Raw genomic sequence first — 55,501 nt, forward strand, 5'->3', positions numbered from 1 at the left:
ATCAGAGCGATGAAGGCGTCGCCCAACCATTTGACCGACTTGCCCCATTCCGGATGGAGGTAGCCGAGCAGGATGCCGAGCGCGATGGCGATCAGCACCTGGATGTAGAGAACCTTGTACCAGGGCTCGGCCACCCGGGGGGGCTCGGCCGCCGTGCCGTGTGTCATCGCCTGGGCCATGGTTCCCTCGCCCGTGCACTGAACCGCGCACGCTTTCGTGTTTCTTGCCCACGACGCTAGCGAAGTTGCGTGCACCACTCAATCGCACAGGCAGGGATGAAAGTGACATTCTCAAACGTGCCACCTTCATCAGGCCGATCGGGGACGCCGATCAGGTCTGGTTGCGGCGCGGGCGGACAGTCCAGCGTTCGAATTCGCCCGCAGCCTCTTCGGCACGCGCCGGCTGGGCGGGCTCGCCCTCCGGCGGCAGGGGCTGCGGATTGCCGAGTGCCTGCGACAGGCTCTCGATGACCTCGTCGATGCGGGCGTCGTTCTGGCCAGCCTCCGGGTGAGCAGGCTCGGGCGCCGCGACCGGCGCAGGGGCCGCGGCCTGCGGGCTGGGCTGGGCTGCGGCTCCACCCCCGGCGACCCGGCGCAAGGCCTTCATCATCCCGTCCTCGTCCGCCGGCTTCGCGGCGGCACCCGACGCGCCGCCGTAGCGGCCGAAGCCGAACCGGGGCTCGACGAGGTCGAGCACCGCTTCCAGGGCCGCGTTGCTCAGGGCGATCTCGCCCGGCTGAGGTACGCCCTGGAGGGCGACGGCATGGCGCTCGTACGCCGCGTCGCCGGACACCTCGGGGCCGAACCAGACCGGCACGGAGAAGCCGTTGGCGTCTCCGATCTCGTCGAAGGTCACGCTCACGAGGTCGAGATTGCCCGGGGCGACGTAACGGTCGACCCGCGCCTCACGGCCGGCACCGAGCGCGATCACCGTGCGGTCGTACTGCGCCTTGCCGCTGCAAACGTCGAGGAGGGCGTCGCCATGGGCGCGCGGCACGTCCGTGCGCTCCTCGCTCGAAGCGCCGTTCTGATCCGTGTTGACGAGGACGAGATGGCATTGCTGGCCATCGACCCGAACGTACGAGACCCGGCCGGCCTGGGGCGCGAAGTAGCCCTCGGTGACCCGTGCGCCACCACGCTCCTTGCGGATCAGGCGAACGAGGGACGGGGCGACGAGGAACCGGCGGACGATGCTCATTGCGGACTCTCCGGAGGTCTGTTCGTCCCACGGTCGAAGATCCGCCGGACTGACAATCGAGGGCGTCTCGATCCGGAAAGGAATGCATCGGGCATCCCCTTCCCAGACCGAAGCTGCGGTATTCATTTAAAAATTGACTCTCGGGACTAAGCAAAACACCACAGAAATCAAGATCGCGCGCCGGACCACCCCCGCGATCCACCGCGCCGTCCCCAGCTCAGCGGGTCATACGACCTTCGGAACCGATCCGTCTCACGCCTCGGGTTCGAAGCGGAGCGAAACCCCGTTCATGCAGTAGCGCAGGCCGGTGGGGGCGGGTCCGTCGTCGAAGACGTGGCCGAGATGGCCCTTGCACCGGGCGCAATGGGCCTCCGTCCGGGTCATCCAATGGCTGCGGTCGACCTGGGTCTCGACCGCGTCGGGGAACGGCGCGAAGAAGCTCGGCCAGCCGGTGCCGGATTCGAACTTGGTGCCGTTCTCGAACAGCGGGGCATCGCACCCGGCACAATGAAACACGCCCGGACGTTTCTCCGCGTTGAGGCAGCTCGTTCCGGCGCGCTCGGTGCCGTGCCCACGCAGGACACGGTACTGCTCGGGGGAAAGAATCTCGCGCCATTCGGCGTCGGTGCGGGTGTCGGCGGTCGGTGCGGTCATGATCTGATCCATCGAGAGGAAACGGTGTGTCCCCTAGATAGGGTCCCGACCCCGCCCCGAGGAGGCCGGGCGTCAGGCCACGGCGCCGAGGGTGTCGGCCATCCGGGCCCGGCGTGCGCCCATGGGCAAGGGAGCGCCCGTGGTGGTGTCGTGCGCGGTCTGGTGCTCCATCTCGGCGTTGATCTCGCCGCCGAGCAGCACGATGGTCGTCGAGATCCAGATCCACGTCATGAAGCCGATGGCCGCCCCGAGGGATCCGTAGGTCTCGTTGTAGTTGCCGAAGCTCGAGACGTACCAGGAGAACAAGATCGAGGCGATGAGCCACAGCACGCCGGCGACGGCGCCGCCGACGCCGACCCAGCGCCAGCGCGGCCGCTCCCGGCTCGGCCCGTAGCGATAGAGCAGCGACAGGCCGCCGAGCACCACCACCAGCATAGCCGGCCAGCGCAGCTGCGCCAGAAGCCAGGCGGTGTCGCTGAAGCCCACGAAGGTGAACACGAGGGGCAGCACGACGATGCTCGACAGCGCGAAGATCGTGAACAGCAGGGCGCCGATGGTGAAGGTGAGCGAACGCAGGTTCAGCATCACGAACGAGCGCTTCTCCTCCTCCTCGTAGACCACATTGAGGGCATCGAACATCGCCTTCATGGCGGCGTTGGCGCTCCAGAGGGAGATGAGAAGACTCGTGAAGAAGGTCAGCCCCAGGGACCCTCCGCCCTTGGCGGCGATGCGCTTGACCTGATCGCCGATGATCTCGATGGCCCCCGACGGCAGCACGCCCTGCAGGCTCGCCAGATGCTCGTTGATGGATCCGACATCGGCGACGAGGCCGTAGCAGGTGACCAGGGCGGCGATGGCCGGGAACAGGGACAGGAGGGTGTAGAACGTCACCCCGGCGGCGACCGACAGCACCCGGTCCTTGTTGAACTCGAGGTAGACCCGGAACAGGATGTCCTTCCAGCCCTTGGAGGTGATCTCCATCGGGGTCCGGGCGGCGCGACCGCGCTCGACCTGCGTGGCCGCGACCCATTCGGCGGAGCGCCCGCTGTGGGAGCGCGCCCCCTCCTCCCGGCACCGGTCGGGCTCGGGCGCGGCGGCGGGTCCATCCCGTCGTGGCCGCCCGCTCGTGCCGGCCGCGAGGGCGACGAGGGCCGCCCCCATGGCCAGGGTCCACAGCACGGAAGCCGCGCCGCTCGAAGCGGTCGCCGGTTCGGGGGAGGAAGACATCGCAGCGTGGACCGGTTGGATCAGGAAGCCAAGCTTGAGCTTACGCTCGGACAAACGTCAACGCGGATGCGGACGTTCCAAAGGTGCCGCAGGCGTGGATCTTCCAGGCGCGCCGCAGGCGCCTGCGTCAGGTGCGAAAAAGATCCGCATGGGTTTCCCGCAGGACGTTCTTCTGGACCTTGCCCATGGCGTTGCGCGGCAGATCCTCCACGAACAGCACCCGCTTGGGGCACTTGTAGCGGGCGAGCCGCGCCTCGAGGGTGCGCAGGATCGTGGCCTCGTCGGGAGCGCCCTCCCGGGCGACGACCACGGCCGCGACGCCTTCACCGAAATCGGCGTGGGCCAAGCCGATCACCGCCGATTCAACCACACCCGGCAGGGCATCGATCTCGTTCTCGACCTCCTTCGGATAGACGTTGTAGCCACCGGTGATGATGAGGTCCTTGCCGCGCCCGACGATGTGCACGTAGCCGTCGGCGTCGATCTTGCCGAGGTCGCCGGTGATGAAGAACCCGTCGGCCTTGAACTCGGCCGCGGTCTTCTCCGGCATGCGCCAGTAGCCCTGGAACACGTTGGGGCCCTTCACCTCAATCATGCCAACGGCGTCGGTGCCGAGTGCGGCCCCCGTCTCGGGGTCCACCACCCGGACAACGACGCCCGGCAGCGCCGATCCGACGGTGCCGGCGACACGGGCCCCGTCATACGGGTTCGAGGTGTTCATGTTGGTCTCGGTCATGCCGTAGCGCTCGAGGATGGCGTGGCCCGTGCGGGCCTGCCAGTCGCGGTGCGTGTCAGCCAGGAGGGGCGCCGAGCCGGAGACGAACAGCCGGATCGCCTTCGTGGCGTCGGGATCGAGTCCCGGTTCCCTGAGAAGGCGGGTGTAGAAGGTCGGCACGCCCATCATCGCCGTCGCACGCGGCATCAGCCCGAGAACCTGCGCCGCATCGAACTTCGCCAGGAACAGGAGCGTGCCGCCCGTGGCCAGAACGGTGTTGGTGGCGACGAACAGGCCGTGGGTGTGAAACACCGGAAGGGCGTGCAGCAGCACGTCGTCGGCCGTGAAGCGCCAGAACGCCGCCAGGGTCCGGGCGTTCGAGGCGAGGTTCTCGTGGGTGAGCATGGCGCCCTTGGAGCGCCCGGTGGTGCCGGAGGTGTAGAGGATGGCGGCGAGATCGTCGGCCCCGCGCGCCACGTCGGTGAAGTCATCCGCCGCCGCATCCGCCGCCGCGACCATGCTCCCGCGCCCGGATGCATCGAGGGTCCGCACCTGCGCCACGCCGGCATCGCGCGCGATCGCCTCCAAGGCCCCGTGCTTGCCCGGATCGCACACGAACACCGAGGGTTCCGCGTCCAAGAGGAAGTAGGCGACCTCGTGGGCGGTGTAGGCGGTGTTCAGCGGCAGGAACACCGCCCCGGCCCGCACGGTCCCAAGGTACAGGAACAGGAATTCAGGGCTCTTCTCGGCCTGGACCGCGACCCGGTCGCCGGGCTTCACCCCAAGCCCGACGAGGGCCCCCGCGTAAGCGGCCGAACGCGCGAGCAGGTCGGCATAGGTGAAGTGCGTGCCGTCTCCCGTCTCGACGAAGGCTTTCGTGGTCGGATCGGCAGGCAGGTTGCCGCGGACGAGATCGAAGAGGTGATTGGGCATGCGGGCTTCAGGTGGCTTTCGGTCGAACTCTCACGCGTCGGCGAGAGCCACGGCGCGGGTGGGCGGCAGATTGTTGCGCAACTCGCGGCTCACCGCGCTGGAAGCGGCGACGGTCCCGAGGTTGGCGTAGGTCTCGTGGTTCTTCTCGATGGCCGCGAGGTCGTAAAGGTAATTCACCATCAGCCCACGGGACTGGGCCAGCCCCTTGGCCGAGACGTCGCCGAGGAAGTTCAGGCGTTCCAGCCGGGCCCCGTTGCCGAGGTGGAACCGGGCGACGGGGTCGAGGGGCTTGCCGCGCTCGTTCTTGGCGCGGAGGAAGTAGGCGGCGGCCGCCGGGATCATCGCCTTGCGGACGGCCTCGCACTTCGTCTTGTCGGCCTGCCAGTCCGGCTCGTCGATGATCCGCAGGGCCTCGACATCCTCGCGGGTCAGCCCCTGCGGCGCGTCGGCCCGGCGCTCGCGGTCGAGCCACGTCGCGAAGCCCGGTACCGGCGACAGGGTGACGAAGGTCTTCAGGCTCGGAATCTCGCGGGCGAGATCCTCCACCACCTGCTTGATGAGAAAGTTGCCGAAGGTGACGCCGGCGAGCCCCTTCTGGCAGTTCGAGATCGAGTAGAAGATCGCCGTGGTGGCCGCGCGCGGCGCCAGGATCTCGCGCTCGTGGGCCAGGATCGGGGCGATGGCCGGGGCGATGGCGGCGGTGAGCGCCACCTCCACGAAGATCAGCGGCTCGTCGACGAGGGCCGGGTGGAAGAACGCGAAGCAGCGCCGGTCACGGGGTTCGATGCGACGGCGCAGGTCGTCCCAGTCGGCGATGGCATGGACCGCCTCGTAGCGGATGATCTTCTCGAGGATGTGGGCGGGCGTCGTCCAGTCGATGTGGCGCAGCACGAGGAAGCCGCGGTTGAACCACGAGGCGAACAGATGCTCGAAATCGCTGTCGAGGCTGTCGGCCGCGTCGATGAGATCGGGGTCGGCCTCCTCGTCCCGCAGGGCGCGGCGTAGCCCGAGCAGGTCCTCCCGCATGCGGACCAGCGCGAGGGTGCCGTCCCGGGCGAGGTTGAGGCGGCGGATCAGTTCCTGGCTGCGCGGCTCGGCTGCGTCGTGCAGAACGCCGAGCGCCGCCCGGGTCGGGTCGGCACGGTAGGCCGCGATGGCCTCGTCGACAGCCTCGTGGTCGGCGGCGAACTCGGTGGCGACGAGGCGGAGAAAGCTCGCCCGTTCGGGCCGGGCGAGGCTGGCGTAGCGGTCGAGGATAAGGCGGGCGAGGGCGACGCCCGAGGCTTCGCCGCGGCGGGAAATGAGATCCTCGCAGAGCTTGACGAGTTCCCCCGGATCGGCACGGGCGGCGAGGTCGCCGCGTCCGAACCCGATGAGGTCGCGGCCGCGGTCGCTGATGGTCTGCAGCAGATCGCCGAAGAAAGAGATCGCCGCCATGGAAGCTGCCCGTCCCCGTGCTGGCGCCCGGACCGGGCGTATCCACCCCACGCATCCGCGCAGGGTTCGACGAACCTTCTATGACGGCCCCACTCGAAGGACCAGGGACCGAGGCGGGTTCGCAGTCACGGCCCCCAAGCTTCGGCGAGGGATGGACGAAGGCTCTTTCCGCGGAACCGCCGAACGCCTGCGTGGACTCGGATACGAGAAAGGAACGCCGTATCCCTCAGCGCGCATCCCCGCCGGCAATGATCTCGGCCCGGTCGGCCCGCTCCCGCCAATCCTCGACCCCGTGCTGGCGCGCGAAGCGCAATTCGGCAGCGCGCAGGGCCCGCATGGGATCGCGGGCTCGAACAATGGCAACGGAGCCGACGGGGAACGGTACCCCGAGAATCTCCTTGGCGAACTCGATACGGTAATTCGGCATGCGAGGCTCCGTCATCGGACCCGGCACCGCGCTCCGGTGGAACGAAGCGTGGCATCACCCGATCCCGTTCACGATCAGACCGCAAGAATCCGCGTATTCCAAGAGCCTCGCCCGGCTTGTACGCCGTCTTCGGGTGGCCTTGGCCGTCAAATCGTGCAGTCCCTACCTCGAAAACATGAGAACGGGCTCATCCGAAGGTAACGGTCCTGCGACGACGCGTCCGGCCGGCCCGCTCCACCGGCCTTGCCGACACGGCCCGCTGGGCCTTACTCACCCCTCCTCACCCCGATCGGAAAGTTTTCGGCCATGACGCTTTCGGCCATGCCAGAGACGTGCGCTTGGTGCCCGGCGGCGACACGGGGCGCGGCATGAGCGGAACAGCACCGGCGACGGACCACGACTTCACCCTTCGGGCACGCCTCGGCCTCACCCTCATCGCCGGGGGCGCCGTGGCGAACATCTACTACAACCAGCCCCTTCTCGCCCTGCTGGTGAGCGAATTCGGTGACCGGGCGGCAGTCCTGGTGCCGACCGCTTCCCTCGTCGGCTACGGCCTCGGCATTCTGTGCCTCGTGCCCATCGGCGACAGCCTGCCGCGGCGCGGCCTGATCCTGGCGCAGATGCTCGGCCTCGCCGTGGCCCTCCTGGCGGCGGCCATGAGTCCCAACCTCGGAGCGCTCGCAGGAGCGAGCCTCGCCATCGGGTTCCTCGCCTCGGCCGCGCAGCAGGCGGTGCCATTCGCCGCCGAACTCGCCCCCGACGCCACCCGGGGCCGCATGGTCGGCCAGGTGATGACCGGGCTCCTCAGCGGCATCCTCCTGGCGCGGACGGTGAGTGGCTTCGTGGGCGCGCAATACGGCTGGCGCGCGGTGTTCTACGCCGCCAGCGCCGTGGCGCTGATCATCGCCGGGATCGCCGCCGCGACCCTGCCGCGCACGGCCCAGACCAGGCCCCTGCGCTACCGCGCCCTGATGGTGTCGATCCTCCATCTGGTTCGCACCCAGCCGGCCCTGCGCCGCTCCAGCCTGTGCCAGGGATTGCTGTTTGCGAGCTTCAACGCGTTCTGGACGACCCTCGCCCTCCTGGTCGAAGCGCCGCCCTTCGATCTCACGGCGGCCGGCGCCGGGCTGTTCGGCGTCATCGGGGTCGTCGGCGCGTTCATCGCGCCGGTCTCGGGCCGCTACACCGACCGGCGCGGCGCCCGGCCCGTGGTGGTGGCCGGCAGCCTGTTCGTGGTGGCGGCCTTCGTGGTCCTGTGGGCCGGCGGCAACGTCTCCCTCGTGGCCGTGGGGCTCGGCGTTCTCCTCATCGACATCGGCCTCAACGGCGCACTCATCGCCAACCAGACCCGGGTCTACGCCCTCGTCCCGGGCGCGCGCGGACGGGTGAACACGGTTCTTTTCACGGTGATGTTCGTGTTCGGGGCGCTCGGGGCCTTCGCCGGCAGCCAAGCCTTCCTCATGGCCGGCTGGCCCGGCGTCTGCGCCGTGGGCCTCGCCCTCTCGGGCGCCGGCCTCCTCGTCGCGATCCTCGAGCCCGGGACGCCGAAGGTTACCTGAGGACCCGGGAGAGCCGGCACCATTCGGTCCTGTCCGCCGGCAGGCCGAAGCGCAGGCGCGCGGGGGCCGCGGCGAAGCGCCGGACGTAGATCCCGGCGGCGCCGAGTCGCGCGAACAGTTCCGGCCCGTTCGGGAAGTCCGCCGTGCGGAACAGGAGAGTTCCGCCGACCACCCGCCCACCGGCGCGGGCGATCATCCGGTCGAGGCGTCCCGCATCGGCACCGCGCGCGACCGACGCGGCGCAGCGCCATTCGGCATCGGCGAGCGCCGCCCGGCCGATGGCCAGCGCCGGTCCCGACACCGCCCAGGGGCCGAGCGCCTCCGCGAGGCGGCCCGCAAGGGTAGGCTCCGCCAGGGCGAAGCCGAGTCGAATGCCAGCGAGCCCATAGGTCTTGCCGAAGGAGCGCAGGACCACGAGACCCGGCCGGAGATGCGGCCCGAGGGAGTCGACGGTTTCGAGATCCGCGAAGGCTTCGTCCACCACCAGGAGGCCGCCACGTGCCGCCAGCCGATCCGCGTGCGTGCGGAGCGTGGCGCCGTCCCAGGTCCGCCCGTCGGGGTTGTTCGGATTGACCACCACCACGACGTCGGCCTCCGCGTCGAGCGTCGACACGGCCACGACGGAATGGCCGGCCCTCCCCCACGCGGCCGCGTGCTCGGCATAGGTCGGCCCCACCACGGCGACACGGGCGCGGGGCCACAGGCGCGGCAGGGTCTCGATGAGGATCTGCGTGCCGGGGGCGGCCGCGATCCCGCGCGGATCGGCGACACCGTAGGCCCGGGCCGCCGCCGCGTTCAGGGCCGCGAGGTCGGCCGACGACGGCAGGCGGTGGAACACGCTGGCCTCGAGGGGCGGACACGGGTAGGGCACCGGATTGATCCCCGTCGAGAGGTCGATCCACGGTGTCGGCGCATCCGGGAACAGGGTGCGCGCCGCGTCGAGATCGCCGCCATGCGCGATGGGGACTGGCTCGCTGACCGAACCCACATGCCCTGGACCGCCTTCACCCATCCGCCCGATACGCTCGCCATCCTGCTGCTCGCCCTGACCGTCGAGGCGGCCGCCGGCTATCCCGACCGGCTCTACAGGGCGCTCGGCCACCCTGTCACCTGGATCGGCGCCCTCATCGGCCGGCTCGACGGGGGGCTGAACACGGGTCGCCAGAACCGCCGCCGGATCATGGGCGTGTTTGGGCTGGTCCTGCTTCTTGCCGCGGTGGCCGGGACCGCCTTCGGGCTCACGGCCACCGCGGCGCTGTTCGGCAACTGGGGCGGCCTCGTGGCCCTCGGCCTGCTCTGCGCCAGCCTGCCGGCCCAACGTAGCCTGCACGACCACGTCGCCCGCGTGGCGGCGGATCTTCGTGACGACGGCTTGACGGGCGGGCGCGTCGCCGTGTCGATGATCGTCGGACGCAATCCCGAAACCCTCGACGAGGCCGGCATCTGCCGGGCCGCCATCGAGAGTCTCGCCGAGAACTTCTCCGACGGGATCGTGGCGCCGGCATTCTGGATCGGCGTCGGCGGCCTGCCGGGCGGCGCGCTCTACAAGGCGATCAACACCGCCGACAGCATGATCGGCCATCGCACCCCGCGCCACGAAGCGTACGGCTGGGCCGCCGCCCGCCTGGACGACTTCGTCAACCTGCCGGCCTCGCGCCTCGCCGGCGGACTCATCGTCGTGGCGGCGCTGTTTCAGAGCGGCGCCTCGCCGGGCGCGGCATGGCGGGCCCTCCGGCGCGACGCCCGACGCCACTGCTCGCCCAACGCCGGGTGGCCCGAGGCCGCCATGGCCGGAGCCCTCGGCCTACGGCTCGCCGGTCCGCGCGTCTACGGCGCGACCTTAGTCGAGGATGCCTGGATGGGCGATGGCCGCGCCGAGGCGGGCCCGGCCGACGTGGAGCGGGCGCTCGCCCTCTATCGCACGGCGTGCCTCCTGCTGTTCGGCCTCACCGCGGTGACGTTCGCCCTCGTCGCGGTTGCGCTGCTATGAGCACGGCGACGCCGCCCGTCCGTCGGAGATACCGCATGATTCGTCCTTCCCTCTTCGCTGCCGCATGGGGACTGGCGTTCCTGTCGCCGGCCCGGGCCGAGATGCTGCAGCCCGTGGGGCAGCCCTACGCCGTCGCCGAGGGACTGGCGGGCGAGATCACGAAGAAGAAGACCAAGCCGGCCGAGGACATCAGCGGCATCGCCTGCGCGCCGGCCGAAGCCGGTCGGCGCAACTGCGTCGTGGTGGACGACGAGGCGGCGGGCGCCCAGTTCGTCACCCTCCAGGGCACGACGCTGACCCCGGGCGCCGTCGTCGACATCGTCGGCCGCAAGCCGCCCACCACCACCGTCGGCGCGCCCCCGACCACGGGCGACTGCACCCTGGGCCAAGGCGCGTACCGCGAGATGGACGGCGAGGCCGTGGCGTATGCGGCACCCGACTTCTACGTCACCGGCTCGCATGGCTGCAGCCGTCGGGGGCGGGAGTTCAAGCTCTCCACCGCGATCCTCGCGCGCCTGCGCGCCGACGCCACCGGGACCAGGGTGGAGACGACCTACCGCCTCGGCGACGCCCTGCGAAATGCCGATACGGTGGGCGCGTATTTTCTGAAGGATCTGGAACCCCGCGAGGGCGGCAAACCGCTCTCCGGTCTCAACGTCGAGGGCCTCGCGGTCATCGGCGACACTCTCTACGCGGGTCTCCGCGCGCCCGTCATCGACGGACGGGCCTTCCTCGTCTCCGTACCCGTCGCGCCCCTGTTCGCCCCCGGCGACGCGCCGCTCGACGTCAAACCGACGACGATCCCCCTCGCCCTCGGGGCCGATGCCGGCATCCGCGATCTCACCACCCTGCCGGACGGGCGCCTTCTCGTCCTCTCGGGTCCGACCCGCAACGGCTTGTCGGTGCCTTATGGGCTGTTCCTCGCGGATCCGTCGTCCGGCAAGGTCACGGCGCTCGGCACCCTTGCGCCATTGGACGGCGACGATTCCAGGGCGAAGCCCGAAGGCGTCGTGCGCCTCGGCCCAGGCCGGGTGCTGGTGGTGTTCGACAGCATACTGAACGGTGGTCCGCGCGAATATGCGGTGGCGATCCCATAGGCGGCCGGCTCGGCGCATCAGGACGGGTCGAACCGATATTGCTCCGGCCTGACCGACCGCCGGCGTGCTTCGACGCGCAGTACCGCGGCGGAGCACCGACAGTACCGAGAACCATCAGGCCCGCAGCCCGAGACAACCCGCGAGGTCCTAGACCGGGGCCAAGGCGCGCCAGTGCGGATGCGCGGCGTGGCATCCTGCACGATGAAGCCGCGGGAATTGCCGACGGAGTCGATGACGGCGATGCCGGCAGCCGCGCCAGTCCTCCGCAAAGATCGCCCCACGCCTGACCCGCTACGCCGCCAGGACGAGCAGCCGGTCGCAATCCACATGGGCTTCTAGGTGGTCGGCGAGCGCGTCGAGCACGGTCTCGATCCCCGCCTCGTAGGCGTGGCCGCCGGACCGGGCGCCGAGGCGCGCGAGCCACGCGGCGCGCTGCGCGTCGTCGGCGAACAGGCCATGCACGTAGGTGCCGGCGACCCGGCCGTCGGCCGAAATCGCCCCGTCCAGGCGCCCATCGGTGAAACGAACGAGCGGGCGCGCCGCGTCGGGCCCGGTGGTATCACCCAGGTGCATCTCGTAGCCCGAGAACGGTACGCCGTCGGGCAACGAGGTGCCGGTGACGGCCTCGAGGCGCTTGACCGGGGTCATCACCGTCTCGACGTCGAGGAGCCCAAGACCCGGCACCGTCCGGGGGGCGCCCTCGATCCCGTGCGGGTCGGCGAGGCGGCGCCCAAGCATCTGGTAGCCGCCGCAGAGGCCGAGCACCCGGCCGCCGCGCCGGACATGGGCGGCGAGATCGATATCCCAGCCCTCGGACCGAAAGACATCGAGGTCCGCGATGGTGGTCTTCGAGCCCGGCAGGAGCACGAGGTCGGCCACGGGGATCGGCTCCCCCGGACGAACCAGAACCACGGAGACGTTCGGCTCGCCCCGCAGAGGATCGAGATCGTCGAAATTGGCGATGCGCGGCAGGACGGGGACGGCCACCACCGTGCGACCCGCCGCGCCTGCTTCGGAGCCGACCAGTCCCAGAACGTCCTCCGCGGGCAGGCGGACGGCGGACGGAAAATGCGGGATCAGCCCGAGGCTGGGCCAACCCGTGTGGCGGGCGATGAGGTCCATGCCGTCGGCGAACAGGCTCGGATCGCCGCGGAAGCGGTTGACGAGGAAGCCCCGGATCATCGCCGCGTCGGCCGGGTCGATCACCACCTTCGTGCCGACGAGGCTGGCGATGACGCCGCCGCGGTCGATGTCGCCGAGCAGGATCACCGGCGTGTTCGACGCGCGGGCAAAGCCCATATTGGCGATGTCGCCGGCGCGCAGATTCACCTCCGACGCCGAGCCGGCGCCCTCGACCACGACGAGGTCGGCCTCGGCTTTCAGATGGGTGAAACTTTCGAGCACGGCCCCGAGGAGGCGCGGCTTCCAGCCCTGGTAGTCCCGGGCCGCGGCCTGGCCGACCATCCGGCCCTGCACCACGATCTGGCTGCCGGTCTCGCTCTGGGGCTTGAGGAGGACCGGGTTCATGTGGACCGAGGGCGCCACTCCGGCGGCCCTCGCCTGAAGCGCCTGGGCCCGTCCGATCTCGCCGCCATCGGCCGTGACGGCGGCGTTGTTCGACATGTTCTGCGGCTTGAACGGCCGCACCCGCAGCCCGCGCCGGGCGAAGGCGCGGCACAGACCGGCGACGATGAGGGATTTGCCGACATCCGAACCGGTGCCCTGGATCATGATGGCGCGGGTCATGACGGCCGGCACCTCAAAACTCGATCCCCTCCTGCGCCTTCACGCCCGCCGCGAAGTGGTGCTTCACGGAGCCCATCTCGGTGACGAGGTCGGCGGCCTCGACGAGGGCCGGCTTGGCGTTGCGGCCGGTGACGATGACGTGGAGGTCGGGCCGGCGGGCCCGGAACGCCGCCACCACGTCGTCGATGGGCAGGTAGTCGTAGCGCAGCGCGATGTTGAGTTCGTCCAGCACCACGAGGCGGATGCTCGGATCGGCCATGAGATCCAGGGCTTTCGCCCAGGCGTGCTCGGCCGCCGCGATGTCGCGGGCCTTGTCCTGGGTCTCCCAGGTGAAGCCCTCGCCGAGGGTGTGCCAGTCGATCTGGTTCCCGAAGGCCTTGAGCGCGTGCTTCTCGCCCGTGTCCCAGGCGCCCTTGATGAACTGCACCACGCCGACCCGCCAGCCATGGCCCAGCGCCCTCAGCATCAGGCCCAGGGCCGCCGTAGTCTTGCCCTTGCCGGGACCCGTGTTGACGATGAGGAGGCCCTTCTCGATGGTCTTCTCCGCCACCTCGGCATCCTGCACGGCCTTGCGCTTCTCCATCTTCTCCCGATGGCGGTTGGCGGCGTCGCTCATGCGTGGTCTCCAAGTTGGGGTTTCACGATCATCGGCAGTCCCGCCACCATGAACACGACGCGGTCGGCCTGTGCGGCGAGGCGCTGATGAAGCCGCCCTGCCGCGTCGCGGAAGCGGCGGGCGAGGGCATTGTCGGGCACGATGCCGAGGCCGACCTCGCTGCCGACCAGGACCACCGGCCCCGGCGCGTCGGCGCAAGCGGAGAGCAGCGCCCCGGTCGCGGCCTCGACGTCGGCCTCCGCCAGGATCAGGTTGGTGAGCCAGAGGGTGAGGCAATCCACCAGTACCGGTCCGCGCGCGGCCGCGACCGCCTCGGGCAGGTCGATCGGCGCGTCCTGCGTGATCCAGTCGGCCGACCTTCGGGTGCGGTGGAGGGCGATGCGGTCGCGCATCTCGTCGTCCCAGGCCTGGGCCGTTGCGAGATACAGCCAGGGTGGCGGCTGCGCCTCGATCACCCCCTCGGCATGGACGCTCTTGCCCGAGCGCGCGCCGCCGAGGACGAGGGTCACACGGGAGAATATCTCGGTCATGGGGGGGACGGCTGCCGCATGGGGCTTCTTTAGCCCGAAACGCCCTTGTGTGGTCAAAGGCGATGCAAACGGCACAGCGGCGCGTTGTCAGGGATCGCGCGACCGCGTAGAAGCATCGGGATCGGACGGTGCCCCGGCGACGGGGTGAAAAGGGAACGCGGTGAGGGGCAAGCGCCTTGAAACCGCGGCTGCCCCCGCAACTGTGAGCGGCGACGGGCCTGCCATCGGCCACCGGAGCGATCCGGGAAGGCGGCAGGTTCCGGATGACCCGCGAGCCAGGAGACCTGCCGTCCGGCACCGGGGACCTTCGTCCTCACCTTCGACCACGGCCGCCGGCGGGGCGGCCAGGAGATCAACCGATGTCGACCAACACCCTCGTTCTGACCGGCACCCGCACCAACGAGCGCCTCGGGGCCGTTCTCGTCGCCGCGTTCCTCGGCCTCGGCCTCGTGTTCATGGCGGGCTTCGCCCCGGCGATGGCGCTCCACAACGCGGCGCACGATTTCCGCCACACCCAGAATTTTCCCTGCCACTGAGCGCCTGGCGCCTGAAGGCAGACACCCCATGATCATCCGGCTCGTGTCGGCGGCCCTGGTCGCCGGCTTCCTCGCGGCTATCGTCGCGACGGGCCTGCAGCTCGCCCTGACCTCTCCGCTCATCATCGCGGCCGAGCGTTACGAGACGCAGGCTCAAGCCCCCGTATCGCCCCCCGCGCCGGGATTCGCATCCCTCGTGGTGCGGGTGCATGGCGGACACGATCACGGCGTGAAGGACCCGGGCGTGTCCGGCGGCGAGACCGCGCCCGCCTGGCAGCCCGGACCCGGACTGCCGCGCATGGCGTTCACGGCGCTCGCCACCCTGGTGGGCGGCGTCGGGTATGCCCTGCTGCTCGGCGCAGTGCTGCTGGCCTGCGGGCGCGAACCGACGCCCGAGACCGGCCTGCGCTTCGCCGTGGCGGGCTTCCTCGCCGTCGCCCTGGCGCCGGCCCTCGGCCTGCCGCCGGAACTACCGGGCATGGACGCCGCGCCCCTCGCCGATCGTCAGTTCTGGTGGGTGATGACCGCCGTCGCCACCGCCATGGGGCTCTACCTCATCGCCATCCGCCGCGCGCCGATCTCCATCGCGGGCGGCCTCGTCCTGATCGTGGCACCACACCTCGCCGGAGCACCCGAGACGAGCCACGCGGCTTCCGCCCTGCCGGCGGGCTACGCGGCCCAGTTCGCCGCACGCTCGCTCGGGATCGCCTTCGTGTTCTGGGCGGTCATCGGGCTCGCCTACGGCTGGGCCTGGACCCTGTTCGGTCGCAAGGCGACGGCGCATGCCTGACGTGGTCACCCTCTACGTCTGCACCGCCTGCCGTGCGGCCGGCGACCCGGCGGAACCCCGCGCCGGTGCGCGCCTCCTCGACGCGCTCCGGGAGGCCGTCGGTGAGCACGGCCAGACCGGCCTGCGGATCGAAGGCGTCGAGTGCCTCTCCGTCTGCAAGCGGCCATGCACCGTGGCGGTGGCCTCGGAAGGGCGCTGGACCTACGTCTACGGCGACCTCGACGCCACCGAATCCGCCCGGATCATCCTCGAAGGGGTCGGCCTCTACGGCGAAACGCCCGACGGCGTCGTGCCGTGGAAGGCGCGGCCCCAGGAATTCCGCAAGGGCGTCGTCGCCCGCATCCCGCCGCTCGCGGCGCACCCTAGTACGGACGCCGCCGAATGACCCTGGTCGAGAAGATTCCCTGCACCATCGTCACCGGCTTCCTCGGGGCCGGCAAGACGACCCTCGTGCGCCACCTCGTCGAGAACGCGAACGGCCGGCGGCTCGCGATCATCGTCAACGAGTTCGGCGATATCGGCTTCGACGGCTCGTTTCTCGCCGCCTGCGGCATCGAAGGCTGCCAAGACGAGGACATCGTGGAGCTCGCCAACGGCTGCATCTGCTGCACCGTGGCCGACGACTTCGTGCCGGCCCTGAACAAGCTCCTCGACCGAGCCGACCCACCCGAGCACATCCTTATCGAGACCTCCGGCCTCGCCCTGCCCAAGCCCCTGGTCCAGGCGTTCCAGTGGCCTGCGATCCGCTCGCGGGTCACCGTGGACGGCGTCATCGCGGTCATCGACGGTCCGGCCGTGGCGGCGGGCTTCTTCGCCGACGATCCGGCGGCCTCCGCCGCCCAGCGTGCCGAGGACACGAACGTCGATCACGACAATCCCCTGGAGGAGGTGTTCGAGGACCAGATCCTCTGCGCCGACCTCGTGGTGATGAACAAGGCCGACCTCCTCGACGCGGCCGGCCGCGCCAAGGTCCGCGCCGAGGTTCAGGCCCATCTGCCGCGCGCGGTGAAGATGGTGGAGGCCGAGCACGGCCGCCTCGACCCGCGCGTCATCCTCGGCCTCGGCGCCGCGGCCGAGGACGACCTCGACGCCAGACCCTCGCACCACGGCGAGGGCGAGGACCACGATCACGACGATTTCGACTCCGTGGCCCTGCCCGTCCCGGCCGCGGCCACGGCCGAGGACCTGGCGATCCGCGTCGGTCGCGCGGCAGAGACCGCCGGCGTGCTGCGCATCAAGGGGTTCGCCGAAGTCACGGGCAAGCCCATGCGCCTCGTCGTACAGGGTGTCGGCACCCGCATCGCCCATCACTACGACCGGCCCTGGAAGAGCACGGAAGCCCGCGACGGCCGCCTAGTCGTCATCGGCCTCAAGGGATTCGATCAGGCGGCGGTCGCCGCCGCCCTGGCCGGATGAGCGCCATGGCGGGACGGAACGGCCGCGCGGCGGCGGCCCTGGGCCTTGCCGTACTCCTCGGACTGGGGGGCTGCTCCGACACGCGCCCGCCGGCGCCCGACACCGCCAATCCCCTCGCGCTGGCCCAGCCCACCCGCAACACCGCAGCCAAGCTCGCCTATACGCACGACCTCACCATCGGCCTGCCGCCCGATCGGGTGGCGGCGCATTTCGCGGCGGCGCGTGACCGCTGCCAGGCCGATGCGGGCCTCGGCTGCATCCTCGTCACGTCGTCCATCGACGACGGTCCGCGTCCGCAGGGGCGACCGCAGGCGCAGATCCAGGTCCGGTTGCCGCACGATTCCGTCGCCCCCTACGTGGCGTTCCTCACGGCCCCCCTGCCGGGCGAGGCGGCGGGCGACGTGGTCCTGCGGCGTCAGGCGACACGGGCCGACGACCTGACCACACCCATCGCGGACGGAGGACGCCGGCTCGCCCAGCTCGCCGCCTATCGCGCGCGCCTCGACGAACTGTCCGCGAAGGCGGACACGCGCGTGGAGGACCTCATCCGCATCGCCCAGGAACTCTCGAAGGTCCAATCCGAGATCGAGGAGGGGGAGGCGAAGCAGCGCGGCCTGCAACGGCGCGTCGATACCGAAATCGTCTCGGTTTCGCTTCGCTCGGACAGCGCGCGAGCGGGTGCCTTCGCCCCCGTCGAGGAAGCCTGGAGCCAGGCCGGCCAGACCTTCGGCGCCAGTGCGGGCGCCGCCCTGCGCTTCGCCGTCGCCAGCCTGCCCTGGCTTCCCGTGGCGGCGATCGGACTGTTCCTCGTCCGCGCCCTCTGGCGGCTGCGCCGGCGCAAACGCGCCCGGATCGGCCGGCCCCTCACGGAGGCGCGGCTGTGAGGTCGCGCATCCCGCCATGCATCTGATCCGCGTCGATACGGTTTCCCTCGACGAGGGCGAAGCCGCCATCGATCTCGGTCAGGCGCCGGGCGACATCGTGTTCCTGTCGTTCACGGATTCCGACCTGTTCGGCGTCGCGGGCGCGTTCGCAGCGGCATTTCCGCAAGCCGGCGAGGGTCCGGCCCCGACCCTGCGTCTGGCGAAACTCGCGAAGCTCCGTCACCCCATGTCGGTGGACCTCTACGTCGACGGGGTTATCGCGCGGTCGAAATGCGTCGTGATCCGATGCCTCGGCGGGCTCGATTACTGGCGTTACGGCATCGAGCGTGCCGCTGCCGCCGCACGGGCGAACGGCGTTCGCCTCATCGTCCTGCCGGGCGACGACCGGCCCGACGATCGCCTGGATGCCTTCTCGACGGCGCCCGATCTCGCACCCGTCCTCGACGCCTATTTCCGGGCGGGCGGCGCCGACAACCTGCGCCGGATGCTCGGGCGGATCGCGGCCGAGATCGGCTTTCCCGGCACCGTGGAGGAGCCGCAGGCCCTGCCGCGCGGCTTCGTCTGCTGCCCCGGCTGCGGCCCCATCGACCGCGATCGGGCTCTGGCCGCCGGCCGGCCCTTGCAGGCGGGCACGGTGCCCCTGGCGCTCCTCGTCGTCTACCGCTCGGCGATCCTGTCGGGGGATGCCGCGCCCCTGGCGGCCTTGGGCGATGCACTCCGGGCCCGCGGCCTGCAGGTGCTGGTGGTCGCCGTCTCGAGCCTCAAGGACCCTGCGGCCCTGGCGGCGTTGCGCGACACCATCGCGGCGCGAAAGCCCGACCTCGTCGTGGCCGCGACCGCCTTCTCGGCCCGCGAGGATGCGGGCTTCGTCCTGGACGGCGCCGATTGCCCGGTGATCCAGGCCTACACCCTCGGCGCGGCCCACGCCGCGTGGGACGCCTCGGCCCGGGGGATGTCGGCGCCCGACCTCGCCATGCAGGTGGCCCTGCCGGAATTCGACGGCCGGCTCTCGGGCTTCCCGATCTCGTTCAAGGAGGACGGCCCCGAAATCGACGGCTTCTCCGAGCGCCGCGCACGTCCCTACGCGACGGGAATCGCGGCGCTCGCCGACCGGGCGGCGGCCTGGGTGCGTCTCGCCCGCCTGCCCCGGGTGGAACGGCGGCTCGCCGTGGTGCTGTCGGACTACCCGGCGCGCGGCGGCCGGGCCGGCTTCGCCGTCGGCCTCGACACCCCCGAGAGCGCGCGAGCTATGGTGGAGGACCTCGCGGCGGCGGGCTACGCCGCCGGCGCCCTGCCGCAAGCCGACGCGGTGATGCGCGCGCTCACGCACGGGCCACGCGATTTTTCGGTGTCCCTCGACGCGTATCGGGCGTGGTTCGCGGGGTTGCCGGAGGCCGATCGGGCCGCGCTGATCGCGTCTTGGGGGGAGCCAGAAGCCGATCCCCTTATCGTCGACGGCGCCTTCCGTTTTTCGATGGTGTGCCCGACCTCCCACCCACACCCTCATCCTGAGGTGGCGGAGCGGAGCGGAGCCCTCGAAGGAGGGGTCCAGTTGGACCTGCGATGCCTGGAACCCTCCTGCGAGTCTGCTCACGCGGCACCTCAGGATGAGGTTGGAGGTGGAAAGCGTGTTCGCGATCCGAACGGCCGCGTCGCCCTGTTCCTCCAGCCCGATCGTGGCCGTGCCGCCGACCGCAAGGCCGGCTATCACGACCCCGATGCGGTGCCGACCCACGCCTACCTCGCCTTCCATCTCGGCCTGCGCGAGAACTTCGACGCCCTGATCCATCTCGGAACCCACGGCACCACCGAGTGGCTGCCGGGCAAGGCCGTGGCCCTGTCGCCGAATTGCTGGCCCGCCCGCGCGATCGGGTCCCTGCCGGTGGTGTACCCGTTCATCGTCGACGATCCCGGCGAAGCCGCCCCCCTCAAGCGCCGCCTCGGCGGCGTGGCGCTCGGCCATCTCACGCCGCAGACCGAATGCCCGGGTCTCGACCCGGAATCGGCACACCTGCGCGAACTCGTGGAAGAGTACTCGGCGGCGAGCATCCTCGATCCGCGCCGCGCTGCGATCATCGCCCGCACCATCCTGGACGAGGCGGATTCGGCCGGACTGCTGGCCTCGGCGGGCATCGATATCGGCACCCCCATGCCGGATGCCCTGGCGGCGCTGGACGCCCATCTGTGCGATCTCGGCGAGGTCACCACCCGCGACGGGCTCCATGTCTTCGGCCGGGCGGCGCCTCAGGCCTCCGAAGCCGTGGCCGCCTGCGCAGCGGCCGAGCGCGACGGACTGCTCGCAGCCCTCGACGGTCGCTTCGTCGCCCCCGGTCCCGCCGGCTCGCCCTCGCGCGGCCGTACCGACGTGATGCCGACGGGGCGCAACCTCACCACCCTCGACCCGCGCAGCCTGCCGACGCGGGCCGCCACGACCCTGGGCGCCAAGGCCGCCGATGCCGTGGTCCGCCGCTACCTTCAGGACGAGGGCGAGTATCCCGCCCGCATCGTCATGGATCTGTGGGCGTCGCCGACGCTCCGGACCGGCGGCGAGGACGTGGCTCATGCATTGGCCCTCATGGGCGTACGCCCGGTCTGGGACCACGCCTCCACCCGTGTCACCGGTTTCGAGGTCTTGCCCCTGGCGCTCCTCGACCGGCCGCGCATCGACGTGACGGTGCGGGTCTCGGGGGCGTTCCGCGACACCTTCCCGGATACCCTCGCGCTCCTCGCCCGCGCGGCCGATTCCGTCGCGGCGCGTCACGAGGAGGACGCGGAGAACCCCCTCGCGGCCGCGCGCCGCCGGGGCGAGGCGACGCCCCGCGTCTACGGCGCGGCACCGGGCCGCTACGGCGCCGGCGCCGGCGGGCTCGCCCTCGACGGGGCCTGGGAGGAGCGCGCGGATCTCGGCCGCGCCTACCTCGACGCCACCTCGCATGCCTATGGGGGCGCATCGGACGTGGCCGATGCCGGCTTCGCCGCCCGCGTCGCCCAGGCCGATGCCTACGTCCATGCCTTCGACGTCGCCGAGCGCGACCTGCTCGACGGCGACGCCGCCGTCGAGGCCATGGGTGGGTTCGCCGCCGCAGCTGCTCTTACAGGGGGCCAGCCGACCCTCTACAGCCTCGATGTCGCGACCCCGGATGCCCCGAAGGCCCGGACGGCCCGCGAGGACGCGGCCCGGCTGATCCGCGGAAAACTCGCCCATCCGCGCTGGATCGCGGCGCAGCTGCGTCACGGCTATCGCGGCGCCCAGGAACTGGCGCAGGGAATCGACGCGGTCTTCGTCCTCGCCGCCACCACGGACGCCGTGTCGAATGCCGATCTCGACCGGCTCTACGGCGCGATGATCGCCGACTTCGACACCTTCGATGCCCTGCGCGCTGCGAACCCCGAGGCCGCCCGCGCCATCCTGGAGCGATTCGACGAGGCCCGCCGCCGGGGTCTGTGGACGACGCGGCGCAACGCCATGGCGGCCGACGAGCTGATGCCGGAGGCGATTGCGGCCGACGAACGCTTGCCGGAGGCGGCCGAGTGAACGTCGCCCGCCGCGTTCTGCCCGAGGCCGCGAGCCGGCGCGGCTGGTGCCCGAGCCTCGCCCGCCCGATGCAGACGGGCGACGGGCTCCTGGCGCGGGTCCACCCGCCGCTCGGGCGCCTCACCGCCGCCCAGGCGCGGGCCGTGGCCGAGGGCGCACGCCGCTTCGGCAACTGCCATATCGACGTCACCGCACGAGCCAACCTTCAGATCCGGGGCGTCACGCCCGAGACTCAAGGCATGCTCGCCCGCCACCTCACGGCCGTAGGCCTGGGGGATATCCGTGCCGATGGCGGCCCGCAGCGCCTGACCCTGACCGCGCCGCTGTTCGGACTCTCCGATTTGGCCGAGGCCGTGGAAGCCATCGGCCGCGCGATTCCCGGCCTGCCGCCGAAGGCCCTGGTGGCCATCGAGGAAACGGGCGCCTCCGGCCTCGGTCGGGCGGATGCGGACATCCAGCTCCGAATGGTCGCGCCGGACGGCATCGCCTGGTCTCTCGCAGGACCGGACGGACCGATCTGGTTCGCGCCGGTGACAACGGCGCGGGCACTCGCGCACGTGTCCGAGAGCCTGATTGTCCTGGCCGGGAGCGGAGCCCGGCGCATGCGCGACCTCGATACCTCACGCCGCAATCGTCTCGCCGGCACGGCGATGCCGGCCCCCTCCCCGATTCCGTCCCTGGCGCCTGGGCTGCACGATCTCGGAGACGGCCGGACCGCCCTTGCCGTCGAGACCGCCTTTGGACGCTGCACCGCCGACGCCCTCGATCGCCTCGCCGCGTGGAGCGAGCGGCTCGCGTCGCCCGGCCTCGCGCTCAGCCCGACCCGGGGCTTCGTGTTCGTGGGCCGCGACCGCGATGACGTCGATCGTGCCCGTCACGCCCTCGGCGGAGACGGATTTATCCATGAAGCCGACGATCCGCGCGGCCATGTCGCGGCCTGCCCCGGAGCGCCGGCCTGCGCCTCGGGCTCGACGCCGACACTCATCGACGCCGCCCGCCTCGCCGAGGCGCTCAAGGGCACGGGCATCGATGCCCACGTCTCCGGCTGCGCCAAGGGCTGCGCCCATCCGGGAGCCGCCACCCTCACCCTCGTGGGCCGGTCCGGTCGCTACGGTATCGTCCTTCACGGCCGTCCCGATGGCGAGCCGACGATGCAACTCACTTTCGAGGCCGCGCTGGACCGCGTAAGGAGTGCCGATCCGACCCAAACCCTCGCCCAAGCCTTCAGGACCACGACACCATGAGTTCGCGCCTCGATTACCTGCGCGACGGGCAGGCGATCTACGCCCGCTCCTTCGCGATGATCCGCGCCGAGGCGGACCTCGCCCGCTTCCATGGCACCGCCGAGCGGGTGGTGGTGCGGATGATCCACGCCTGCGGCATGACCGACCTCCCCCGCGACGTGGAGGCGTCGGACGACTTTGCGAGTCGCGGCGAGGCCGCGTTGAAGGCTGGCGCACCGATCCTGTGCGATGTCCGGATGGTGGCCGACGGCGTCACCCGCGCCCGCCTGCCCGCGAACAACCAGGTGATCTGCACCCTGAGCGATCCACGCGTGCCCGAACTGGCCGCCGCCATGGGCACGACCCGCTCGGCCGCCGCCATGGAATTGTGGCGCGAGCACCTGCCGGGCAGCGTCGTGGCGGTCGGCAACGCCCCGACCTCCCTGTTTCGCCTCCTCGAACTCCTCGACGAGGGCGTCGCCCCGCCGGCCGCGATCATCGGCATTCCCGTGGGTTTCGTCGGCGCGGCCGAATCGAAGGAAGCCCTCGCCCGCGATGGGCGCGTCCCCTTTATCGTGGTGCATGGCCGGCGCGGCGGCAGCGCCATGACGGCGGCCGCCATCAACGCCCTGGCGCAGGAGATCGAGTGATGGAGGCGGGCGCCCCCCTCCCCCCCACCGCGCCTCTCGAAGACGTGGCGAGCCCCGTGGCGAAGGTCACCGGCACCCTGTTCGGCGTCGGCATGGGTCCTGGGGAACCCGACTACCTCACCGTTCGGGCCATGAAGGTGCTGCAGGCAGCGCCTGTCCTCGTGCATTTCTGCAAGAAGGGCCGGCGCGGCAACGCCCGCACCATCGCGGACGCGGTGCTGACGTCCGACCCGGCGCGCGAGTTCCCCCTCGCCTACCCGTACACCACCGAGCTGCACCCCGATCATCCCGACTACGTCGCGGCCCTGGCGAGCTTCTACGACGACGCGGCGGGGCAACTGGCCGACCACCTCGGCGCCGGGCGCGACGTGGCGATCCTCTCGGAGGGCGACCCGTTCTTCTACGGCTCGTTCATGCATCTGTGGCGCCGCCTCAAGGACCGCTTCCCCGTGGAGGTGGTGCCGGGCGTCACCGGCATGTCCGGGTGCTGGACCCGGGCCGGAACCCCCATCACCTGGGGCGACGACGTGCTCACGATTCTGCCTGCGACCCTGCCGCAGGCCGCCCTCGTCGCGCGGCTGGCGCAGACCGACGCCGCCGTGATCATGAAGCTCGGCCGCCATTTGCCGAAGGTGCGCGCCGCCCTGGCCGAAGCCGGTGTGCTCGAGCGCGCCGTCTATGTCGAGCGCGGCACCATGACGGGCGAGCGCGTGGTGCCCTTGCGCGATAAGCCCGACGACGTGGCGCCCTACTTCTCCATGGTGCTCCTGCCCGGCGAGGGCCGCCGGCCGTGACCGGCTCCGTCACGGTGGTCGGCCTCGGGCCGGGCGACCCCGACCTGCTCACCCGGTCGGCCGAAGCGGCGCTCGCCCGCGCGCAGGACCTCATCGGCTACATTCCCTACGTCGCACGGGTTCCCGAGCGTCCGGGCCTGACCCGGCACGCCACCGACAACCGCGTCGAGGTCGACCGCGCCCGCCATGCCCTGGAGCTCGCCACAGCCGGACGTCACGTGGCGGTGGTCTCCGGTGGCGACCCCGGCGTCTTCGCCATGGCGGCGGCGATCTTCGAGGCGGTCGAGGCCGGCGATCCGGCCTGGGCGCAGCTCGACATCACCGTCGAACCCGGTATCACCGCCATGCTGGCCGCCGCCGCCCGCCTCGGCGCGCCGCTCGGCGGGGATTTCTGCGCCCTGTCGCTGTCCGACAATTTGAAGCCCTGGGAGGTCGTCACCGCCCGGCTCGAGGCGGTGCTGCGGGCCGATTTCGTGGTGAGCCTCTACAATCCGATCTCGAAGGCCCGGCCCTGGCAGCTCGGCCGCGCACTGGCGCTGACCGCCGAGATCCGCGCGCCCGACACCCCGGTGATCTTCGCCCGCGCCGTCTCGCGCCCCGACGAGGCGATCCGCGTCCTTACCCTGGCCGAGGCCCGCGAGACCACCGCCGACATGGCCACCATGGTGATCATCGGCGCCTCGGGCACCCGCCTGATTCCGCGCGGGAACGGGCTCCGGCCCTACGTCTACACCCTCCGCAGCGTGCCGACTTGAGGAGGTGAATTCTCCTCCCCGGGGGAGACGACTCAGCACCCGTCATGGTGTCGCGAGCCATACCAGGGCGCCGCTGACGTCGGTGACGCTTGGAACGTCGGGTTTCGGTGGCCGAACCACCATGATCACCCGCACCCCGAGATCCCGCGCGGCGGCGATCTTGCCGTAGGTCGCAGGGCCGCCGGAGTTCTTGCTCACCAGAATTTCGATGTTCTGGTCGCGCATGAAGGCCGCCTCGTCGGCCTCCGCGAAGGGCCCGCGCGCGGCGATCGTCGTGAGGTGCGGGACGTCCAGGCTGACGGATTCGACGGCACGCACCACGTAGGTGTGACGCGGCGCACCCGCGAATGCGCCGATCTCCTGTCGTCCCACCGTGAGGAAGACACGGCGCGGCACCGGTCCGAGGGCCGTCGCGGCGGCCTCCATCGTGGCGACTTCTTCCCAGCGATCCCCCGGCACCGAATCCCAGGCCGGACGGCGGATGGCCAGCAGCGGGGTACCGGTGCGGGCACAGGCCTCGGCCGCGTTGGCGCCCATGCGGGCGGCGAACGGATGGGTCGCGTCGATCACGTGGGTGATGCGGTTGGCCGCGATCCAGGCCGCGAGTCCCTCCGCCCCGCCGAAGCCGCCCACACGCATCGGCACCGGCTCGACTTTCGGCGCGGATGTGCGGCCGGCGAGCGACAGGGTGGCCTCGACGCCCGGCGGCAGAATCCGTACCAGGGCGCTGGCTTCGCCGGTACCGCCGAGAATGAGGAGACGCTTGAGCATGGGACGCCTTCTCCATGAGCGCTGAGCCAGTGTCGAGCCGGACGTGGCTCACCCTGGTGGGCATCGGCGAGGACGGCCGCGCCGGCCTGAGCCCCGCCGCCGCCGCCGCCCTCGACGGAGCCGAATGCGTCTATGGCGGACGGCGGCACTTCGACCTCGCCGGGCCCCTCGCCGCCGAGGCGCGGGTCTGGCCGAGCCCGATCACGGATGCCTATCCGGGTATCCTGGCGCGGCGCGGCCGGCCGACCTGCATCCTCGCCACGGGCGACCCGTTCCATTACGGCATCGGTGCCGAGATCGCCCGCCTCGTACCGGCGGACGCGATGCGGGTGTTCCCCCAGCCCTCCGCGTTCAGCCTCGCCTGCGCCCGCCTCGGCTGGGCCGTCGCCGAGACCGGCTGCCTCACCCTGCATGGGCGGGCGCTGCCCAATCTCGTGCCCCACCTTCAGCCCGGCGCCCACCTGCTCGTTCTCAGCTGGGACGGCTCCACGCCGGCGGCGGTGGCGGCCCTGCTGACGGAGCGGGGGTTCGGCGCTTCGGCCCTCACGGTGCTGGAGGCCATGGGCGGTCCGCGCGAGCGCCGCCGCAGCGCCCCGGCGGACACGTTCGCCCTCGCCGACATCGATCCCCTCAACACCCTGGCGATTGCCGTCGCGGCGGCACCCGACGCCCGGGTGGTGTCCCTGGCACCCGGCCTCGACGACGGCTGGTTCGAGAATGACGGCCAGCTCACCAAGTCCGACATCCGCGCCGTGACCCTGGCGGCCCTGCGGCCCCGCGCGGGCCAGCGCCTGTGGGATATCGGTGCGGGGGCGGGCTCCATCTCCATCGAGTGGATGCTGCGCCGGCCGGGCCTGCGGGCCGTCGCCGTCGAGGCGAATCCGGCCCGCGCCGCCCGCATCCGACGCAACGCCGATCATCTCGGCGTCCCGGGCCTCGTGGTGGTGGAGGGCGCGGCACCCACCGCCCTCGTGGGGCTGGAGCGCCCCGACGCGGTCTTCATCGGCGGCGGCGTCACGGCAGCGGGCCTCCTCGACCGGGTGATGGACGCCCTCGCCCCCGGCGGACGCCTCGTCTCCAACGTCGTCACCCTGGAGGGCGAGGCGGTCCTGCTCGCCGCCTTCGCGCGGCAGGGCGGCAGCCTCAAACGTCTCGTCGTGGCCAAGGCCGACCCGGTGGGCCACCTCCACGGCTGGCGCCACGCGATGCCGGTGACGCAATGGGCGTGGACGAAGCCGTGACCGACCGGCTGGTCGCGGGCCTCGGCTTTCGCCGTGCGACGTCCGCCGACGAGATCCTCGCCCTTCTCCACCGGGCTCTGGCGAACCAGAGCGCCCCCCTCGGGTGCCTCGCCACCCCGGCCGACCGGGCGGATGCACCCGCCATCCGGGCCGTCGCCGGGGCCCTCGGGGTTCCCCTGGTCGCCGTCGCGGCGGACGCCATGATCGCCGTGGACGCCCGGGTCCTCACCCGGTCCGCCCGCATCGCGGCGACGCGCGGCGTCGGCTCCGTGGCGGAAGCCGCCGCCCTTGCGGTGGCGGGCGCCGCCGCGACCCTCATCCTGCCCCGCATCGCGAGTGCCGGGGCGACATGCGCCCTTGCGCTGGCCCGCGAATCCGTCACTCAGGCACCATGACCGTCCATTTCATCGGCGCCGGCCCGGGTGCCGCCGACCTCATCACCGTGCGCGGCCGCGATCTCATCGCCCGCTGCCCCGTCTGCCTCCATGCCGGCTCCCTGGTGGCGCCCGAAATCCTGGGCTGGTGCCCCCCGGGCGCGCGCATCGTCGACACGGCGCCCCTCGACCTCGACGCCATCGTGGCCGAATGCGCCGCCGCCCACGCGGCCGGGCACGATGTCGCCCGCCTGCATTCGGGCGATCTCTCGATCTGGAGCGCGCTGGCCGAGCAGACCCGGCGCCTGACCCAGGCCGGCATTCCCTACACGGTGACGCCGGGGGTGCCGTCCTTCGCCGCCGCCGCGGCCCTGCTCGGGCGCGAACTCACCGTGCCGGGGCTGGCCCAATCCGTCGTCCTGACCCGCACGTCGGGCCGGGCCAGCGCCATGCCGGAGCGTGAGACCCTCGCGGCCTTCGCGGCGACGGGCGCGACCCTGGCCCTCCACCTCTCGATCCACGTCATCGATCGGGTGATCGCCGAACTGACGCCGTTCTACGGGCCGGATTGTCCAACCGCGGTGGTGTTCCGCGCCACTTGGCCCGACGAGCGGGTCCTTACCGGAACCCTGGCGACCATCGCGGCCGCCGTCACGCAAGCAGGCCTCGAGCGCACCGCCCTCATCCTCGTCGGCCCGGCCCTCGACCCGGCCGAGTTCCGCGAGAGCGCCCTGTATTCGACGGCGTACGACCGGCGCTTCCGGCCGCAGGCGGGAACGCGAGCGGCCGGCACGGCGGCGGGAGAACGCTCATGAACGTGCCCGGCCTCCTCGTCGCCGCACCCCGGTCGAGCTCCGGCAAGACCACCGTGACCCTCGCGCTGATGCGGGCGCTCAGCCGGCGCGGACTCGCCGTACGCGGCGCGAAATGCGGACCGGACTACATCGACCCGGCGTTCCACGCCGCCGCCACGGGCTTTCCGAGCTTCAACCTCGACAGCTTCGCCATGCCCGAGCCCATGCTCGACGCCGTGGCGGGGCTCGCCGGCACGGACGCCGACCTCGTGGTGGCCGAGGGGTCCATGGGGCTGTTCGATGGGATCGTCGCCGGCGCCGGCCGTACGGGGGCCAACGCCGACATCGCCGCCCGCTACGGCTGGCCCGTGCTCCTCGTCCTCGACGTGTCGGGGGCCGCGCAATCGGCGGCGGCCGTGGCGCTGGGCTGCTCGCTGTACGATCCGCGCATCCGCATCGCGGGGGTGATCCTCAACAAGGTCGCTAGCCCGCGTCATCGTCGCCTCGTCGAGGCGGGGCTGGCGCGGGTCGGCCTGCCGGTCCTCGGCGCCCTCATGCGCGACGCGACCCTGACCCTGCCCGAGCGCCATCTCGGCCTCGTCCAGGCCAGCGAGACCAACGACCTCGATGCTCGCCTCGACCGGCTGGCGGACCTGGCGGAGGCCGGTCTCGACCTCGACGCGATCCTGGCCGCCGCTTCCGGCACCACGCCGTCGCCCCGGCCGGGCGCCCTGCCGAACCCGCCGGGCCAGCGCATCGCCGTGGCCTCGGACGCGGCGTTCTCGTTCCTGTATCCGCACATGGCGGCGGGCTGGCGGGCGCAGGGGGCCGAACTCGTCCCGTTCTCGCCGCTCGCCGACGAGGCGCCGCCGGTCTCCTGCGACGCGGCCTGGCTTCCGGGCGGCTACCCAGAGCTTCACGCCGGCCAGCTCGCGGGCGCGTTAACCTTCCTCGGCGGTCTGCGCGACTTCGCTGTGCAAAAGCCGATCCACGGCGAGTGCGGCGGCTACATGGTGTTGGGCGAGAGCCTGGAGGATGCCGACGGGGTCACCCACCCCATGGCCGGCCTGCTCCCGGTCGCGACGTCCTACCGGACGCGCAAGTTGCACCTCGGCTACCGCGTCGCGACCCTCATCGCCGACGGTCCCCTCGGGGCCGCGGGCACGCGCCTCGTCGGCCACGAATTCCATTATGCGAGCGAGCGCACGCCCGCCCCCGGGGCGGAAGCGGCCCTGGCCAGCGTCACCGATGCGGAAGGTGTGGCCCTCGGCCTCGCCGGGCATCGACACGGGCGCGTGACGGGCAGCTTCTTCCACCTGATCGGATAGCCCGCCGAAACCGGGCCGTCCGATCCAGGGCTCAAGCCTGTTCGACGACGGCGTCCGGCTCCGGAGCCTGCTTGCCCATCTTCGAGATCGTCCGAACGATGGAGAGAGCATCCTTGCGGAGCTGGTCGTTCTCGATCAGCGCGTAGGCACGCAGCAGTTCGATGGCGCCCTGGGCACTCAGGAAGCCGAAGACGTCCGACTGGGTGCCGCCGGCGTCGTCATCCTCGAAGAACGCCGAGACCGGGACTTCGAGGAGTCGGGCGATCTCGCGCAGGCGCCCGGCACCGACGCGGTTCTGGCCCTTCTCGTACTTCTGGACTTGCTGGAACGTCACGCCGACGGCGGTGCCGAGCGCGGTTTGACTCAAGCCGCGCGCCTTGCGGAGGGCGGTGATCCGCAATCCGACGAGGCGATCAACATCGGTGGTCTGCTTGGGCATCATATCTCGATTCAGTCCTTAGGTTAGATGGACGCTGCCGCCTGGACCAATGACGGAAACTGATCGAAAGGAAGCGTGTCGCCCGGTACCGTACGACCCTCGATTGAGTTCGGGCGCCCGATCCATGATAACGTGCGCTCTAATGGATCGGCGGAGAAGCTCAGCGTACCGTTCCCCCTGGTGGTTACAGTCATTTTACTCGTTTTCGACCAAAACCCCATCGCGGCGGTAGCTTGACCACAAAGCCGGACCGAAAGGCAAGCGTTCCCTTGGGACGAAGCGGCCTTCGCGGTAGGCTGGGTAAGATGATTGACGCCATGGAGTGGTACTTCCGGTTGTCGCATCGGCCGGGCTAGGATGTCGGTCGACCCGAACCTCATCGGGAAACGTGGAACCTTATCATGTATATCGCGATGAATCGCTTCAAAGTCGTCAAGGACTCCACCGATGATTTCGAGCAGGTTTGGCTCGGGCGGGACAGCCAATTGGGCGAGATGCCGGGCTTCGTGGAATTCCATCTGCTCCGCGGTCCCGAGCACGAGGACCACGTGCTGTACGCATCACACACGGTCTGGGCCTCGAAATCCGATTTCGAATCATGGACGCGCTCGGAGCAGTTCCGCAAAGCGCATGGCCGGGTGCCCACGACGAAGCCGCTCTACCTCGGTCATCCGCAATTCGAAGGCTTCGAGACGATTCAGACCTTGGGCGGCGCGGTGAACCCCCCGGCCTGACATCTCTCCGAGGGTACCCCGAACGGGACCGGCGCAGAAGTGCCGGCCCCGGTCGGGCAGGATACGGTTCACCGAGCAAGATACGGTTCACCGGGCCAGCCGCGGCAGGAAGACCGCCGCGAGCCCGATGAGCGGCAAGTAGGCGCAGAGCGCATAGACCGTGGCGATGCCGGCGTGATCGGCCACCTCCCCGAGAACCGCAGCGCCGAGCCCGCCCATGCCGAACGCGAAGCCGAAGAACAATCCACCGACCAGACCGATCCGGCCGGGCAGGAGCTCCTGCGCGTAGACGAGGATCGCCGGCATCGCCGAGGCCAGGATCATCCCGATGGGCACCGTCAGCACCACCGTCCAGACGAGGTCGGCGTGCGGCAGGGCCAGGGTGAAGGGCAGGACCCCCAGGATCGACCCCCAGATCACGGGCTTGCGTCCGAAGCGGTCGCCGATGGGGCCGCCCAGGATGGTGCCCGCCGCCACCGCACCGAGGAACACGAACAGGTAGATCTGCGACTGGGCCACGGACACGCCGAAGCGCTGGATCAGGTAGAAGGTGTAGTAGGACGAGAAGCTCGCCAGATAGAAGTATTTCGAGAAGATCAACGTCAACAGGATTGCGATGGTGAGGCCGACCCGCCGGCGCGACAGGACGCTTGCGGCCGGGGCACCGGCGCGGGTGGCGGGACGCGGGACTGCGCGAAGCCGTCCGGCGTACCATTGTCCGACGAGGGCGAGCACGCAGATCCCCGCGAGCGCGACGAGGGAGAACCAGGCGACGCTCCCCTGCCCGTGCGGCACCACCACGAAGGCCGCCAGCAGGGGTCCGAGTGCCGTGCCGGCATTGCCGCCGACCTGGAACACCGACTGGGCGAGGCCGTAGCGTCCGCCCGAGGCGAGGCGGGCGACGCGGGTCGCCTCGGGATGGAACACCGCCGAGCCGAAGCCCACGAGGCCGGCCGCCAGGAGAAGCAGTCCGTACTCCCACGCCACCGACAGCAGGAGGAGGCCGACGAGGGACGAACCCATGCCGAACGCCAGGGAAAACGGCAGCGGCCTGCGGTCCGTGTAGATGCCGACCACCGGTTGTAGCACCGACGCGGTCACCTGGAACACGAAGGTGATGAGGCCGATCTGTCCGAAATCGAGCCGGAACTGGGTCTTCAGGAGCGGATAGATCGCCGGCAGGAGGGATTGCACGAGATCGTTGAGGAGGTGCGACAGGCTGAGCGCCCCGAGAACCGCGAAGGCCGGACCGGACACGCCCGCGGCACGGTCCCGCACGGCCGGCGCCTGCGGCGGGTCGCCGATGGCTGGTTCGATGGCTCCTGTCATGGGCGATTCCCGACGCATTCCTGGCCGCGGCATATGGGCGGCCGCCGCCCCGATGAGCGTCATCGGTGTCGCGATCATGACCGTGCCGAAAGCCACCGATGCGAAGGGCCGGGCGAGGCTCGGAGAACGCCGTGCCGTCGCGCCCATCACCCGTTTCGTCTCGGCAAAGCCGACCCCGGAATGAACCGAACGGACGACGATGGTCCATGCTCAGCCCGCGAACACGCCTCTAGAGTCCCGAACCGTGGAAGACCAGGGCCGGCGGCAATCACGCCGAGACTTGTCCGTGGATAAGTTTTCGTTCGATTGCGGGACAAAGGCAGGATGGTTAATCACGAGCAGGCGGCCGCATCATGTCTCTTGCGGCGGGCGGGAAGGTCCGGAGATTGCGCAGCGATCCCACGAAACCTCGATCGCTCCGGTCACCGGCGCGATTTGGGACACTTTCCGCCTCACGACGGGACATGGCACTCCAGATGTTTCAGGAACCGATCCAGAAGATCTACCAGACTGCGCCGCAGGCCGTGCCGATGACGACCGATGCGCGTCGCGATGTCTGGGCGGCACTTCTGCCCCGGCGCAGGCGTGCCGCCTTCCGCCTCGGCATCTCCACGGCCGTGGCGATGGCCGATCTCCTGACCATCGTCGGCACCGCCTACGCGGTGGATGTCGCGTACTCGTTCGGGGTGCTGGGCGAGTTCCCGCCGAGCGGCGTGAGCGGCGGATCGCAGATCGCCGGCCTCGTGGCGATGATCGTGCTCCTCACCAACCTGACGCGGGAGGAGTACAGCATCGAGACCGCCCTCTCCCACGGTCCGCACCTGCGACGCGCGGCGACCCTGTGGGTTTCGGCCTGGGCCGTGGTGCTGATCCTCGGCTTCGTGACGAAGACCACGAACGACTTCTCGCGCATCGTCTCCCTGGGCTTCTTCCTCGCCGGACTTCCGACGATGCTCGCCGTGCGCTTCGGCATGACCGCCCTGGTGCGCCGGGCGATCACCCCGGGCTCGGCCTCCGTCAACCGCATCCATCTCGTCGGGTTCGAGGAGGACATCGCCCGGTTCTATGCCCACAACGATACGGACGCGTTGGGTCTCCGGGTCATCGGAACGAGCTACCTGCGGCGGATCGAGGCCGGGGACGACACCCTCGCCCGTGAGACGCGGATCGCCGAGGACCTCGACCTCGCCGTCTCGGTGGTGCGCTTCCTGCGCCCGGACGACGTGTTCATCCTGGTCCCGTGGTCCGACGCCAGCGACATCGAGCGCTGCATCGACGCGTTCCTGCGCGTTCCCGCGGCCCTTCACCTGCGCCCGGGCTCGGTGATGGATCGCTTCCCCGATCTGAAGCCCGGCCGCGTCGGGCGCCTTTCGGGGCTGAGCATCGGGCGACGCCCCCTCCAGGCCGGCGAAATCCTGCTGAAGCGGACCGTCGACCTCACCCTGGCGGCCACCGCCCTGGTGATGCTGGCGCCGCTGTTCGCCGCCGTCGCGGTCCTGATCAAGCTCGACAGCCCGGGGCCGGTGTTCTTCCGCCAGCGGCGCTACGGCTTCAACCAGCAGCCGTTCGGCGTCTACAAGTTCCGCAGCATGAAGACGGAGGGCGATTCGGTCTTCCGTCAGGCGTCGCGCAACGATTCCCGCATCACCCGCATCGGTGCGGTGCTGCGCCGCTCCAACATCGACGAGCTGCCCCAGCTCATCAACGTCCTGCGCGGCGAGATGGCGTTGGTCGGTCCCCGCCCCCATGCGCTCGCCCACGACCGCAGCTTCGAGCGCCGGATCGCCCACTACGCTCGCCGCCACAACGTGATGCCGGGCATCACCGGCTGGGCACAGGTGAACGGCCTGCGGGGCGAGACCCTGACCGACCTCGACATGGAGCGACGCGTCGCCCACGACCTGTACTACATCGACAATTGGTCGATCTGGCTCGATCTCAGGATCATGGTCCAGACGGTGGTCTCGCCGCGCGCCTACAACAACGCGTTCTGAAGGCAGGAGCGTCCGGTGCCGGCCTCGATCAGCCCTCGGCGGGCTTGCCGAGGCAGGCGCCGCACTCGCCCTCGACCTCGAGGATGCGGCTCGACGGCTTGAACCCCACCTTGGCCAAGGTGCGGCCGAGCTGATCCTCGATCTCGGGCGAGGTGGTCTCGTCGATGGAGCCGCAGTTTCGGCAGATCAGGAAGACGAGACCGGCGCCGTCCGTGTGCGTATGCCCGCACGAAACGAAGGCGTTGCGGCTGGCGATGCGGTGGACGAGGCCGTTCTCCGTGAGAAAATCGAGGGCCCGATAGACCGAGACGGCCGCCACGCGCTTGCCCGATCCGCTCAGGCGCTCGGCGATGTCGTAGGCGCCGAGCGGACGCGCCTGGGACGCCACCACCGCGAGGACGTCCCGGCGCAGGCGGGTGAACTGGAGGTCGCGCGCCCGGCACATGGCCTCTGCCCGCGCCAGGGCTTCGCCGGGGCCGTTATGGCCGCAACAGCCTGCCTCGGTGTGCGTGCCCGCGTGATCCTGCATGGGCTCCCGATCCCCGTGAGAGTGCCTCACAGAACTCCCGATCCCCGCCGGTTCTCGCCCTGAGCCCGGCGGTGCAGCGGGAGTTTCGTGAGAGACACTGAGGCGAGCCGGCGGCTCCGGCCCGTTGAACTCGTGGGATGTTACAGTGTATCAGCGCGCAACGTAAGCCGACGCGCCCGTCCGGTCCGATTGCCCCTTCCCGTGACCCGTTCCAATCCCCTGCCCCGCCGCTCGCTGTTCCAGGCGGGGGCGCATCTCCGCTTCGCCGTGGCCGCGGTGCTGGCAGCCCTGCTCTGGGGCGCCGTGCTGTGGGTGTTGGCGTGAGCCCGCCGACGGGCGCCATCGCGCTCCACGGCCTGACCCTCGGCTACGATCGCCACCCGGCCGTGCACCACCTCGACGGCACGATCCAGCCCGGCGCGCTGCTCGCCCTCGTGGGTCCCAACGGGGCCGGAAAATCGACGCTTTTGAAGGGCATCGTTGGCGAAGTCCCGTGTCTCGACGGCCGGATCGACCGCTCGGGTCGCGCCGATGCCCTCGCCTACCTGCCGCAATCGGCGGAGATCGACCGGGGCTTCCCCCTACGCGTCCTCGACCTCGTGGCCATGGGATTGTGGCACCGGATCGGACCATGGCGCCGGGCTGCGCCCTACCGCGACACCCTGGTGGAGGCGCTGTCCGCCGTCGGCCTCGTCGGCTTCGAGGATCGGCCGATCGGCACCCTGTCGGGCGGCCAGTTCCAGCGCGCCCTCTTCGCCCGCCTCATCGTCCAGGATGCCCGCATCATTCTCCTCGACGAGCCGTTCACCGGCGTCGACGGACGCACGAGCGCGGATCTCCTGCGCCTCATCGGTGCTTGGCACCGCCAGGGCCGGACCATCGTCGCCGCCCTGCACGACCTCACCCAGGTTCGTAGCCACTTCCCCCAGACCCTGCTGCTGGCCCGCGAACCGGTGGCATGGGGCCCGACTGACGCGGTGCTGACCGCGGACAATCTCGCCCGCGCCCAAGCCCTGTCGGAGGCGTGGGACGAGGATGCGGCGATCTGCGGCCGGTCGGCCGGCGGGGTCGCCGAGGCGCATCCGCACCCGCACGCCCATTCGCATGCCCACCCCGACACGCATACCCACTCCCACACGCATGCCCACCCGCACAGCCACGGACAGGCTCGGGACCACGCCCATCGGGACGCTCCGTGATCGACACCCTGATCGATGGCCTGTTCGGCCCGTTCGTCGAATTCGGCTTCATGCGACGCGCCCTCGTGGGGTGCCTCGCCCTGTCCCTTTCGGCTCCGCCCGTGGGCGTGTTCCTGATGCTGCGGCGCATGAGTTTAATGAGCGACGCCATGAGCCACGCCGTCCTGCCGGGGGCGGCCGTCGGCTTCCTCGTGGCGGGCCTGTCCCTGCCGGCGATGACCCTCGGGGGGCTCGCGGCCGGTCTCGCCGTGGCCCTGCTGGCGGGGGCCGTCACACGCTCCACCATCATCAAGGAAGATGCGAGCCTGGCGGCCTTCTACCTCATCTCCCTCGCCGCCGGCGTGGTGCTGATCTCGCTCCGCGGTTCGCAGATCGACCTGCTGCACATCCTGTTCGGAACGGTGCTGGCCCTCGACGACCCGGCGCTCCTGCTGCTCGGCGGCATCGCGACCATCACCCTGTTCGGCCTCGCGGCGCTCTACCGCCCGCTGGTCATGGAATGCGTCGACCCCCTGTTCCTGCGTACGGTGAGCCGCGCCGGCGGGCCGGTGCACTACGCCTTCCTCGGGCTGGTGGTGCTCAATCTCGTGGGTGGTTTCCAGGCGCTCGGGACGCTTCTGGCCGTGGGCCTGATGCTTCTCCCGGCGATCACCGCCCGCTTCTGGGCGACGGACCTCAGTGGGATGATCCCCGTCTCGGTGGTGTGCGCGATGATGGCGAGCGTCGCCGGCTTGACGCTCTCGTACCGGGCCGACCTTCCGACCGGCCCCGCGATCGTGCTGGCCGCCGGCGCCCTCTACGTGGTCTCGCTGCTGATCGGTCCCCGCGGCGGCCTGGTGCGCCGCCTCATCCGGCCGCGCCACCTCGAAGGGTAAGCGGTGCGGAACGAAACCCCACGCATCCGGCCCACACACCCGTCGCCTCGGCCGGCGGCTGGACGTCCCTACAGGTTGAACAGGCTCATGATGCCCGACACGAGGGCATAGACGAAGCCCGCATTCAGCAGAACGCCGAGTGCCCCGACGCCGAGGCCGAACATCACGACGACGCCGTCGCGCTCGACCAAGCCGAGACCGACGAGGCAGATCGCGAGCCCGAGGGGAATCTGCCCGACGATGGGGGCGGCGACGATGAGCGCCAGGGACAGGGTGAGCAGGATCAGGCCGACGCCGCGCAGGCCGAGGCCCGTCTCGAACAAGCTCATGCGCGGGCGCGACCACTTCTCGAGACGCCTGAGCAGGGGGACGGCCCGGCTTGCGGCCCGCTCGACATCCTTGCGGGCGACGGAGCGCCGCAGGAGGACACGCGGAAGCCACGGGGAGGCCATGCCGGCCGTGATCTGGACCGCCACGAGCAGAAGCAGCAATCCGCACACCAAGGGAATCGGCGGCGGCATCGGCAGGCAGTTCGGCAAGCCGAGGATGACGATCAGCAGGGCGAAGGCACGGTCCTGCAACACCGCGACGATGTCGCCGACGGTCAGCCGTTCGCTCTCCTGCTCGGCGAGGACGGTCAGCACTTCGGAAGTTCGGGCACCTGGTGACAAGAAAGCTCGGCCATTGGCGACGGTCCTGTCGCGGGCTGTAACCTAGTCGGACTCCGGCGCCAAGCGGACGGGTGGGGCCGGCACGGGTGCCGATGTGCCGGGACGCACCCGTGACGACCAGCGACCAGAGGTTGGATATCTCGTGTAATTATTACCTCAAGTAATCAACCTCATCGTTTCTTGGGCGATAGAGATATCTGGCTGCATAAACCTCTACGATCACGACTTCGATCAATACAATCTCTGATTTTATGCTAATCTCGTCGCACCCTTTGGGAATCATCGGATGTGACGAACGACGGACCATTGCGAAGACGATCGCGCGTGCGCGCCGTTCGGGTGGCGGTGGTCGGCCTCGTGCCGACGGTCCTCGCCTCCGGAATCGTGCAGGCTCAGGACGATCCAGTCTCGCTGCTCCTGTTCGGAAGCCTCGAGACGGGTCCGTCGACCTTCGTCAGCGCCGGTGCCAAAGTCGCCCTCGACCGGATCGACCGGGAGGGGTTCGTCGCCCTCGCGAGCCTCGGGGCCGGCACGCGACGGGAAGGAACGGGCCGGCGGGAGACGGCCACGGCGGCGGCGGTGGTCGGCTACCAGTGGTTCTACGATTGGGGCGTCCTTGCCGCCTATGCGGGGGCCGAAGGCTCCATCGAAGCCGTGACGAGGGGGGGCGTGTCCCGCTTGGAACCGGCCCGCGTCGGCGCCCGGCTCCACGGCGAGGTCTGGGCCCGGCCAGCCGAAGCGACGCTCCTCACCATCACGGCGATCCTCGATACGTCGCGGACCGCCGCGTGGGGACGCTTGTCCTGGGGATGGCAGGTGGAACCGTGGCGCGGCTGGAATCCCTATCTGGGGCCCGAACTCGCCCTCTACGCCGACCACACCGGCTACCGGAAATGGAACCTCGGCGTACACGCGACGGATTTCACCGTCGGCCGCTTCAGCCTACGCACCTCGGCGGGCCTGCAGTTCGAACCGCGGGACTCGGCCAGCCCCTATGTGAGCCTCACCGTCTGGACGCCGTGGTGAGGCCCGCACCGGCTCACCCCTTGGTGCGAAGGGCCGAGCGGCCACCATCGACGCCGACCACCTGACCGGTGATCCAGGCGGCCTCCTCCGAGACGAGGAAGCTCGCGAGGCCGGCGATGTCCTCCGGTGTACCGAGGCGCTGCAGGGCGTGCATCGCGGCGATCCCCGACGCCAGGGTGGCGCTATTCGTGATGGATGCCGAGAGCGGCGTACGGGTCAGCGACGGCGCGACGACGTTGACGCGGATCTGCGGGCTCAGTTCTGCTGCGAGCGAGAGGGCCAGGCCTTCCACCGCGCCCTTGGCCATGGCGACGGAGGCATGCGCCGGGAAGCCCTGTGCCACAGCCACCGTGGAGAACAGGACCACCCCGACCCCGGCTTCGCCGGCGGAGGCCTTGAGCACGGGTGCGGCGGACTGGATGGCCAGGAACGCCCCCAGCGCATTGATGCGAAAATCGGCTTCGGCATCCTGGATCGTCAGTTTGGCCAGGGGCCGCAGGTTGATGGTCCCGACGGCGTAGACCAATCCGCCGAGTTCCGGTCCGGCCTCCTCCGTGACCGTCTTGAAGAAGTCCGGATCGGTGACGTCGCCGGCGGTGAAGGTCGTCTCCCCGAGTTCCGAGGCCGCCGCCTCCAGGCGCCCGGCATCGCGGGCCGCGAGGTGCAGGCGATAGCCGCGTCGGCGTAGGGCCGTCGCCGTCGCCCGGCCGATACCGCCCGTTCCGCCATAGAGGATGACCCGCTTCATGCCCGCTCCCATTCCGTTCGCGATGGATTAGGTAAGGCACGCGGGGGCGACGTGGAGCGTCCCTCACCCGGATCGCCCCATCCGTGGCGTCGCAGCCCCTTCAGCGAGACACGCCCATGAAGTTCGCCTTCGCCGGCATCGATTTCCTCGGGGGCGTGTTCGAGAGCCTCGTGGAGGCGGGCTGGACGCCGATCAAGCTGTTCACCCGCCCCTGCGACGGGATCTACGATCACAACGAGGTGGTGGTCGCCCAGGCGCGGCGGCACCGCGTGCCGATGCAGCTCTCGCGCATCAAGGCCCCCGACATGCAGGCCCTGGCGCAGGAGCATGGGCAGGACTGGGCCCTGGTGGTGGCGGGTTATCCCTGGCTGATCCGGGGCTGGCGCGGACTGGCGGCCTACGGCGTCAACATCCACCCATCGCCCCTGCCCATGGGGCGCGGCCCATATCCGTTGTTCAAGGCGGTGGCCGACGCCCACACCGAATGGGGGGTCACCGCCCACGTGCTCGGCGAGGAGGGCTTCGACACCGGTGACATCATCGCCCAGGAGCGTTTCGCCCTGTCGGACCACGAGACCCACGAGAGCCTGCTCTCCAAGTGTCAGCTCGCCGCGCGCCGCCTCGCCGCCGGTCCCATCGCCCGCGATCTGCCGGCCCGCTGGCGCAGGGCCGAGCCCCAGGGCGAGGGTTCGTACTGGCCGCGCGTCACCGACGCCGACCGGACCCTCGATTTCCGCAGCGACGTGGACGCGATCCTGCGGCGGGTGCGTGCCTTCGGGACCATCGAGACCATCGCGCGGCTCGGTGACGGCCGCATCTACGTGGCGTCTGCGGAAGGCTGGCGCGAAGCCCATCGGCATACCCCCGGCACGGTGGTCCACCGCTACCGCCGCCACGTCGTCATCGCGGCCCGGGACGGCTACATTCAGCTCAACCGGTGGAGCCCGATAGCGGTGACGGAAGTCGATCATCTCGGGCGGTGACCGGACGCCGAAGTCTCAGAGACAGCCATTCGGGGCCGGATACGACCTTCGACCGAGACAACGACCCGGCGACATCGGGGCCCGTTCATGCAGGACCCTTCCATCAGGACCCTTCCATGGCGCGGATGCGCAAGAAATCCGACCTTCCCACCAAGACCTGCGTGAACTGCCGAAAGCCGTTCGCGTGGCGCAAGAAGTGGGAGCGGGTCTGGGACGAGGTGCGCTACTGCTCGGACCGCTGCCGGGCCGAGGCCAAGCGCGGCAAGGCCGATCCCGACGGGTCATAGGCCGGCGAGGGCTTCGGGCGTATCGACGTCCTGAAGCACGGCCCTGTCCATGGGCACTTCACGGACGTCCGTGCGCCGGGCCAGGAGGCGGCCCGCGCCCTGATCGCCCGCGAGCGTGGCGAGATCGGCGCCGAGGCGCCGGCGATCGAGCAGCACCGGATTGCCGCGCTGTCCGTCATGGACGGGCACGACAGCCGCCGGATCGCCCTCGGCGAAGGCGTCCGCCAGGGCGATGAGGTGGTGGGGCCCGATCCGTGGCATGTCGCCGAGCAGCACGAGGATCGCGTCCGCGGCGGGCAGCGCATCGAGGCCGACCCGCAGCGACGTGGACAGACCTTCCCCATGGGCCGGGTTGTCGATGCAGGTGAGGTCGAGCCCTTCCAGGGCCGCGCGCACGGCCGGCCCATGGGCGCCGAGCACCGCCACCACCGGACCGAGCCGCGCGGCCAGGGCGGCCCGCGCCGCGTGGCGCACCAGGGGCTCGCCGTCGAGGAGGCTCAGGAGCTTCGGCGCCGGACCGAACCGGGTGCCGCGCCCGGCGGCCAGGAGCACGAGCCCGAAGTCAGTGGTCATCGTCGTCGGCCGGGGTCCCGCCGGAACGGGGCTGGGGCCGCGACCCGATCTCCATGAGAAGGCCGCCGACCCCGAGGCCGACGATGTCGGCGCGGGTGACGGCGAGCCCGGCGAGCAGCCGGTGCAGGATCCAGTCGAACCCGTTCTCCTTCGGCGACCGGGCACAGCCGGGCGCGCCGATCACCGGGACCGCGCCGAGCGCCCCGACGAGCAGGAGGTTGCCCGGATCGACGGGCATGCCGAGGTGGTCGATCCGACCGCCGGCGGACTCGATTCCCGCCGGAATCACGTCGCGCCGGTCGGTGATGGCGGAGGCGCCGAACACCACCACGAGGTCGGCGCCCTCCGCCACGCGGGCCCGGATCGCGGCGCCGACCGCACCGGCCTCGTGCGGAACCCGGGACTCGGCGACGATTCCCGCCCCCGTGGGTGCGAGGCGCCGGGCCAGGGTCGCCAGGGTCTTGTCGACGGTCGCATCCTTGAGACCGGGGAGCAGCGTCGAGACCACGCCGACCCGGGTGCGCGTGTAGGGCGCGACCTGCACGGCCCTGTCGGGCGCGATCCGGCAGGCGTGCTCCAGGGCGGCGCCCGCGACGGCGTACGGGATGATCTTCACGGTGGCGACCATCTCGCCGGCCGCCACCGGGCGAAAGGCCGGCAGCGTCGCGACCGTGATGGCCTCGTCGACGGCATTCACGGCGTCGATGCCGGCCCGGTCGAGGAGGAGGAGTCCGGCCTGCCCGGCGAACAGGTTGCAGCGCCCGGTGAACGGCGAATCGCGGCGCAGGCCCGGTCCGGCCAGGCGCAGGGCGAGCCGCTCGGCCGCGGCATCCTCGCCGACATCCCCCGGTTCGAGGCTGACCGCCACGATCTCCCTCACGCCCGCCGCATGGAGGCGGGCCGCGTCCTCGGCCGGGATCGGCTGCCCCTTGCGCAGGATGACGCCATGCTCGCGAACCGTATGGGCCGCGATGAGGCCGGCGGCCTCGCGGGTCGGGACCGCCCCGAATCTCACGCCGGCGCCCCGGCGCGGGGCGTGCGCTGCGCCGCCACGACCTGAGCGAGGATGGACACGGCGATCTCGGCGGGACTCACGGCCCCGATGTCGAGGCCGATGGGGGCGGCGATCCGCGCGATGGCATCGGGCGGGAACCCGGCCCGTTCGAGCCGCCCGACGCGGGCCGCATGGGTTTTTCGCGAGCCCAGCGCCCCGACGTAGAAGCACTCGGCGCGCAGGGCCGCCATCAGGGCGGGGTCGTCGATCTTCGGATCGTGCGTCAGGGCGGCGACGGCGCAGTAGCGGTCGAGGGCCGGGACGGCACCGCCCAGGGCCTCGTCGGGCCAGAGGGTGACGAGCTCGATCCCGGGAAAGCGCTCGGGGGTCGCGAAGGCCGTGCGCGGGTCGATGACGGCGACGGCGAGATCGAGGGCCATCGCCATGGGACACAGGGCCTGGCTAATATGCACGGCGCCGATGATCACGAGGCGCACGGGCGGGGCCTGCACGGTGAGGAAGACCTCGCGGCCCTCGACCTCGACGAGACCGCCCTTGCCCGACGCCAGTCGCTTGGCGAGGAGTGCGGCGAGGGGATCGGCGGGAATCTCGGCCTCGCGCACCACGCGCTGCGCTCCGCCGTCGAGGTCGGTCACCAGGATGGCGGCGCGCCGGGCGGCGCGCTCGGCATTGAGAAGGGTCAGAACATCGAGCTGCATGGCGGCCTCAGGCCACCGGCTCGACATAGACGCGGATGCGCCCGCCGCAGGACAGGCCGACCCGCCAGGCGGTCTCGTCGGCGACGCCGAACGCGACGACGCGCGGCCGCCCATCGGCGATGGCGTCCATGCCCTCGGTGATGACCGCGCCTTCGACACAGCCCCCCGAGACGGAGCCGAGGAAGTTGCCCTCGGAATCGACGACGAGGTGACTGCCCACGGGTCGGGGTGCCGAGCCCCAGGTCTCGATCACCGTGGCGAGGGCCACGCCGCGTCCGGCACGGCGCCATGCCTCGGCCGCGCTGAGGATGTCGTTCTCGGTGGAGAGCATGATAGACTCCGGGATCTGGGACGACGGCCCCTCTCCGCGCAACACGGAAGACGGGAGGTAAGCTTCCCCGACGCCAGGACAATGCGGCCGACGGGACCCGAGCGCCAGGACCCGAGCGCCAGGACCCGAGCGCCAGGACCCGAGCGCCAGGACGTAACCTTGCGCACGCTTTGCGCCGGCCTATCCTGGCGCCATCTTTCCGGGTTCGGGGTGCGAGGACAGGCCCAATGAGACGTTTTGCGGTGGCTCTCGCGCTCTTCGCCAGCGCCGCCCAGGCTCAGCCCGGTCCCCTCGTCATCGGGCTCTCGGCCCCCCTCACCGGACAGGACGCCGCGTTCGGGCAGGGGATGCGCGCCGGTGCCGAACAGGCGGTCGCCGAGATCAATCGGACGGGCGGCGTCAATGGACAGCGCCTCGTCCTGGTGGTGGCGGACGACGCTGGCGACGGCAAACAGGGGCTCGCAGTGGCACGTCGGTTCGCCGCGGAGCGGATCGGCTTCATCGTCGGCCCCCTCAACGCCGCCGTGGCCGGCGCGACGATTCCGGTCTACGCGGAATCCGGCATCGTCGCGGTCACGACAGGGGTCGCCTGGGCGCCCCTGACGGCCGGTGGCCATTGGAACGTGTTTCGCACCGGCGCCAACGAAGCCGGGCAGAGCGCGCTCGCGGGGGCCTACCTCGCCAGGCAGTTCGCCGGACGCCGCATCGGCCTCGTGCACGACAAGACCACCTTCGGACGCGGCCTCGTCGATGGCGTGGCGCGGACCCTGAAGGCGGCGGCCCAGGGCGAGGCCGCTTTCGAGGCCCTGTCGCGGGGCGACAAGGATCTGTCCGCCCTCGCCGGCCGCCTGAAACGGGCACGGGTGGACGTCGTTTATTTCGGCGGCCTCGCGACGGAGGCCATCGTGCTCCTGCGGGCCATGCGCGAGGCGGGTCTCGACGCGCCCCTCGTCGGCAGCGACGGGCTTCTGGACAAGGAACTGTCCCAGGTCGCCGCGGCCGACGGCACGGTGATGACCGTGGCGCCCGTCACGCGCCTGCCCGAGGTCAAGCCGTCCCCGACGAAGCCGCGCATGCCGGAGGCCGAGATCCTCGCCGCACAGGTCTTCGTCGCACAAGGTTACGCCGCCGTGGAGGTGCTGCGGGGCGGGATGCTGGGCGCGCGATCGACGGACGCCCGGGCGGTGGCCGCCTTCCTGCGTGACGGCACGACCGTGAAGACGGTGCTCGGGCCCCTCGCCTACGACGCACGCGGCGACCTCAAGGCCGATCCGCGCCAACCAGCCTACGTCCTGCAGGTCTGGCGCCGCACGCCGGACGGGCGGATCGATTACGCGGGCAATACGATCGACCCTTGAGATCGACGGTCCCGGCGGCCGGCGCGATCGCGTGTTCGATCGGAAGGGCGATGGCTGATTTCCATGCTTCCCTGTCGATGGGATTCGCCATCGGGCCGGAAAAGCTTGCTTCGCGCCGATCCCAACATTATGTCGGGGCAACGCTCGCCGGTGTTGCGCATCCGATGGGATCGGACCCGCCGCCCGCCGCGTTTTGCCGAACGGCTTCGTTTTATATTCCGGGTCGCCCCGTTCTGGCTGTCCCGCTTGGAGAGTGTGGATGGCGAAAGAAGAATTGATGCAGTTCGACGGTCTCGTGATCGAGATCCTGCCGGACGCACGCTACCGCGTGCAGCTCGACCAGGGGCACGAGATCGTGGCCTACACGGCCGGCAAGATGAAGAAGAACCGCATCAAGACTCTGGCGGGCGATCGTGTCACCGTCGAAATGTCGCCCTACGACCTCGAGAAGGGCCGCCTCGTGTTCCGCCACAAGGACGAGCGTTCCGCCGGTCCGCGTCCGCCCATGCGCGGCCAGTTCCGTCGCCGCTGACGTTTCGAGCGCCAGACGCCGCTTCGGCCCGTATCGATCAACGACAATGCCCGCTTCGGCGGGCATTGTCGTTCTGGCGGGTCACTTGACGAACCGGCGGCCTATTTGCCGAACCGCTCGAACTTCGGGAAGCTCCGGGTCATGAGCGTCCCGGCGTCGGAGCGGTGGCCCATCCATTTCTCCAGGATGCTCGCCTGGGCGAGCCGCGCCTCGCCCCCGGTCTCGCGCCACGGCAGGCCCTCGGCGAGGGTGAAGACGCAGGCATCCGTCAGGGTTGTCTGGCGGCAGCGTTGCAGACGCACGCCCTTGCCGCGCACCAGTTCGGGCATCTCCGCGAGGGGGAAGACCAGGAGTAGACGGTCGGCGCTGCAGACGGCGACGTGGTCGCCGGTCGCCGGCACCAGCAGGGTCGCGGTGGCCGGCGCATCGAGGCCCATGATGCCCTTGCCCTTGCGGGTGTTGGCCACCAGAGCGTCGGCCGGCGCCACGAAGCCGCGCCCGTCGGAGGCCGCCACCAGCAGCTTGGCGCCCGGCTGATACGGCAGGGCCGCGACGATCTCGGTGCCGTCGTCGAAATCCACCATGAGGCGGATCGGGTCGCCGAAGCCGCGGCCACCGGGGAGCTTGGCCGCCTCCAGGGTGAACACCTTGCCGTTGGAGGCCAGCACGAGGAGCTTGGCCGTGGTCTCGCTCGGGAACGCGATCTTCAGGCTGTCGTCGCCCTTGAAGGCGACGCCCGAGAGGTCCGCCACGTGCCCCTTCAGCGCCCGGATCCAGCCCTTGGCCGAGACGATGACGGTGATGGGCTCGCGCTCGACCATGGCCGAGGTGAAGTCGATGCCGGCGGTGTCGGGTGGGTTCTCGAGGGTGGTGCGCCGGGCACCGATCTTGGTCTCGGGTCCGAAGGTCTTCTTCACCGCGCGGATCTGCTTGGTGATGTCGGCCCATTGCAGCTTGTCGGAGCCGAGGAGTTCCTCGATCCCGAGCTTCTCCGTCGTCAGGGTGTCGAGTTCGCGCTTGAGTTCCATCTCCTCGAGCTTGCGCAGGGAGCGCAGGCGGGTGTCGAGGATGGCGTTGGCCTGGATCTCCGTCAGTTCGAACCGCTTCATCAGGGCGGCCTTCGGCTCGTCCTCCTCGCGGATGATGCGGATGACCTCGTCGAGGTCGAGGTAGACGATGAGCAGGCCGCCGAGGATCTCGAGGCGCCGGTCGATCTGGGCGAGGCGGTGGCGCGAGCGGCGCTGCAACACGACCCGGCGATGGTCGAGCCACTCCCGCAGGGCTTCGGCCAGACCGATGACCCGGGGGACGAGGCCGCCGACCAGCACGTTCATGTTGAGGGAGATGCGGGCCTCGAGCTCGGTGAGTCGGAACACCGACTCCATCAGGATGACGGGATCGACGTTGCGGGCGCGCGGCTCCAGCACGATGCGGACATCCTCCGCCGATTCGTCGCGCACGTCGGCGAGCAGCGGGAGCTTGCGCTCCTGCAGCAGCTCCGCGAGCTTCTCGATGAGGCGCGCCTTCTGCACCCCGTAGGGAATCTCAGTGACCACGATGGTCCAGGTGCCCCGCCCAAGATCCTCCTTGGCCCAGCGGGCGCGCACGCGAAATCCGCCGCGCCCGGTGCGGTAGGCCTCGGTGATGGATTCGGCGCTGTCGATGAGGATGCCGCCGGTGGGGAAGTCCGGCCCCTTCACGAAGGTGAGGAGCTGGGCCGAGGTCGCCTCCGGGTGGGTGATGAGATAGAGCGCCGCGTCGCAGAGTTCGGCGGCGTTGTGCGGCGGGATCGAGGTCGCCATGCCGACGGCGATGCCCTGGGAGCCGTTGGCGAGCAGGTTCGGAAAGGCCGCCGGGAGCACCACCGGCTCCTCTTCCTGCCCGTCGTAGTTCGGGCGGAAATCGACGGAATCGTCGTCGAGCCCCTCCATGAGGAGGCGCGCGACCTCCGTCATCCGGGCTTCGGTGTAGCGCTGGGCGGCGGCGTTATCGCCGTCGATGTTGCCGAAATTGCCCTGGCCGTCGACCAGCGGATAGCGCTGGGCGAAGTCCTGGGCCATGCGCACCAGGGCGTCGTAGGCCGCCGTGTCGCCGTGCGGATGGTACTTGCCGATGACGTCGCCGACGATGCGGGCGCATTTCTTGAACGCCGAGGTCGGGTCGAGCTTAAGCAGCCGCATGGCGAACAGGATGCGCCGGTGGACGGGCTTCAGCCCGTCGCGGGCATCGGGCAGCGCCCGGTGCATGATGGTCGAGAGCGCATAGGCGAGGTAGCGGTCCTCCAAGGCGGATTTCAGCTCGACGCTCTCGATGCCGTCGGAGCCCGACGGCGGCTCGAAGGGCTGGCCCATCACGATCTCCAGGGGCGACACGACCCCAAATCAGAACAAATCAAGAACATGACTTATGCGCTTCCCGTCCCCAAGGCAACGAAGCGCGCCCGGGCATCCGGGGGCGGCAGCGCGCGCGGCCCCCAGATGTGCTGATCGAGGAAATACCCCGTCAAGGTAAACCCCGCCGTAACGTCGGCGCCCTCGGGGGTCATCGGCAGTGGATCGCCCGGCGCCCGCTCCCGCAGGAAGTCCGGCAGGGCGAGCAAGCGGTCGCGATAGGGCTCGCCCGCCGACGCGCTCACCGCCCGGCCCGAGCGGGGCGAGACGTAGATCAGGGCGTCGTTGCCCCCGGTCGCGGCGCAGGCGGACAGATCGAGACCGAAGCCGAGATCCGCCAGGATCGCGAGTTCGAACCGCACCATCAGGGGCGGGGCGATGTCGGGATCGTGGAGGTGATCGATGAGGATGCGGGCGGCCGCGTAGAGTTCGGGATGGGGGTCGCGCTCGGGCAACAGGCGCAGGAGACCGGCGAGGTGCGCGATGCCGTGAAGGGCGAGCCCCGATCCCATCAGCCGCGCGGCCACGGATTCGAGGGGCTCGACGGCGTAGGCGCCGAGGCTGTCGTCGAGGCGCGCCCGCCACGTGGCCTGGACCCGGTTGCCGGGCTGAAGCACGGGCTGCATCCGGCGCGAGCGGCCGCCATGGACGAGGCCGAGATGGCGCCCATGCGCGGCGGTCATGAGTTCGAGCACCACGCTCGTCTCGCCCTGACGGCGCAGGCCGAGCACGAGGCCGTCGTCGGTCCATTGCATGCCTCTCCATAGGCCGATGCCGGCGGGAAGGAAAAGCGCGCCGGCAGCGAAGATTGCACCAATGAACACTTTCCCGCAGGACGGGAATAAGCTTAGGCTTGTGCTGGAAGCCGAGGCGAGCGGAGATGGCGATGGGTGGTCCGGCTCGGCTCCTGCTCCTTGGTCTGGCCTGCGCGCTCCCGGCCTGCACGCCCCGCGCCCCGGCCTCCTCCCCCGGCGCGACGCTCCGCACCCGCATCGCCGCCCTCGCCCTGGCGCAGGTGGATTTCGGCTCCGTGTCGGTGATCCCCATACGGTTCGAGCACAGCCGCATCTCAGGTCCGTTCGAGGATGGCGGGCGCACCCTCTACTGCGTCTCGACGCGGATGAAGGGCCGGACGTTCGGCAAGGGCGAGCGGGCGAAGGCCGTGATCCGGGACACGGGCGGCGTGCTCGGCGTGGTGTCCGACGATGAGGAGATCTGCAACGGGCACCGCACGGAGCCGTTTCCGGAACTCGAGACCCTCGGCAATCCCGCCTGATCCATCGGGATAGGCCCGGGCTTGCTCCCGCGGTGGGGGGATGAGACCCTGGGACATGCCAAAACGCCCGTTGAGCCTCAGCCTCGACCTCATCGCCCGCGCCCATCCCGATCCCGTCCGCGACGACCCAGGCGCCCTCACCCTCCTCACCGACGACGAACTCGAACCCGGCCTCGCCCAGGCGCTCACCCGGCGACCGTCCGGCGCGGAGGGCCTGTGGGTGTTCGGTTACGGCTCCCTGATCTGGCAGCCGGAATTCACCTTCACCGAGCGGCGCACCGGAACGGTGCGGGGCTATCACCGTCGGTTCTGCCTGCTGCAGCGGCGGTTCCGCGGGAGCACGGAGCGGCCGGGCCTCGTCCTGGGCCTCGATCGCGGCGGCCTGTGCCGGGGCGTCGCGTTCCGGCTCGCGGGGGACGATCCGCACGTCACCCTGCTGCCGGTCTGGCGCCGGGAGATGCGCGGCAACGGCTACGCCTCCCGCTGGGTGGTGGTCGAGACCGCCGACGGCCCGGTCACCGCCCTGACCTTCGTCGTCAACCGCGCCAGCGACCGCTACACCGGGCGCCTGACGGAGCCCGAGATCGCCGACCGCATCGCCACGGGGGCCGGGCATCTCGGGCCGAGTGCCGAGTACCTGTTCCGCACCGCCGAGGCCTGCGCGCGGGAGGGGATCCTGGACGAGCACCTGTGGACCCTGCAGGCGTTGGTGGCCGAACGGTTGGATGCCATGGCGCAGGCCGACGGGGCGCCCCAAGCGCCGAGCAGGCCGGCGGCAAGCCCGTCGCCTCAGTTCACCTCCACCTGAACCACCCCCGGCACGGCCCGGAGCGCGCCCGCGATCTGAGGCGTCGCCTGATACTTGCCCTGCAGCTTCACCTCGACCTCGCGGTCGCCGTTGTCGAGGAGGAGGATCAGCGAGACCTCGCCCTCGCCCCGCACCTGCAGGCGCTGCTGGACGGGCGCGATGGAGCGCTCGTCGCGGAGATAGATGCGCATGCCCTTCTGGTGGCGGGCCACCGCCACGTCGAGGGGTTCGGCGGTGACGATGCGGGCACGCACGTCCTCGCCCTCCAGGTTGGCCTGGATCTGGAGCACGAGGGGACGTCCCGGCTCCAGGATCTCGCGATACTGGCCGAGGCCTTCGGAGAAGATGATCGCCTCGAAATGCCCGGTCTGGTCGGACAGGATGACGATGCCGAGCTTGTTGCCGGTCTTGGTCCGGCGCTCGGACCGGTCGAGGACGGAGGCGGCGACCCGGCCGACGCTGGTGGTGCCGGCCCGCACCGCCTTGCAGAACTCGGCCCAGGTCTGCACCCGGAGCTTGCCCAGCAGATCGCCGTACTCGTCGAGGGGGTGGCCCGAGAGGAAGAAGCCGATGGCGTCGTATTCCTTCTTGAGCTTGTCGGCCATCGGCCAGCCCTCGTAGGCCGGGATGCGCAGGGTCACGTCGGCCGCGGTGACGCCGCCGAACATGTCGGCGATGCCGGTGCTCTCGGCCTCGGCGGCCCCTTGGGCGAGCTTCATCATCGGCTCGATGGCCGCGCAGGCCCGCGCCCGGTCCGGCTCGATGGTGTCCATGGCCCCGGCCGCCACGAGGTTCTCCAGGGTGCGCTTGTTGATCATGCGCGGGTTGAGGCGGCGCGCCAGGCACGCGAGATCCCGGAAGGGCGTCTCCCCCCGGGTCTCCACGATGGATTCGACGGCGCCGCGGCCCACGCCCTTGATGGCCGACAGGGCGTAGACGATGCGGCCGTCCTTGACCTCGAAGTTGACCCCCGACGTGTTGATGGAGGGCGGCTCGACGACGATCTTGAGGCGCTGGGCGTCCTGGCGGAACTCGGCGAGCTTGTCGGTCACGTCGATGTCGAGCTGCATGGCGGCGGCCAGGAACTCGACGGGGTGGTTCGCCTTCAGGTAGGCGGTCTGATAGGTCAGCAGGGCGTAGGCGGCGGCGTGTGATTTGTTGAAGCCGTAATCGGCGAACTTCGCCAGCAGGTCGAAGATCTCGTCGGCCTTGGCCTTGGTGAGCTCGCGCTCGATGCAGCCCTTCACGAAGCGGTCGCGCTGGGCGTCCATCTCGGCCTTGATCTTCTTGCCCATGGCGCGGCGCAGCATGTCGGCCTCGCCGAGCGAGTACCCGGCCAGCACCTTGGCCACCTCCATCACCTGTTCCTGGTAGACGATGATGCCGAAGGTCTCGCGCAGGATCGGCTCCAGCTTTGCGTGCGGATACCAGCTCGCCTCGTTGCCGGCGTCGCGCCCGAGCTTGCGCTCGCAATAGACCGGGATGTTGGCCATGGGGCCGGGGCGGTAGAGGGCCACGAGGGCGATGATGTCCTCGAACCGGTCGGCCTGCATCTCGACGAGCGCCTTGCGCATGCCGGCGGATTCCACCTGGAACACGCCCACCGTCTCGCCGCGCTTCATCGGCAGGTAGGTCGCCTCGTTGTCTAGGGGCAGCGAGGCGAGATCGACGATGATGCCGCGCTTGGCCAGCAGGTCGGTGCAGTAGCGCAGCAGGGTCAGGGTCTTCAGACCCAAGAAGTCGAACTTCACCAGGCCGGCGGCCTCGACCCACTTCATGTTGAACTGGGTCACCCGCATGCCGGTCTTCGGATCGCGGTAGAGGGGGACGAGCTGTTCGAGGGGCCGGTCGCCGATGACCACGCCGGCGGCGTGGGTCGAGGCGTGGCGGTGCAGGCCCTCCAGCTTCTTGGCGATCTCCATGAGGCGGGCCACGATGGGCTCCTCCTCCATGGCCGCCTGGAGCTTGGGCTCGCCCTCGATGGCCTGGGTCAGGGTCACGGGGTTGGCCGGGTTCTGCGGCACCAGCTTCGTGAGCTTGTCCACCTGCCCGTAGGGCATCTCCAGGACGCGGCCGACGTCGCGCAGCACGCCGCGCGCCTGCAGGGTACCGAAGGTGATGATCTGCGCGACCTGCTCGTGGCCGTAGCGATCCTGCACGTACTGGATCACCCGCTCGCGGCCGTCGACGCAGAAGTCGATGTCGAAATCCGGCATCGAGACGCGCTCGGGGTTAAGGAAGCGCTCGAACAGCAGGCCGAAGCGAAGCGGGTCGAGGTCGGTGATGAGGAGCGACCACGCCACCAGGGATCCGGCACCCGAGCCACGGCCCGGGCCGACCGGAATGTCGTGGTCCTTGGCCCACTTGATGAAGTCCGACACGATGAGGAAGTAGCCGGGAAACTTCATGCCGACGATGACGTCGAGCTCGAAGGCGAGGCGGTCGCGATAGACCTGCTCGCTCATGCCCGGCGCCGTGCCGTGCTGTGCGAGGCGCAGGTCGAGGCCGGCGATAGCCTGCGCGCGCAGCTCCTCCGGCTCGGATCTCACCACCTCCGCCCCGGCTGCACCGGGGGCCTCGCCGGCGACGGCGTCGGCGGTGACACGGGCGAAGTTCGGCAGGATGGGCTTGCGCGTGCGCACGCGGTAGGCGCAGCGCATGGCGATCTCGACCGTGGCGTTCAGGGCGTCCGGCAGATCGACAAACAGCTCGGCCATCTGCGCGCGCGTGGTGAAAGCGTGCCGCGGGGTGAGCTTGCGCCGGCGCTCGTCGGAGACGAGGCGTCCGTCCGCGATGGCGAGCAGCGCGTCGTGGGCGTCGTAATCGCCGGTACGCGCGAAGAACGGTTCGTTGGTGGCCACGATGGACAGGCCGTTGGCATCGGCGAGCCGGAGCAGCTCGCGCTCGATGGCCCGTTCGTCGGACAGGCCGTGGCGCAGGATCTCGACGTAGAGGTTGCTCTCGCCGAAGGCCGCCTTGAGCTGGGCGAGACGCGCGGCGGCGAGCTCGGCCCGGCCCTGGCGCAACGCCCCGTCGAGGGGTCCGGTGGTCCCGCCCGTGAGGGCGATGAGCCCGCCGGCGCATTCGGCCAGCCCGGCGGCGCTCACCCGGGGGGCATCGCCGAGGGCGCCGTCGAAGTAGGCGCGGCTCGCCAGCCGCAGGAGGTTCGCGTAACCGGCCTCGTCCTGGGCCAGGACCACCACGTTGGCGCAGCCGGCCTGCCCCTGAACCACCCGCGCCATGGGATCGGGCGTCTCGAAGGCCACCGTCACCTGCAGGCCGGCGATGGGCTGAATCCCCGATCCGGAGGCCTTCTCGGAGAATTCCAGGGCCCCGAACAGGTTGTTGGTGTCGGTGAGCGCCAGGGCCGGCTGCCGGTCGGCCGCCGCCGCCTTGACGATGTCCCCGACCTTCAGCGCCCCTTCGAGGAGCGAGAACGACGAGTGGACGTGGAGGTGGACGAAGCCGGGATCTTTGAGGATGCGCGCCATGCTCCCAACAGCCCGACTCGTGGTGAACGATCCATCAAGAATGCGCGGAGCGGATCGTTTGGCTGTGGAAGGCCGCCATCCGTGATGCGTCGGCAACGCTATCGCAACGGCGCCAATGCGACAGCCCAAGCGGCGACCGAAACCGCAAGGAGACCGAAGGCCATGAATTCGACCGCGCCGGTGAGGATCATCCGCTTGAGCATGGGAAGCGCCTTTCGTTGAGCTCTCCCATTTTGTTCCTGTTTTGTTCTATGTAAAGCGAAAAGGCCGTCTCGCGGTCGGCAGAGTCAACGAAATGTGAAGCCCGGGCCGGCTGCATGATTTCACGACAGATTCGCATGCCGCTGCATGGACGATCCTGCCAACATGACGCGGACAGCAGGCAAAACCGCATGTTCTACTGAAGATCCATCGCATCGTCCCTGCTGCGACAACGCTTCGACTCCGTAAGATTCCGCACATCGTTGCAGGACGGCCAGTCACCGCCAAGGCCCGAATCACAACCGCAGGATGGCGAACACGAACCCTGTACCTATGTGAGCGGGACACCCGGACTCCGCATCACAGACCGAACATGCAAATCAAGTTGGTGGCCGTCGGCTCACACGGCGACGTCCTTCCCTTCATCGGCCTCGGGGCCGAACTGGTGCGACGCGGGCACGCCGCGGTTCTGGCGGCGCCCGCCCCCTTCGCTCAGCTGGCGGCCCGCGCTCACCTGCCGTTCCACGCTCTCGGCACGCGCGCCGATTACGAGCGGACCGTCGCGGTGCCGGACTTGTGGCATCCGAGGCGGGGGGCCTTCGTCCTGTTCGACCAGCTCGCCCCGACGACGGAGCAGACCTACGACTGGCTGGCCCGTACCAGCGCACCAGGCGAGACCCTCGTGGTCGCCTCGACCCTCGGCCTGGGCGCCCGCGTGGCGCAGGACAAGCTCGGCCTGCCCGTCGTGACCGTGCATGTCATGCCCCTGCTGGTGGAGAGCCGGCACGCCGCGCCGGTTCTGCCGGGCATCCCCCTCGCCCACCTGCTGCCGTCCCGCCTACGGCACTGGCTCGGCCGGGGCGCTGACCGCTACGTGATCGGCCCGGCCGCCCTGCCCCAACTCAACGCCCTGCGCGAGCGCCTCGATCTCGCGCCCGTGCGCCGCCTGCGGCACTGGTGGAACAGCCCGACGCGGATCCTCCTGATGTTTCCGGAGTGGTTCACCGCCCCCCAGGCGGATTGGCCGGCCCAGGCCGCGCAGGTCGGCTTTCCCCTGGTCGATCGTCTCGGCGATACCCCTTCCCTGAGCTCGGAGCTGAGCGAGTTCCTCGCGGCAGGGCCACCACCCCTGGTGTTCACCTACGGGTCGGCGATGCGTCACGGCCAAGCCTTCTTCCGGACGGCCTGCGCCCTGTGTCGGACCATGGGCCGCCGTGGCGTGATGCTGGCGCCGGAGTCCGGTCAGATGCCCACGGATCTGCCGGAGGGCGTCATCCATGTCCCCTACGCGCCCTTGAGCGTGCTGCTTCCGCGCGCCGCCGCTCTGATCCACCACGGCGGCATCGGCACCGTCGCCCAGGCCCTGGCCGCCGGCATCCCGCAGCTCGTGGTCCCGGTGGCGTTCGACCATTTCGACGAAGGCCAGCGCCTCCAGCGCCTCGGCGTCGGCGCCATGCTCGGCCGGCGTTGGTTCACCCCAGGCCGGGCCGCCCAAGCCCTCAACCGTCTTCTGGCCTCCGAGACCGTGGCGCAGGCCTGCGCCGAGACGCGCATGCGCATGACCCGGGAGGACGGCGTATCGGCCGCCTGCGACGAGATCGAGCGCCTGATCGCCCGCTGAGTCATACCAGTTCCGGTCGATCGCTTCGCGATGCGGATCTGGGCTTCGCTCAGGCGCCGCGCGGGCTGCCTGAGACTGTCTCCGTAAGGATCATCCGGAAAACAGTCTCACTCGTCCGTTCGCACCGCCTGTCCGGAATCGATGGGCAGGCGGGTGCCCTTGAGTTCGTCGCCGGTGGGCAGGCTGCGCACGTCCCAGCCGCCGCCGAGTGCCCGGATGAGGGCCACGGCGGTGGTGAAGCGGTTGAGGCGGATCTGCAGGGCGTTGATCTCGTTGTTCAGGGCGATGGACTGGGCCGTCACCACCGTGGTGTAGTTCTGCGTGCCCGCCCGGTACTCGTTGAGGGTGATCTCGACACCGCGCCGGGCCGAGGCCACGGCCTCGTCCTGCGCCGCCTGCTGGCGGGCGAGGATGCGCACGCCCGAGAGCCCGTTCTCGACCTCCCCGAAGGCGGTGAGCACGGTCTGGCGGTAATTCGCCACCGCCGCGTCGTAGGCCGCGCGGGTGATGCGGAGCGCCGCCGCGCGGGCGCCGCCGTCGTAGAACACCTCCGTGCCGGCCGCAGCGACCGACCAGACCTGGTTGGCGGCCGAGAACACGCCGTTCGACGTCAGGCCCGAGACCCCGCCCGAGGCCGAGAGGGTGAGCGTGGGGTAGAACGCCGCCACGGCGACGCCGATGAGCTCGCTCTGGGCCTGCACGGTCCGCTCTGCCTGGGCGACATCGGGGCGGCGCTCCAGCAGGGCCGACGGAATGCCCACCGGCACGGCGGGCGGGCGCACGGCGAGCGGCGCGACGGGCAGGGACAGTTCGGCGGGCGGGCGCCCGACGAGGGTCGCCAGGGCGTGCTCGAAGATCGCCCGCTGCAGGCCGATGGCGATGGCCTGGGCCTGCGTCGTCTGCAACAGGGTCTGGGCGGTGATCACGTCGGACCGCGCGGCCACACCCGCCGCGTACTGGTTCTCGGTGATGGCGAGACTCTTCTTGAAGCCCGCGATGTTCTCGTCAAACACCCGCTGGAGCGAGTCCTGATATCTGAGGCTCAAATAGTTGTTCGCGACCTCGGACTGGATGGTGAGGCGCACCAGGGCCAGATCCGCCGCGCTCGCCTGGGCGGTGGCGACCTCGCTCTCGAGGTTGCGCCGGATGCGGCCGAACAGGTCGAGCTCCCAGC

General features: G+C 70.5%; 54 protein-coding genes, 1 pseudogene and 1 riboswitch (2 of these 56 running past the window's edge). Of the genes and pseudogenes, 30 read left to right on the forward strand and 25 right to left on the reverse strand.

What is annotated here, in order from left to right; genetic code table 11:
* From ASF25_RS10160 to ASF25_RS10190, 7 genes are all read right to left on the reverse strand, one after another.
* Nucleotides 1-179: the beginning of a dicarboxylate/amino acid:cation symporter gene (locus tag ASF25_RS10160; protein WP_056170246.1), read on the reverse strand. 1,222 nt of this gene lie to the left of the window's left edge; only the first 179 of its 1,401 coding nucleotides appear in the window; it begins with the start codon at nt 177-179; its stop codon lies beyond the left edge, outside the window.
* Nucleotides 180-330: 151 nt separating this feature from the next.
* Nucleotides 331-1,197, reverse strand: a complete 867-nt coding sequence (locus ASF25_RS10165; protein WP_056304503.1) for a hypothetical protein — start codon at nt 1,195-1,197, stop codon at nt 331-333.
* Nucleotides 1,198-1,449: 252 nt separating this feature from the next.
* On the reverse strand, nt 1,450-1,851 hold the full coding sequence (msrB, locus tag ASF25_RS10170; protein WP_244472967.1) for a peptide-methionine (R)-S-oxide reductase MsrB: 402 nt from the start codon (nt 1,849-1,851) through the stop codon (nt 1,450-1,452).
* Between the two features lie 72 nt (nt 1,852-1,923).
* Nucleotides 1,924-3,078 (reverse strand): YihY/virulence factor BrkB family protein, encoded by a 1,155-nt coding sequence (locus ASF25_RS10175; RefSeq protein ID WP_056260922.1) that lies wholly within the window; start codon nt 3,076-3,078, stop codon nt 1,924-1,926.
* Nucleotides 3,079-3,205: 127 nt separating this feature from the next.
* A complete protein-coding gene (locus ASF25_RS10180; RefSeq protein ID WP_056304504.1) occupies nt 3,206-4,726 on the reverse strand; it encodes a malonyl-CoA synthase in 1,521 nt (506 codons plus the stop codon).
* A 30-nt stretch (nt 4,727-4,756) separates the two neighbouring features.
* The gene (locus ASF25_RS10185; protein WP_056304505.1) at nt 4,757-6,163 is read right to left on the reverse strand and encodes a malonyl-CoA decarboxylase; all 1,407 of its coding nucleotides are present in this window, start codon (nt 6,161-6,163) and stop codon (nt 4,757-4,759) included.
* Nucleotides 6,164-6,389: 226 nt separating this feature from the next.
* Entirely contained in the window at nt 6,390-6,590 is a 201-nt protein-coding gene (locus tag ASF25_RS10190; protein ID WP_056304506.1) for a hypothetical protein, read from the reverse strand.
* A gap of 368 nt (nt 6,591-6,958) precedes the next feature.
* Between ASF25_RS10190 and ASF25_RS10195 the strand changes: the two genes are divergently transcribed.
* Nucleotides 6,959-8,149 carry an MFS transporter gene (locus ASF25_RS10195; RefSeq protein ID WP_056170266.1) on the forward strand — a complete coding sequence of 397 codons (1,191 nt, stop codon included), beginning with the start codon at nt 6,959-6,961 and terminating at the stop codon, nt 8,147-8,149.
* Here ASF25_RS10195 and cobD read toward each other — a convergent pair.
* The gene (gene cobD / locus ASF25_RS10200) at nt 8,142-9,137 is read right to left on the reverse strand and encodes a threonine-phosphate decarboxylase CobD (RefSeq protein ID WP_244472968.1); all 996 of its coding nucleotides are present in this window, start codon (nt 9,135-9,137) and stop codon (nt 8,142-8,144) included. The genes ASF25_RS10195 and cobD overlap by 8 nt on opposite strands.
* Here cobD and cbiB point away from each other — a divergent pair, their 5' ends adjacent.
* Together cbiB and ASF25_RS10210 are read left to right on the forward strand one after the other, a co-directional pair.
* Nucleotides 9,138-10,139 carry an adenosylcobinamide-phosphate synthase CbiB gene (cbiB, locus tag ASF25_RS10205; RefSeq protein WP_056304507.1) on the forward strand — a complete coding sequence of 334 codons (1,002 nt, stop codon included), beginning with the start codon at nt 9,138-9,140 and terminating at the stop codon, nt 10,137-10,139.
* A 35-nt stretch (nt 10,140-10,174) separates the two neighbouring features.
* A complete protein-coding gene (locus tag ASF25_RS10210) occupies nt 10,175-11,236 on the forward strand; it encodes a DUF3616 domain-containing protein (RefSeq protein ID WP_244472969.1) in 1,062 nt (353 codons plus the stop codon).
* A gap of 291 nt (nt 11,237-11,527) precedes the next feature.
* Here ASF25_RS10210 and ASF25_RS10215 read toward each other — a convergent pair whose 3' ends face one another.
* The 3 genes from ASF25_RS10215 to cobU are packed head-to-tail and all read right to left on the reverse strand — an operon-like array spanning nt 11,528 to nt 14,128.
* Entirely contained in the window at nt 11,528-12,982 is a 1,455-nt protein-coding gene (locus ASF25_RS10215) for a cobyric acid synthase (RefSeq protein ID WP_200927288.1), read from the reverse strand.
* Nucleotides 12,983-12,995: 13 nt separating this feature from the next.
* A complete protein-coding gene (cobO, locus tag ASF25_RS10220) occupies nt 12,996-13,598 on the reverse strand; it encodes a cob(I)yrinic acid a,c-diamide adenosyltransferase (RefSeq protein WP_056304508.1) in 603 nt (200 codons plus the stop codon).
* Entirely contained in the window at nt 13,595-14,128 is a 534-nt protein-coding gene (cobU, locus tag ASF25_RS10225; protein ID WP_200927289.1) for a bifunctional adenosylcobinamide kinase/adenosylcobinamide-phosphate guanylyltransferase, read from the reverse strand. Before cobU ends, cobO begins: the two co-directional genes overlap by 4 nt.
* Nucleotides 14,129-14,237: 109 nt before the next feature.
* Nucleotides 14,238-14,435, forward strand: a riboswitch (cobalamin riboswitch).
* Between the two features lie 52 nt (nt 14,436-14,487).
* Here cobU and ASF25_RS10230 point away from each other — a divergent pair.
* The 10 genes from ASF25_RS10230 to cobJ are packed head-to-tail and all read left to right on the forward strand — an operon-like array spanning nt 14,488 to nt 24,711.
* Nucleotides 14,488-14,664: a CbtB-domain containing protein gene (locus tag ASF25_RS10230; protein WP_056170275.1), complete on the forward strand. Its 177-nt coding sequence runs from the start codon at nt 14,488-14,490 to the stop codon at nt 14,662-14,664.
* A gap of 28 nt (nt 14,665-14,692) precedes the next feature.
* Nucleotides 14,693-15,454, forward strand: a complete 762-nt coding sequence (locus tag ASF25_RS10235; RefSeq protein WP_056304509.1) for a CbtA family protein — start codon at nt 14,693-14,695, stop codon at nt 15,452-15,454.
* The gene (locus ASF25_RS10240) at nt 15,447-15,839 is read left to right on the forward strand and encodes a DUF1636 domain-containing protein (RefSeq protein ID WP_056260728.1); all 393 of its coding nucleotides are present in this window, start codon (nt 15,447-15,449) and stop codon (nt 15,837-15,839) included. Before ASF25_RS10235 ends, ASF25_RS10240 begins: the two co-directional genes overlap by 8 nt.
* Nucleotides 15,836-16,870 (forward strand): cobalamin biosynthesis protein CobW, encoded by a 1,035-nt coding sequence (cobW, locus tag ASF25_RS10245; RefSeq protein WP_056304510.1) that lies wholly within the window; start codon nt 15,836-15,838, stop codon nt 16,868-16,870. The genes ASF25_RS10240 and cobW overlap by 4 nt, the downstream gene beginning before the upstream one ends.
* Before the next feature lie 5 nt (nt 16,871-16,875).
* Nucleotides 16,876-17,754, forward strand: a complete 879-nt coding sequence (locus ASF25_RS10250) for a DUF4349 domain-containing protein (protein ID WP_244472970.1) — start codon at nt 16,876-16,878, stop codon at nt 17,752-17,754.
* Nucleotides 17,755-17,770: 16 nt separating this feature from the next.
* Nucleotides 17,771-21,289, forward strand: coding sequence for a cobaltochelatase subunit CobN (cobN, locus tag ASF25_RS10255; RefSeq protein ID WP_056304512.1), 3,519 nt, complete (start codon nt 17,771-17,773; stop codon nt 21,287-21,289).
* Nucleotides 21,286-22,533, forward strand: coding sequence for a hypothetical protein (locus tag ASF25_RS10260; protein ID WP_056304513.1), 1,248 nt, complete (start codon nt 21,286-21,288; stop codon nt 22,531-22,533). Before cobN ends, ASF25_RS10260 begins: the two co-directional genes overlap by 4 nt.
* Nucleotides 22,530-23,162: a precorrin-8X methylmutase gene (locus ASF25_RS10265; protein WP_056170295.1), complete on the forward strand. Its 633-nt coding sequence runs from the start codon at nt 22,530-22,532 to the stop codon at nt 23,160-23,162. The genes ASF25_RS10260 and ASF25_RS10265 overlap by 4 nt, the downstream gene beginning before the upstream one ends.
* Complete coding sequence (locus ASF25_RS10270; protein WP_056304514.1) at nt 23,162-23,956, forward strand: precorrin-2 C(20)-methyltransferase; 795 nt, start codon at nt 23,162-23,164, stop codon at nt 23,954-23,956. The genes ASF25_RS10265 and ASF25_RS10270 overlap by 1 nt, the downstream gene beginning before the upstream one ends.
* Nucleotides 23,953-24,711 carry a precorrin-3B C(17)-methyltransferase gene (gene cobJ, locus ASF25_RS10275; protein WP_056260735.1) on the forward strand — a complete coding sequence of 253 codons (759 nt, stop codon included), beginning with the start codon at nt 23,953-23,955 and terminating at the stop codon, nt 24,709-24,711. Before ASF25_RS10270 ends, cobJ begins: the two co-directional genes overlap by 4 nt.
* A gap of 42 nt (nt 24,712-24,753) precedes the next feature.
* On the opposite strand, the gene ASF25_RS10280 is transcribed toward cobJ, so the two are convergent.
* Nucleotides 24,754-25,482 carry a cobalt-precorrin-6A reductase gene (locus tag ASF25_RS10280; RefSeq protein WP_056304515.1) on the reverse strand — a complete coding sequence of 243 codons (729 nt, stop codon included), beginning with the start codon at nt 25,480-25,482 and terminating at the stop codon, nt 24,754-24,756.
* A gap of 14 nt (nt 25,483-25,496) precedes the next feature.
* On the opposite strand from ASF25_RS10280, the gene ASF25_RS10285 reads away from it, so the two are divergent.
* Genes ASF25_RS10285 through ASF25_RS10300 form a run of 4 tightly spaced genes read left to right on the forward strand, consistent with a single transcriptional unit; the run spans nt 25,497 to nt 29,219 of the window.
* Nucleotides 25,497-26,723 carry a bifunctional cobalt-precorrin-7 (C(5))-methyltransferase/cobalt-precorrin-6B (C(15))-methyltransferase gene (locus ASF25_RS10285; protein ID WP_056304516.1) on the forward strand — a complete coding sequence of 409 codons (1,227 nt, stop codon included), beginning with the start codon at nt 25,497-25,499 and terminating at the stop codon, nt 26,721-26,723.
* Nucleotides 26,702-27,118 carry a cobalamin biosynthesis protein gene (locus ASF25_RS10290; RefSeq protein ID WP_056304517.1) on the forward strand — a complete coding sequence of 139 codons (417 nt, stop codon included), beginning with the start codon at nt 26,702-26,704 and terminating at the stop codon, nt 27,116-27,118. Before ASF25_RS10285 ends, ASF25_RS10290 begins: the two co-directional genes overlap by 22 nt.
* Entirely contained in the window at nt 27,115-27,912 is a 798-nt protein-coding gene (cobM, locus tag ASF25_RS10295) for a precorrin-4 C(11)-methyltransferase (protein ID WP_056304518.1), read from the forward strand. The genes ASF25_RS10290 and cobM overlap by 4 nt, the downstream gene beginning before the upstream one ends.
* Nucleotides 27,909-29,219, forward strand: a complete 1,311-nt coding sequence (locus tag ASF25_RS10300) for a cobyrinate a,c-diamide synthase (protein WP_056304519.1) — start codon at nt 27,909-27,911, stop codon at nt 29,217-29,219. The genes cobM and ASF25_RS10300 overlap by 4 nt, the downstream gene beginning before the upstream one ends.
* Nucleotides 29,220-29,250: 31 nt before the next feature.
* Here ASF25_RS10300 and ASF25_RS10305 read toward each other — a convergent pair whose 3' ends face one another.
* Nucleotides 29,251-29,661, reverse strand: a complete 411-nt coding sequence (locus ASF25_RS10305; protein WP_056170320.1) for a helix-turn-helix transcriptional regulator — start codon at nt 29,659-29,661, stop codon at nt 29,251-29,253.
* 398 nt (nt 29,662-30,059) lie between these two features.
* On the opposite strand from ASF25_RS10305, the gene ASF25_RS10310 reads away from it, so the two are divergent.
* Nucleotides 30,060-30,392, forward strand: coding sequence for an antibiotic biosynthesis monooxygenase (locus ASF25_RS10310; RefSeq protein ID WP_056304520.1), 333 nt, complete (start codon nt 30,060-30,062; stop codon nt 30,390-30,392).
* Nucleotides 30,393-30,479: 87 nt separating this feature from the next.
* Here ASF25_RS10310 and ASF25_RS10315 read toward each other — a convergent pair whose 3' ends face one another.
* Nucleotides 30,480-31,721: an MFS transporter gene (locus ASF25_RS10315; protein ID WP_156368930.1), complete on the reverse strand. Its 1,242-nt coding sequence runs from the start codon at nt 31,719-31,721 to the stop codon at nt 30,480-30,482.
* A gap of 530 nt (nt 31,722-32,251) precedes the next feature.
* Between ASF25_RS10315 and ASF25_RS10320 the strand changes: the two genes are divergently transcribed.
* The gene (locus ASF25_RS10320; protein ID WP_056304604.1) at nt 32,252-33,715 is read left to right on the forward strand and encodes a sugar transferase; all 1,464 of its coding nucleotides are present in this window, start codon (nt 32,252-32,254) and stop codon (nt 33,713-33,715) included.
* Between the two features lie 28 nt (nt 33,716-33,743).
* Here ASF25_RS10320 and ASF25_RS10325 read toward each other — a convergent pair whose 3' ends face one another.
* Nucleotides 33,744-34,244, reverse strand: coding sequence for a Fur family transcriptional regulator (locus ASF25_RS10325; RefSeq protein ID WP_056304521.1), 501 nt, complete (start codon nt 34,242-34,244; stop codon nt 33,744-33,746).
* 201 nt (nt 34,245-34,445) lie between these two features.
* Here ASF25_RS10325 and ASF25_RS23885 point away from each other — a divergent pair, with 201 nt between their 5' ends.
* Genes ASF25_RS23885 through ASF25_RS10335 form a run of 3 tightly spaced genes read left to right on the forward strand, consistent with a single transcriptional unit; the run spans nt 34,446 to nt 36,318 of the window.
* Nucleotides 34,446-34,568 carry a hypothetical protein gene (locus tag ASF25_RS23885; RefSeq protein WP_277996233.1) on the forward strand — a complete coding sequence of 41 codons (123 nt, stop codon included), beginning with the start codon at nt 34,446-34,448 and terminating at the stop codon, nt 34,566-34,568.
* A complete protein-coding gene (locus ASF25_RS10330) occupies nt 34,565-35,443 on the forward strand; it encodes an ABC transporter ATP-binding protein (protein ID WP_056304522.1) in 879 nt (292 codons plus the stop codon). Before ASF25_RS23885 ends, ASF25_RS10330 begins: the two co-directional genes overlap by 4 nt.
* A 50-nt stretch (nt 35,444-35,493) precedes the next feature.
* Nucleotides 35,494-36,318: a metal ABC transporter permease gene (locus ASF25_RS10335; RefSeq protein WP_082478958.1), complete on the forward strand. Its 825-nt coding sequence runs from the start codon at nt 35,494-35,496 to the stop codon at nt 36,316-36,318.
* 68 nt (nt 36,319-36,386) lie between these two features.
* Here the strand turns inward: ASF25_RS10335 and ASF25_RS10340 are convergent, their stop codons facing one another.
* Nucleotides 36,387-36,989 (reverse strand): exopolysaccharide biosynthesis protein, encoded by a 603-nt coding sequence (locus ASF25_RS10340; RefSeq protein ID WP_056170334.1) that lies wholly within the window; start codon nt 36,987-36,989, stop codon nt 36,387-36,389.
* 324 nt (nt 36,990-37,313) lie between these two features.
* On the opposite strand from ASF25_RS10340, the gene bcsS reads away from it, so the two are divergent.
* Entirely contained in the window at nt 37,314-38,015 is a 702-nt protein-coding gene (gene bcsS, locus ASF25_RS10345) for a cellulose biosynthesis protein BcsS (RefSeq protein WP_244472971.1), read from the forward strand.
* Nucleotides 38,016-38,028: 13 nt separating this feature from the next.
* Here bcsS and ASF25_RS10350 read toward each other — a convergent pair whose 3' ends face one another.
* The gene (locus tag ASF25_RS10350; protein ID WP_056170335.1) at nt 38,029-38,763 is read right to left on the reverse strand and encodes an SDR family oxidoreductase; all 735 of its coding nucleotides are present in this window, start codon (nt 38,761-38,763) and stop codon (nt 38,029-38,031) included.
* Between the two features lie 116 nt (nt 38,764-38,879).
* Here ASF25_RS10350 and ASF25_RS10355 point away from each other — a divergent pair, with 116 nt between their 5' ends.
* Together ASF25_RS10355 and ASF25_RS21900 are read left to right on the forward strand one after the other, a co-directional pair.
* A complete protein-coding gene (locus ASF25_RS10355) occupies nt 38,880-39,746 on the forward strand; it encodes a formyltransferase family protein (protein ID WP_056170338.1) in 867 nt (288 codons plus the stop codon).
* A 116-nt stretch (nt 39,747-39,862) separates the two neighbouring features.
* Nucleotides 39,863-40,033 (forward strand): DUF2256 domain-containing protein, encoded by a 171-nt coding sequence (locus tag ASF25_RS21900; protein WP_082478927.1) that lies wholly within the window; start codon nt 39,863-39,865, stop codon nt 40,031-40,033.
* Here ASF25_RS21900 and ASF25_RS10360 read toward each other — a convergent pair.
* From ASF25_RS10360 to ASF25_RS10375, 4 genes are read right to left on the reverse strand one after another with little or no spacing between them, the layout of a single operon-like run.
* Nucleotides 40,028-40,606, reverse strand: coding sequence for a nucleotidyltransferase family protein (locus tag ASF25_RS10360; RefSeq protein WP_056170342.1), 579 nt, complete (start codon nt 40,604-40,606; stop codon nt 40,028-40,030). The genes ASF25_RS21900 and ASF25_RS10360 overlap by 6 nt on opposite strands.
* Complete coding sequence (locus tag ASF25_RS10365) at nt 40,596-41,621, reverse strand: molybdopterin-binding protein (RefSeq protein WP_056304523.1); 1,026 nt, start codon at nt 41,619-41,621, stop codon at nt 40,596-40,598. Before ASF25_RS10365 ends, ASF25_RS10360 begins: the two co-directional genes overlap by 11 nt.
* Entirely contained in the window at nt 41,618-42,319 is a 702-nt protein-coding gene (locus tag ASF25_RS10370) for an XdhC family protein (protein ID WP_056304524.1), read from the reverse strand. The genes ASF25_RS10365 and ASF25_RS10370 overlap by 4 nt, the downstream gene beginning before the upstream one ends.
* 7 nt (nt 42,320-42,326) lie before the next feature.
* Nucleotides 42,327-42,650 carry an XdhC family protein gene (locus ASF25_RS10375; RefSeq protein WP_056260757.1) on the reverse strand — a complete coding sequence of 108 codons (324 nt, stop codon included), beginning with the start codon at nt 42,648-42,650 and terminating at the stop codon, nt 42,327-42,329.
* A gap of 227 nt (nt 42,651-42,877) precedes the next feature.
* On the opposite strand from ASF25_RS10375, the gene ASF25_RS10380 reads away from it, so the two are divergent.
* Both ASF25_RS10380 and infA read left to right on the forward strand, forming a co-directional pair.
* Entirely contained in the window at nt 42,878-44,008 is a 1,131-nt protein-coding gene (locus tag ASF25_RS10380) for a branched-chain amino acid ABC transporter substrate-binding protein (RefSeq protein WP_056304525.1), read from the forward strand.
* 259 nt (nt 44,009-44,267) lie between these two features.
* Nucleotides 44,268-44,540, forward strand: coding sequence for a translation initiation factor IF-1 (infA, locus tag ASF25_RS10385; RefSeq protein WP_055947419.1), 273 nt, complete (start codon nt 44,268-44,270; stop codon nt 44,538-44,540).
* Between the two features lie 101 nt (nt 44,541-44,641).
* Here infA and parC read toward each other — a convergent pair whose 3' ends face one another.
* The gene (gene parC, locus ASF25_RS10390) at nt 44,642-46,891 is read right to left on the reverse strand and encodes a DNA topoisomerase IV subunit A (protein ID WP_056304606.1); all 2,250 of its coding nucleotides are present in this window, start codon (nt 46,889-46,891) and stop codon (nt 44,642-44,644) included.
* Between the two features lie 53 nt (nt 46,892-46,944).
* Nucleotides 46,945-47,685, reverse strand: a complete 741-nt coding sequence (gene recO, locus ASF25_RS10395; RefSeq protein ID WP_056170362.1) for a DNA repair protein RecO — start codon at nt 47,683-47,685, stop codon at nt 46,945-46,947.
* Nucleotides 47,686-47,816: 131 nt separating this feature from the next.
* On the opposite strand from recO, the gene ASF25_RS10400 reads away from it, so the two are divergent.
* Entirely contained in the window at nt 47,817-48,206 is a 390-nt protein-coding gene (locus ASF25_RS10400; RefSeq protein ID WP_056304607.1) for a hypothetical protein, read from the forward strand.
* A 55-nt stretch (nt 48,207-48,261) separates the two neighbouring features.
* Nucleotides 48,262-49,014 (forward strand): gamma-glutamylcyclotransferase, encoded by a 753-nt coding sequence (locus ASF25_RS10405; RefSeq protein ID WP_082502569.1) that lies wholly within the window; start codon nt 48,262-48,264, stop codon nt 49,012-49,014.
* On the opposite strand, the gene dnaE is transcribed toward ASF25_RS10405, so the two are convergent.
* Complete coding sequence (dnaE, locus tag ASF25_RS10410) at nt 48,996-52,505, reverse strand: DNA polymerase III subunit alpha (RefSeq protein ID WP_056170365.1); 3,510 nt, start codon at nt 52,503-52,505, stop codon at nt 48,996-48,998. The genes ASF25_RS10405 and dnaE overlap by 19 nt on opposite strands.
* Before the next feature lie 574 nt (nt 52,506-53,079).
* On the opposite strand from dnaE, the gene ASF25_RS10415 reads away from it, so the two are divergent.
* Entirely contained in the window at nt 53,080-54,327 is a 1,248-nt protein-coding gene (locus tag ASF25_RS10415) for a nucleotide disphospho-sugar-binding domain-containing protein (protein WP_056304526.1), read from the forward strand.
* Between the two features lie 107 nt (nt 54,328-54,434).
* Here ASF25_RS10415 and ASF25_RS10420 read toward each other — a convergent pair.
* Nucleotides 54,435-55,501 (reverse strand): annotated as a pseudogene (locus ASF25_RS10420) (efflux transporter outer membrane subunit) (its annotated part continues 397 nt past the right edge of the window); the annotation flags it as partial.

Source organism: Methylobacterium sp. Leaf100 (assembly GCF_001422845.1).
In the GTDB taxonomy this organism is placed as follows: domain Bacteria; phylum Pseudomonadota; class Alphaproteobacteria; order Rhizobiales; family Beijerinckiaceae; genus Methylobacterium.

Coding starts and splice junctions, on each gene's coding strand:
- ASF25_RS10165 (WP_056304503.1), bottom strand. CDS start 1,197: ATGAGCATCGTCCGCCGGTTCCTCGTCGCCCCGTCCCTCGTTCGCCTG.
- msrB (WP_244472967.1), bottom strand. CDS start 1,851: ATGACCGCACCGACCGCCGACACCCGCACCGACGCCGAATGGCGCGAG.
- ASF25_RS10175 (WP_056260922.1), bottom strand. CDS start 3,078: ATGTCTTCCTCCCCCGAACCGGCGACCGCTTCGAGCGGCGCGGCTTCC.
- ASF25_RS10180 (WP_056304504.1), bottom strand. CDS start 4,726: ATGCCCAATCACCTCTTCGATCTCGTCCGCGGCAACCTGCCTGCCGAT.
- ASF25_RS10185 (WP_056304505.1), bottom strand. CDS start 6,163: ATGGCGGCGATCTCTTTCTTCGGCGATCTGCTGCAGACCATCAGCGAC.
- ASF25_RS10190 (WP_056304506.1), bottom strand. CDS start 6,590: ATGCCGAATTACCGTATCGAGTTCGCCAAGGAGATTCTCGGGGTACCG.
- ASF25_RS10195 (WP_056170266.1), top strand. CDS start 6,959: ATGAGCGGAACAGCACCGGCGACGGACCACGACTTCACCCTTCGGGCA.
- cbiB (WP_056304507.1), top strand. CDS start 9,138: ATGCCCTGGACCGCCTTCACCCATCCGCCCGATACGCTCGCCATCCTG.
- ASF25_RS10210 (WP_244472969.1), top strand. CDS start 10,175: ATGATTCGTCCTTCCCTCTTCGCTGCCGCATGGGGACTGGCGTTCCTG.
- ASF25_RS10215 (WP_200927288.1), bottom strand. CDS start 12,982: ATGACCCGCGCCATCATGATCCAGGGCACCGGTTCGGATGTCGGCAAA.
- cobO (WP_056304508.1), bottom strand. CDS start 13,598: ATGAGCGACGCCGCCAACCGCCATCGGGAGAAGATGGAGAAGCGCAAG.
- cobU (WP_200927289.1), bottom strand. CDS start 14,128: ATGACCGAGATATTCTCCCGTGTGACCCTCGTCCTCGGCGGCGCGCGC.
- ASF25_RS10230 (WP_056170275.1), top strand. CDS start 14,488: ATGTCGACCAACACCCTCGTTCTGACCGGCACCCGCACCAACGAGCGC.
- ASF25_RS10235 (WP_056304509.1), top strand. CDS start 14,693: ATGATCATCCGGCTCGTGTCGGCGGCCCTGGTCGCCGGCTTCCTCGCG.
- ASF25_RS10240 (WP_056260728.1), top strand. CDS start 15,447: ATGCCTGACGTGGTCACCCTCTACGTCTGCACCGCCTGCCGTGCGGCC.
- cobW (WP_056304510.1), top strand. CDS start 15,836: ATGACCCTGGTCGAGAAGATTCCCTGCACCATCGTCACCGGCTTCCTC.
- ASF25_RS10250 (WP_244472970.1), top strand. CDS start 16,876: ATGGCGGGACGGAACGGCCGCGCGGCGGCGGCCCTGGGCCTTGCCGTA.
- cobN (WP_056304512.1), top strand. CDS start 17,771: ATGCATCTGATCCGCGTCGATACGGTTTCCCTCGACGAGGGCGAAGCC.
- ASF25_RS10265 (WP_056170295.1), top strand. CDS start 22,530: ATGAGTTCGCGCCTCGATTACCTGCGCGACGGGCAGGCGATCTACGCC.
- ASF25_RS10270 (WP_056304514.1), top strand. CDS start 23,162: ATGGAGGCGGGCGCCCCCCTCCCCCCCACCGCGCCTCTCGAAGACGTG.
- ASF25_RS10280 (WP_056304515.1), bottom strand. CDS start 25,482: ATGCTCAAGCGTCTCCTCATTCTCGGCGGTACCGGCGAAGCCAGCGCC.
- ASF25_RS10285 (WP_056304516.1), top strand. CDS start 25,497: ATGAGCGCTGAGCCAGTGTCGAGCCGGACGTGGCTCACCCTGGTGGGC.
- ASF25_RS10290 (WP_056304517.1), top strand. CDS start 26,702: ATGGGCGTGGACGAAGCCGTGACCGACCGGCTGGTCGCGGGCCTCGGC.
- cobM (WP_056304518.1), top strand. CDS start 27,115: ATGACCGTCCATTTCATCGGCGCCGGCCCGGGTGCCGCCGACCTCATC.
- ASF25_RS10300 (WP_056304519.1), top strand. CDS start 27,909: ATGAACGTGCCCGGCCTCCTCGTCGCCGCACCCCGGTCGAGCTCCGGC.
- ASF25_RS10305 (WP_056170320.1), bottom strand. CDS start 29,661: ATGATGCCCAAGCAGACCACCGATGTTGATCGCCTCGTCGGATTGCGG.
- ASF25_RS10310 (WP_056304520.1), top strand. CDS start 30,060: ATGTATATCGCGATGAATCGCTTCAAAGTCGTCAAGGACTCCACCGAT.
- ASF25_RS10315 (WP_156368930.1), bottom strand. CDS start 31,721: ATGACAGGAGCCATCGAACCAGCCATCGGCGACCCGCCGCAGGCGCCG.
- ASF25_RS10320 (WP_056304604.1), top strand. CDS start 32,252: ATGACGACCGATGCGCGTCGCGATGTCTGGGCGGCACTTCTGCCCCGG.
- ASF25_RS10325 (WP_056304521.1), bottom strand. CDS start 34,244: ATGCAGGATCACGCGGGCACGCACACCGAGGCAGGCTGTTGCGGCCAT.
- ASF25_RS10335 (WP_082478958.1), top strand. CDS start 35,494: ATGCGACGCGCCCTCGTGGGGTGCCTCGCCCTGTCCCTTTCGGCTCCG.
- ASF25_RS10350 (WP_056170335.1), bottom strand. CDS start 38,763: ATGAAGCGGGTCATCCTCTATGGCGGAACGGGCGGTATCGGCCGGGCG.
- ASF25_RS10355 (WP_056170338.1), top strand. CDS start 38,880: ATGAAGTTCGCCTTCGCCGGCATCGATTTCCTCGGGGGCGTGTTCGAG.
- ASF25_RS21900 (WP_082478927.1), top strand. CDS start 39,863: ATGGCGCGGATGCGCAAGAAATCCGACCTTCCCACCAAGACCTGCGTG.
- ASF25_RS10360 (WP_056170342.1), bottom strand. CDS start 40,606: ATGACCACTGACTTCGGGCTCGTGCTCCTGGCCGCCGGGCGCGGCACC.
- ASF25_RS10370 (WP_056304524.1), bottom strand. CDS start 42,319: ATGCAGCTCGATGTTCTGACCCTTCTCAATGCCGAGCGCGCCGCCCGG.
- ASF25_RS10375 (WP_056260757.1), bottom strand. CDS start 42,650: ATGCTCTCCACCGAGAACGACATCCTCAGCGCGGCCGAGGCATGGCGC.
- ASF25_RS10380 (WP_056304525.1), top strand. CDS start 42,878: ATGAGACGTTTTGCGGTGGCTCTCGCGCTCTTCGCCAGCGCCGCCCAG.
- infA (WP_055947419.1), top strand. CDS start 44,268: ATGGCGAAAGAAGAATTGATGCAGTTCGACGGTCTCGTGATCGAGATC.
- parC (WP_056304606.1), bottom strand. CDS start 46,891: ATGGGCCAGCCCTTCGAGCCGCCGTCGGGCTCCGACGGCATCGAGAGC.
- recO (WP_056170362.1), bottom strand. CDS start 47,685: ATGCAATGGACCGACGACGGCCTCGTGCTCGGCCTGCGCCGTCAGGGC.
- ASF25_RS10400 (WP_056304607.1), top strand. CDS start 47,817: ATGGGTGGTCCGGCTCGGCTCCTGCTCCTTGGTCTGGCCTGCGCGCTC.
- ASF25_RS10405 (WP_082502569.1), top strand. CDS start 48,262: ATGCCAAAACGCCCGTTGAGCCTCAGCCTCGACCTCATCGCCCGCGCC.
- dnaE (WP_056170365.1), bottom strand. CDS start 52,505: ATGGCGCGCATCCTCAAAGATCCCGGCTTCGTCCACCTCCACGTCCAC.
- ASF25_RS10415 (WP_056304526.1), top strand. CDS start 53,080: ATGCAAATCAAGTTGGTGGCCGTCGGCTCACACGGCGACGTCCTTCCC.